Annotated in this window: 43 protein-coding genes and 3 pseudogenes; 40 read left to right on the top strand and 6 right to left on the bottom strand. The window is 52.2% G+C overall.

Annotated features, from left to right (window positions below):
- Positions 1–95: 95 nt before the first annotated feature.
- From HMPREF9473_RS09370 to HMPREF9473_RS09380, 3 genes are all read left to right on the top strand, one after another.
- The gene (locus HMPREF9473_RS09370; protein WP_006779853.1) at positions 96–1,112 is read left to right on the top strand and encodes an alpha-hydroxy-acid oxidizing protein; all 1,017 of its coding nucleotides are present in this window, start codon (positions 96–98) and stop codon (positions 1,110–1,112) included.
- Positions 1,113–1,210: 98 nt separating this feature from the next.
- A complete protein-coding gene (locus tag HMPREF9473_RS09375; RefSeq protein ID WP_006779854.1) occupies positions 1,211–1,849 on the top strand; it encodes an AAA family ATPase in 639 nt (212 codons plus the stop codon).
- Between the two features lie 211 nt (positions 1,850–2,060).
- A complete protein-coding gene (locus HMPREF9473_RS09380; RefSeq protein ID WP_006779855.1) occupies positions 2,061–3,686 on the top strand; it encodes an SH3 domain-containing protein in 1,626 nt (541 codons plus the stop codon).
- Positions 3,687–3,708: 22 nt separating this feature from the next.
- Here HMPREF9473_RS09380 and HMPREF9473_RS09385 read toward each other — a convergent pair whose 3' ends face one another.
- A complete protein-coding gene (locus tag HMPREF9473_RS09385; protein WP_006779856.1) occupies positions 3,709–4,800 on the bottom strand; it encodes an exonuclease in 1,092 nt (363 codons plus the stop codon).
- 196 nt (positions 4,801–4,996) lie between these two features.
- On the opposite strand from HMPREF9473_RS09385, the gene ruvA reads away from it, so the two are divergent.
- The 15 genes and pseudogenes from ruvA (at position 4,997) to HMPREF9473_RS09455 (ending at position 23,258) form a co-directional block, all read left to right on the top strand.
- Positions 4,997–5,614 (top strand): Holliday junction branch migration protein RuvA, encoded by a 618-nt coding sequence (gene ruvA / locus HMPREF9473_RS09390; protein ID WP_034859071.1) that lies wholly within the window; start codon positions 4,997–4,999, stop codon positions 5,612–5,614.
- Between the two features lie 13 nt (positions 5,615–5,627).
- Positions 5,628–6,620: a Holliday junction branch migration DNA helicase RuvB gene (gene ruvB, locus HMPREF9473_RS09395; RefSeq protein WP_006779858.1), complete on the top strand. Its 993-nt coding sequence runs from the start codon at positions 5,628–5,630 to the stop codon at positions 6,618–6,620.
- A 116-nt stretch (positions 6,621–6,736) separates the two neighbouring features.
- Positions 6,737–7,204 carry a cell division protein ZapA gene (zapA, locus tag HMPREF9473_RS09400; protein ID WP_006779859.1) on the top strand — a complete coding sequence of 156 codons (468 nt, stop codon included), beginning with the start codon at positions 6,737–6,739 and terminating at the stop codon, positions 7,202–7,204.
- A 126-nt stretch (positions 7,205–7,330) separates the two neighbouring features.
- Positions 7,331–9,718 (top strand): U32 family peptidase, encoded by a 2,388-nt coding sequence (locus HMPREF9473_RS09405; protein ID WP_006779861.1) that lies wholly within the window; start codon positions 7,331–7,333, stop codon positions 9,716–9,718.
- Between the two features lie 8 nt (positions 9,719–9,726).
- Positions 9,727–11,040: an FtsW/RodA/SpoVE family cell cycle protein gene (locus HMPREF9473_RS09410; RefSeq protein ID WP_006779862.1), complete on the top strand. Its 1,314-nt coding sequence runs from the start codon at positions 9,727–9,729 to the stop codon at positions 11,038–11,040.
- Complete coding sequence (locus HMPREF9473_RS09415; RefSeq protein WP_006779863.1) at positions 11,040–12,491, top strand: peptidoglycan D,D-transpeptidase FtsI family protein; 1,452 nt, start codon at positions 11,040–11,042, stop codon at positions 12,489–12,491. Before HMPREF9473_RS09410 ends, HMPREF9473_RS09415 begins: the two co-directional genes overlap by 1 nt.
- 120 nt (positions 12,492–12,611) lie before the next feature.
- Positions 12,612–14,747, top strand: coding sequence for a sigma-54 interaction domain-containing protein (locus HMPREF9473_RS09420; protein ID WP_006779864.1), 2,136 nt, complete (start codon positions 12,612–12,614; stop codon positions 14,745–14,747).
- A gap of 126 nt (positions 14,748–14,873) precedes the next feature.
- Positions 14,874–15,119 carry a hypothetical protein gene (locus tag HMPREF9473_RS27915; protein ID WP_207636790.1) on the top strand — a complete coding sequence of 82 codons (246 nt, stop codon included), beginning with the start codon at positions 14,874–14,876 and terminating at the stop codon, positions 15,117–15,119.
- Entirely contained in the window at positions 15,116–16,285 is a 1,170-nt protein-coding gene (locus HMPREF9473_RS09425) for a MalY/PatB family protein (RefSeq protein WP_006779865.1), read from the top strand. Before HMPREF9473_RS27915 ends, HMPREF9473_RS09425 begins: the two co-directional genes overlap by 4 nt.
- A 76-nt stretch (positions 16,286–16,361) precedes the next feature.
- Complete coding sequence (locus tag HMPREF9473_RS09430) at positions 16,362–17,660, top strand: dicarboxylate/amino acid:cation symporter (protein WP_006779866.1); 1,299 nt, start codon at positions 16,362–16,364, stop codon at positions 17,658–17,660.
- A gap of 41 nt (positions 17,661–17,701) precedes the next feature.
- Positions 17,702–17,956, top strand: coding sequence for a hypothetical protein (locus tag HMPREF9473_RS09435; RefSeq protein ID WP_006779867.1), 255 nt, complete (start codon positions 17,702–17,704; stop codon positions 17,954–17,956).
- A 135-nt stretch (positions 17,957–18,091) separates the two neighbouring features.
- The gene (locus tag HMPREF9473_RS09440) at positions 18,092–19,489 is read left to right on the top strand and encodes a serine dehydratase subunit alpha family protein (RefSeq protein ID WP_006779868.1); all 1,398 of its coding nucleotides are present in this window, start codon (positions 18,092–18,094) and stop codon (positions 19,487–19,489) included.
- 163 nt (positions 19,490–19,652) lie between these two features.
- Positions 19,653–20,502: pseudogene (locus HMPREF9473_RS28715) on the top strand (FAD binding domain-containing protein).
- 1 nt (position 20,503) lies between these two features.
- Positions 20,504–20,962, top strand: coding sequence for a (2Fe-2S)-binding protein (locus HMPREF9473_RS09450; protein WP_006779871.1), 459 nt, complete (start codon positions 20,504–20,506; stop codon positions 20,960–20,962).
- Positions 20,963–23,258, top strand: a pseudogene (locus HMPREF9473_RS09455) (xanthine dehydrogenase family protein molybdopterin-binding subunit).
- Positions 23,259–23,345: 87 nt separating this feature from the next.
- On the opposite strand, the gene HMPREF9473_RS09460 reads toward HMPREF9473_RS09455, so the two are convergent.
- Positions 23,346–23,846: a pyridoxamine 5'-phosphate oxidase family protein gene (locus tag HMPREF9473_RS09460; RefSeq protein WP_006779874.1), complete on the bottom strand. Its 501-nt coding sequence runs from the start codon at positions 23,844–23,846 to the stop codon at positions 23,346–23,348.
- Positions 23,847–23,982: 136 nt separating this feature from the next.
- On the opposite strand from HMPREF9473_RS09460, the gene HMPREF9473_RS09465 reads away from it, so the two are divergent.
- The 20 genes from HMPREF9473_RS09465 (at position 23,983) to HMPREF9473_RS09560 (ending at position 44,570) form a co-directional block, all read left to right on the top strand.
- Positions 23,983–25,398 carry an MBOAT family O-acyltransferase gene (locus HMPREF9473_RS09465; protein ID WP_006779875.1) on the top strand — a complete coding sequence of 472 codons (1,416 nt, stop codon included), beginning with the start codon at positions 23,983–23,985 and terminating at the stop codon, positions 25,396–25,398.
- A gap of 26 nt (positions 25,399–25,424) precedes the next feature.
- Positions 25,425–26,303 (top strand): GDSL-type esterase/lipase family protein, encoded by an 879-nt coding sequence (locus HMPREF9473_RS09470; RefSeq protein ID WP_006779876.1) that lies wholly within the window; start codon positions 25,425–25,427, stop codon positions 26,301–26,303.
- 127 nt (positions 26,304–26,430) lie between these two features.
- Complete coding sequence (locus HMPREF9473_RS09475) at positions 26,431–26,883, top strand: NUDIX hydrolase (protein ID WP_006779877.1); 453 nt, start codon at positions 26,431–26,433, stop codon at positions 26,881–26,883.
- 162 nt (positions 26,884–27,045) lie between these two features.
- A complete protein-coding gene (locus HMPREF9473_RS09480) occupies positions 27,046–28,029 on the top strand; it encodes a LysR family transcriptional regulator (RefSeq protein WP_006779878.1) in 984 nt (327 codons plus the stop codon).
- A gap of 211 nt (positions 28,030–28,240) precedes the next feature.
- Complete coding sequence (locus HMPREF9473_RS09485; RefSeq protein WP_006779879.1) at positions 28,241–29,914, top strand: ABC transporter substrate-binding protein; 1,674 nt, start codon at positions 28,241–28,243, stop codon at positions 29,912–29,914.
- A gap of 25 nt (positions 29,915–29,939) precedes the next feature.
- Positions 29,940–30,887 carry an ABC transporter permease gene (locus tag HMPREF9473_RS09490; RefSeq protein ID WP_006779880.1) on the top strand — a complete coding sequence of 316 codons (948 nt, stop codon included), beginning with the start codon at positions 29,940–29,942 and terminating at the stop codon, positions 30,885–30,887.
- Positions 30,888–30,891: 4 nt separating this feature from the next.
- Complete coding sequence (locus HMPREF9473_RS09495; RefSeq protein ID WP_034858198.1) at positions 30,892–31,734, top strand: ABC transporter permease; 843 nt, start codon at positions 30,892–30,894, stop codon at positions 31,732–31,734.
- A gap of 13 nt (positions 31,735–31,747) precedes the next feature.
- The gene (locus HMPREF9473_RS09500; RefSeq protein WP_006779882.1) at positions 31,748–32,740 is read left to right on the top strand and encodes an ABC transporter ATP-binding protein; all 993 of its coding nucleotides are present in this window, start codon (positions 31,748–31,750) and stop codon (positions 32,738–32,740) included.
- Positions 32,724–33,677 (top strand): ABC transporter ATP-binding protein, encoded by a 954-nt coding sequence (locus tag HMPREF9473_RS09505; protein ID WP_006779883.1) that lies wholly within the window; start codon positions 32,724–32,726, stop codon positions 33,675–33,677. Before HMPREF9473_RS09500 ends, HMPREF9473_RS09505 begins: the two co-directional genes overlap by 17 nt.
- Entirely contained in the window at positions 33,674–34,066 is a 393-nt protein-coding gene (locus tag HMPREF9473_RS09510; RefSeq protein WP_006779884.1) for a hypothetical protein, read from the top strand. The genes HMPREF9473_RS09505 and HMPREF9473_RS09510 overlap by 4 nt, the downstream gene beginning before the upstream one ends.
- A gap of 32 nt (positions 34,067–34,098) precedes the next feature.
- Positions 34,099–35,334, top strand: coding sequence for an alpha/beta hydrolase (locus HMPREF9473_RS09515; protein ID WP_006779885.1), 1,236 nt, complete (start codon positions 34,099–34,101; stop codon positions 35,332–35,334).
- 84 nt (positions 35,335–35,418) lie between these two features.
- Positions 35,419–36,297, top strand: coding sequence for a hypothetical protein (locus HMPREF9473_RS09520; RefSeq protein WP_006779886.1), 879 nt, complete (start codon positions 35,419–35,421; stop codon positions 36,295–36,297).
- A 15-nt stretch (positions 36,298–36,312) separates the two neighbouring features.
- Positions 36,313–37,293, top strand: a complete 981-nt coding sequence (locus HMPREF9473_RS09525) for an MBL fold metallo-hydrolase (RefSeq protein ID WP_006779887.1) — start codon at positions 36,313–36,315, stop codon at positions 37,291–37,293.
- A complete protein-coding gene (locus HMPREF9473_RS09530) occupies positions 37,290–38,288 on the top strand; it encodes an MBL fold metallo-hydrolase (protein ID WP_006779888.1) in 999 nt (332 codons plus the stop codon). Before HMPREF9473_RS09525 ends, HMPREF9473_RS09530 begins: the two co-directional genes overlap by 4 nt.
- 15 nt (positions 38,289–38,303) lie before the next feature.
- A complete protein-coding gene (locus HMPREF9473_RS09535; RefSeq protein WP_006779889.1) occupies positions 38,304–39,065 on the top strand; it encodes an SDR family NAD(P)-dependent oxidoreductase in 762 nt (253 codons plus the stop codon).
- Between the two features lie 17 nt (positions 39,066–39,082).
- Positions 39,083–40,036, top strand: a complete 954-nt coding sequence (locus tag HMPREF9473_RS09540; protein WP_006779890.1) for an MBL fold metallo-hydrolase — start codon at positions 39,083–39,085, stop codon at positions 40,034–40,036.
- A 7-nt stretch (positions 40,037–40,043) separates the two neighbouring features.
- On the top strand, positions 40,044–41,069 hold the full coding sequence (locus HMPREF9473_RS09545; RefSeq protein ID WP_242830794.1) for an amidohydrolase family protein: 1,026 nt from the start codon (positions 40,044–40,046) through the stop codon (positions 41,067–41,069).
- 43 nt (positions 41,070–41,112) lie between these two features.
- Positions 41,113–42,492: an MATE family efflux transporter gene (locus HMPREF9473_RS09550; protein ID WP_006779892.1), complete on the top strand. Its 1,380-nt coding sequence runs from the start codon at positions 41,113–41,115 to the stop codon at positions 42,490–42,492.
- Between the two features lie 100 nt (positions 42,493–42,592).
- Positions 42,593–44,086 (top strand): carboxypeptidase M32, encoded by a 1,494-nt coding sequence (locus tag HMPREF9473_RS09555; RefSeq protein ID WP_006779893.1) that lies wholly within the window; start codon positions 42,593–42,595, stop codon positions 44,084–44,086.
- A gap of 160 nt (positions 44,087–44,246) precedes the next feature.
- Entirely contained in the window at positions 44,247–44,570 is a 324-nt protein-coding gene (locus tag HMPREF9473_RS09560) for a hypothetical protein (protein WP_207636791.1), read from the top strand.
- A 137-nt stretch (positions 44,571–44,707) separates the two neighbouring features.
- Here the strand turns inward: HMPREF9473_RS09560 and HMPREF9473_RS09565 are convergent, their stop codons facing one another.
- The 4 genes from HMPREF9473_RS09565 to HMPREF9473_RS09580 all read right to left on the bottom strand — a co-directional run bounded on the left by HMPREF9473_RS09565 (position 44,708) and on the right by HMPREF9473_RS09580 (position 49,363).
- Positions 44,708–46,069 carry a redoxin family protein gene (locus HMPREF9473_RS09565; protein ID WP_006779895.1) on the bottom strand — a complete coding sequence of 454 codons (1,362 nt, stop codon included), beginning with the start codon at positions 46,067–46,069 and terminating at the stop codon, positions 44,708–44,710.
- 43 nt (positions 46,070–46,112) lie between these two features.
- Positions 46,113–47,480: an FAD-dependent oxidoreductase gene (locus HMPREF9473_RS09570; protein WP_006779896.1), complete on the bottom strand. Its 1,368-nt coding sequence runs from the start codon at positions 47,478–47,480 to the stop codon at positions 46,113–46,115.
- Between the two features lie 3 nt (positions 47,481–47,483).
- Positions 47,484–47,921, bottom strand: coding sequence for an RrF2 family transcriptional regulator (locus HMPREF9473_RS27665; RefSeq protein WP_006779897.1), 438 nt, complete (start codon positions 47,919–47,921; stop codon positions 47,484–47,486).
- Positions 47,922–48,130: 209 nt separating this feature from the next.
- Positions 48,131–49,363, bottom strand: coding sequence for a 6-phosphofructokinase (locus HMPREF9473_RS09580; protein WP_006779898.1), 1,233 nt, complete (start codon positions 49,361–49,363; stop codon positions 48,131–48,133).
- A 231-nt stretch (positions 49,364–49,594) separates the two neighbouring features.
- On the opposite strand from HMPREF9473_RS09580, the gene HMPREF9473_RS09585 reads away from it, so the two are divergent.
- A complete protein-coding gene (locus HMPREF9473_RS09585; RefSeq protein ID WP_006779899.1) occupies positions 49,595–49,795 on the top strand; it encodes a helix-turn-helix domain-containing protein in 201 nt (66 codons plus the stop codon).
- 95 nt (positions 49,796–49,890) lie between these two features.
- Positions 49,891–50,090 (top strand): annotated as a pseudogene (locus HMPREF9473_RS28720) (transposase); the annotation flags it as partial.

Genomic DNA, 50,090 nt, shown 5'->3' on the forward strand with positions numbered 1-50,090 from the left:
CTTTCTTTTTATCATCTATATATTGCGATTTCCGGACAAGTCGGCTACAATAGTCCTAGAGTTAAAATACATAGTAAAAAGATGGGAGAACAGGTATGGAATATAAGGAAGTTTTGGAACAGGCAAGAAAGAATCTGGGGCCGTACTGCAAGGGCTGCACGGTGTGTAACGGAATGGCATGCCGGAATACGATTCCCGGGCCGGGAGCCAAGGGAGTGGGGGATACGGCTATCCGCAATTTCCAGAAATGGCAGGAGATTCGGGTAAATATGGACACCATCTGCGAGAACCAGCCGATAGACACCTCCGTGGAGCTGTTTGGCAGACGGTTTGCGGCTCCATTTTTTGCAGGTCCGGTTGGCGCCATCAAGACGCATTACAGTGAAGTATACACGGAGGAAGAGTACAACGATATCCTGGTGTCCGCCTGTGCGGCTGCGGGGATTGCGGCATTTACCGGGGACGGGCTGAACGCCCAGATTATGGTGGAGGCCACGAAGGCCGTGGCAAAGCAGGGCGGCGTCGGCGTGCCGACGGTGAAGCCGTGGAACATAGAGACTATCGAGGAAAAGATGGCCCTTGTGCGGGAGTCCGGAGCCTTTGCGGTGGCTATGGATATTGACGCGGCGGGCCTGCCATTTTTAAAGAACATGACACCTCCTGCCGGAGGAAAGTCCGTGGAGGAAATGAAAGAGATCGTGAAGCTGGCCGGCGCTCCGCTGATACTAAAAGGAATCATGACGGTGAAGGGCGCTCTGAAGGCAAAAGAGGCCGGCGCCAAAGCCATCGTGGTATCCAACCACGGCGGCCGTGTTCTGGACCAGTGTCCATCCACCGCGGAAGTGCTTCCCGCCATCGTGGAGGCAGTCGGCCAGGAGATGACGGTTCTGGTGGACGGCGGTATCCGCTCCGGCGTCGATGTGTTCAAGGCCCTGGCCATGGGAGCGGACGGCGTGCTGATTGCAAGACCGTTTGTGACTGCTGTCTATGGCGGCGGCGCGGAGGGCGTGGCGGCCTATATCAAGAAGCTGTCCGACGAACTCGCCGATACCATGGCCATGTGTGGCGCCCACACAATCGGAGAGATTACCAGGGATATGATTTGGAATTAGAGTACCAAAACTCCCCGTGTTGTGGTAGAATATAGATAGGAGATAACACACAATTCCATATAGAAGTAATCGAAACAAACACAGGAGGGGAATGGCAGATGAATGAGAGAGGATTTGTAATTACGATTGACAGACAGTATGGCAGCGGGGGGCGTATTATCGGGAAGAAATTATCTGAAGAACTGGGGATTCCGTTCTATGACCAGGAGATTCTCAAGATGGCGTCCGAGGAGAGCGCGGTGGGAGAGCAGTTTTTCCGTCTGAACGATGAGAAGGCGGGGAACAATCTGATTTACCGGGCAATCGGAGGTTTGAAATCCAGTCTTCAGGAGCCGTCAGTGGAGGAGGGAATCACCTCCCCGGAGAACCTGTTCCGGTTCCAGGCGGAGATTATCAGAAAGGTAGCGGATGAGAGCCCCTGTATCATCATGGGCCGCTGTGCCGACTATGTGCTGGACGCGGAGGCCAAGGAGCAGCTTGTCCGGCTGTTCGTCTATGCCGATATTCCCACCTGTATCCGCAGGGTTATGGAGGTGGACGGCGTGGACGCCAGAGAAGCCCTGAAGCGGGTGAACCGTATCAGCAAGGAGCGCCGGGATTATTACAAGTATTACACAGGGAAAGACTGGGAGGATATGGCCAACTACGATCTGCCGATTAATACCACCAGGCTGGAGTTGGATGAGGCGGTGACACTGATTAAGGACTATATTAAAATCAGAGGATACGAGCTCTAAAAAAGATATTAACACTTTTGTAAAAGAATTTTAATAAAAATTTTGTCTATTTTGTCGCATTTCTGAAATGACTATGGTATAATGTTCGAGATAAGCGACGTTTGGGGGAGAAGATTCTGGCATGCTTATTGCTCAGACTGCTCCCCTTCTTTTTCACGTTTTTTGCCCGGCAGCAAGCTGGCAATAAAAAGGACAGGAGATTGCGTAAACCATGTTTTTAAAAAATGATAATCCTGAAAGGCGGAGCAGAGCCAGAAAAAATTGGGATCATAAAGAGTACATCAAATACCTGATCGTGGCGGGAGCCGCACTGGTTGTGATCGTGGCGGCCATTTTGATCGGAAGAGCCGTGATGAAAACATCGTCCGGGACACCGAAGGGCGCGGTTGGGCAGGAAGCGAGCCCGGCCAACGCGTCATTGAGCCCGGAGGAGATGGAAGCATCCAGGCAGGCCGAGGAAGAGTCGAAGGCACAGGCGGAGAAAGAAGCCATCCAGGCGGTGGTGGATTCCTACGAGAATCTGGGCATTGTCCAGGTCTCCGGTTATCTGAATGTGAGAAGAACGCCGGACCCCCAGGGCGATATCATCGGCAAGCTTCAGGAGAACAGCGCCTGCGAGATTGTGGGCAGCGAGGGAGAGTGGTATCACATCAATTCCGGTGGAGTGGACGGCTATATCAGCAACCAGTACGTCATTTCCGGCGACGAGGCCAGAGCGAAGGCGCTGGAGTATGTGAAGCTTCGCGCCATTGTCACTGCGGACAACCTAAACATCAGGAGCGCGCCAACGACGGACGACCCCAGCAATGTGGTGGCCCAGGCCCTGCTCAATGAGAGATATGAAGTTATCAGCCAGGAGGACGGCTGGATACAGATTCCAAGCGGATACATTTCCGCGGATTACGCGGAGGTGAAGCTGGCCCTCAATGAGGCCAGAAAGATGGATTTGAAGGCCATGGCGGTGAACCAGTATGGCAACATCGTCATTTCCAAGGTTAGCAATTACTTAAATGTCCGGAGTTCACCAAAGGATGAGGGTAATGCCAATATCATCGGTAAGCTGCCAAGCAACGCGGCCGGTGAGATTATCGATACGGAGGACGGCTGGTACAAGATTAAGTCCGGCAATATCACGGGATATGTGACGACGGACCCCCAGTACACGGCTACGGGAGACGAGGCCAGGGAGCTGGCTATGGCGTCCGCCAGTCTGATGGCCATTGTCAATACGGACAGGCTCAATGTCAGAAAAGAACCAAGCACCGAATCCAGTATCTGGACACAGATTTCCAAGGAGGACCGCTATTCGGTTATCCAGCAGATGGATGGCTGGGTGCAGATTGAGCTGGATGCAGGGGAGGAGGACAGCGACGCCGCCTACATTTCCACCAGGGATAACAATGTGGAGGTGCGTTACGCTCTGGCCGAGGCCATCAAGTTCTCTCCGCTGGAGGAGAAGGCCAACCAGCAGGCGTCTCTGCGGAACAAGATTGTCAACTATGCGCTGCAGTTTGTGGGCAACCGGTACGTATGGGGGGGAACCAGTCTGACGAAGGGTGCGGACTGCTCCGGCTTTACCCAGTCGGTGATGAAAAACTTCGGCATCAGCCTGCCTCGTGTGTCGAGAGACCAGGCCAACGCCGGAAGAGCGGTGAAGTCCAGCGAGATGCGGCCAGGCGATTTGATATTCTACACCAACAGCGGCGGCACCGTAAACCATGTAGCCATGTATATCGGCAACGGCCAGGTGGTACATGCGGCCAGCACGAGAAGCGGTATCAGGATTTCCACCTGGAATTACCGCAACCCTGCTAAGATTCGAAATGTGATTGATTAAAGGTCATAAGAATGTAACGCCATCAGAAGAGATGGGTGAGTAACTGACGAAGATAAGTCTGGAACCGGGAGGGCTCTGCAAAGAGTTCCTCCCGGTATTCCGTATAGGAGATTTTGTCCTTGTATTCCCGCCGGAAGGCCGGCTCCCACACGGGCTCGTACTGGGGGAGAAACAGCCCCTGCTTTCTGGTATAGCAGGTCTTGGCCGTGGCCTTCATACGGGCGTCCTTGTCCACATATTCCCCCACACTTTTGTGAATGGCGGTGTCCTCGAAGGGAAGATAATAGTAATTCTTGTAGTCGGGATAAAAGTACTTAAGCTCCCCGTCGTACAACTCGATGGTGAATCGGAGGGCCTGTCCCTCCGCCTCAACGCGCACCAGACCATTTTCCTGGGAAATGGGGACGGGAAGGAGGCAGTCGCTCTCGCCGGTGACAATGAGAACCGGATAAGGCGTGCCGAAAATGTCCTTCTGCTGCCCTAGAACCTGCCCCGTCAAACGGATGTCGGATTCCAGAAAGTCCGGGTAATTGAGGATGGGCAGTATCAGAGGCATTCCCTGCAAATCCTCCGCATTATGTAACATCAGCATATCATAGAGAACCTGTTCGTGGGTCCTTAAATAGTCGTAATACACTTCTATCAGCTGGCCGCCGGAATACTGGTCCTCCCGGTAAATGCCGAGAAAACGCTCGATAGACTTCTGTTTTAAATTCTCCAGATTTAGCAGATTCCGGTAGGGCTTGATCTTCTTGTAAATGTCAATGCTTTTGATGCCGGAGAAGTCGTAGGGCAGACCGTAGGCCCGGCAGCGTTTTAACAGGTAGGGAATATCAAACCCATCCCCGTTGAAATGCACCAGCACCCGGTAGCCGTCGAGAAACTCAAAGAAGGCGGCCAGCACATCCGCCTCCGCGTCCGCCGTGTCGGCAAACCACTGAATCAGGCGCCAGGAGCCCTGACTGTAATAGGTGCAGCCAATCAGATAGAGATTGGAATAGTCGCCGGAAAAACCGGTGGTCTCAATATCAAAAAACAAAAGTTCCGTCAGTGCGCCCAGCCGCTCCAGGGGATAGGTGTCCGGTAAATCTATGGTATTTTTTACGGTAATCATAGGTAGTTAACTCCTTTTTTTCATAGCCTTATTATATAAGAAGGAGGCGGCCCAGTCAATGGAAAGGGAGAGAAAAACAGAATATTTGTTCGATGATACGCTTGCAAAGGCAGAGGGTGTATGCTATGATTGTAGCAAGTATGGACAGAGTCCGTTTGGAATACGAAAGAGAGAGAAAGACGGGAGTAAATGCAGGATGATATCGTATGTGAGAGGACCTCTTGTTGAGATAGAGGAAGACGTGGTTGTGGTAGAAGCAGGAGGAATCGGGTACAATATTCATGTGCCGCTGTCAGTGCTGGAGGAGCTTCCGAGGATTGGCACGGAGGTGCGGATTTACACCTATTTTCAGGTGCGGGAGGACGCCATGAGCCTGTACGGATTTTTGAACCGTCAGGACCTTTCCATGTTCCGGCAGCTGATTGGGGTCAATGGTATCGGGCCCAAGGCGGCATTGGGGATTTTGTCGACCCTGCGGCCGGATGATTTGCGGCTGGCCATTCTCTCGGGGGACGCCAAGGCCATATCGAGAGCGCCCGGAGTGGGGGCCAAGACGGCCCAGCGGGTGATTCTGGATTTGAAGGACAAGGTGAACCTGGAGGATATGCTGCCAGGAGGAGACGCGGGCGCGTCGTCCGGAAATGCCGGTGGCGCCGGTATGGCGGGCAGTGCGGCCATGGAGGCCATCAGTGCGCTGGCGGCTCTGGGGTACTCCAACATGGAGGCGTCAAAGGCAGTGAGACAGGTTGCGGTTACGGATGAGATGACGCCGGAAGATGTGCTGAAAGCGGCGCTCAAGCATCTGGCATTTTAGGAGCTGACGGAATATGGATAGACGAATCATCACGATGGATGTGACAGAAGAAGAGAAGAATGTGGAAGTGACTCTCCGGCCCCAGTCTCTGGAGACTTATATCGGGCAGGAGAAGTTGAAGTCCATGTTGAAGGTATATATTGAGGCGGCCAAGAGCCGTGGGGACAGTCTGGACCACGTGCTGTTTTACGGCCCTCCGGGACTGGGAAAGACCACATTGTCCGGGATTATCGCCCATGAGATGGGGGTAAATATGAAGATAACCTCCGGTCCGGCTATTGAAAAGCCGGGGGAGATGGCGGCCATTCTCAACAACCTCCAGGAGGGGGATGTTCTGTTTGTGGACGAGATTCACCGGCTGAACCGGCAGGTGGAGGAAGTGCTGTACCCGGCTATGGAGGACTTTGCCATCGATATCATGCTGGGGAAGGAGTCGTCGGCCCGCTCCATCCGGCTGGATTTACCCAAGTTTACGCTGGTGGGAGCGACCACCAGGGCGGGGCTTTTGACGGCGCCGCTGCGGGACCGGTTCGGGGTGGTGCAGAAGCTGGAATTCTACACGCCGGAGGAGTTGAAGGTGATTGTGCTCCGCTCGGCCCAGGTGCTGGAGGTGGAGATTGAGGATGAGGGAGCCATGGAGATCGCCAGGCGCTCCAGAGGGACGCCGAGACTGGCGAACCGGCTGTTAAAGAGAGTCCGGGATTTCGCCCAGGTGAAGTACCAGGGAGTGATCACGAAAGAGGTGGCGGATTTCGCGCTGGATGTGCTGGATGTGGACCGGCTGGGACTGGACAATAATGACAGAAGCATTCTGCTGACCATGATTCAGAAGTTCTCCGGGGGACCGGTAGGGCTGGATACCCTGGCGGCGGCGCTGGGAGAGGACGCCGGGACGCTGGAGGAGGTGTACGAGCCCTACCTTCTGATGAACGGACTGATTAACCGGACGCCCAGAGGAAGGGTGGCTACGGAGTATGCATATCACCATCTGGGGCTTTCTTTATAAAATACAAAAGAAAAATTAATGATTAATCCGGGCTTTTATGATATACTTGCATTTAGCAGGAGATTAACTGCAAAAGAGAAGAATAAATGAGAGTATAAGGCGGGGAGATTCTGATAATGGATGCAAAGAATTACGCGGAAGTATTGATAGATGGCAAGATTTACACACTGGGCGGCTCGGAGGATGAGCGTTATCTTCAGAGAGTGGCCAGCTACATCAACGATAAGACGGCGCAGCTCAAGAAGCAGTCCGGATTTACAAAGCAGAGCCAGGATTACCAGGCGGTGATGGTGGAGTTAAATATTGCTGACGATTATTTTAAAATGTTGGACGAGTCTCTGGAAGCCAGGCAGCAGAAGGAAGATATGGAGAAGGAGACTTACAGCCTGAAGCATGAGCTTGTCACCACCCAGATGAAGCTGGAGGCGGTGTTAAAGGAGCTGGAAGAACTTCAGAAACGGCCGGCGAAAAACGAGCAGGAGTTAAAGCGGCTGAAGGAAGAGAATCAGAAGCTGCGGGCCATGAAGGCGGCCAGCGAGCATGCGGGAGCGGCCGGTGGAAACAGCGGCAGCCAGAAAAAATAGAGGATTACATACCGGGGGGTGTCTCATAGGAATATTGGGACATCCTTTCTTACCTTACAGGCCGAAGGAAAACCGGGATGGAGAGACAGACAGGGACCGTGGCATGCGGTGGAATGGAGAGAGGTTATGAGACGACAACAGGTGGAAATTCTGGCGCCGGCCGGGTCTTTTGAGAGTATGACGGCGGCCATCGCGGCGGGAGCGGATGCGGTTTACATCGGCGGAAGCCGGTTTGGAGCCAGGGCTTATGCGGACAATCTGAATGAGGACAGGATGCTGGAAGCCATTGATTATGCGCATCTGCATGGCTGCCATCTTTATATGACGGTGAATACCCTGGTGAAGGAAGGGGAACTGGAGGGGCTGGATGATTATCTGCGGCCCTACTATGAGCGGGGACTGGATGCTGTGATTGTGCAGGATTTGGGCGTGTTTGCCTATGTGCGGAAGCATTTTCCGGGACTGCCCATCCATGCCAGCACACAGATGACTATAACCGGGGCTTACGGGGCGAAGGCGCTGAAGGAACTGGGGGCGTCGAGAATTGTGACGGCGAGAGAACTGTCACTGGAGGAGATACGCCATATCCATGAGACGGTGGATGTGGAGATTGAGAGCTTTGTCCACGGGGCGCTGTGCTACTGCTATTCGGGGCAGTGTCTGTTCAGCAGTCTGGTGGGCGGCCGCAGCGGCAACCGGGGACGGTGTGCCCAGCCATGCCGTCTGCCCTACGATGTGAAGCGGGACGGGCAGGTGCTCAACAAGGGAAATGAGAAGTATGTGCTGAGTCTGAAGGATTTGTGTACATTGGATATCATTCCGGATATGATAGAGGCCGGTGTTTTTTCCATGAAGATCGAGGGGCGGATGAAGAGCCCAAGGTATACGGCCGGTGTGGTCAGCATTTACCGGAAGTATGTGGACCGGTATCTGGAGCGGGGGCGGAAGGCCTACCGGGTGGAGGAAGCGGACCGGAAGGCGCTGCTGGAATTGTTTGACAGGGGCGGATTTACGGAAGGATATTATACCCAGCACAATGGGGCGGATATGGTGGCAAAGAAGGAGAAGCCGGCGTTCCGCCAGGGAAATGAGGAACTGTTCCGGTATCTGGATGAGACCTATGTGCTGAAAAAGCAGCAGGAGGCCATCAGCGGCAGTGTGGTGATGAGAGAAGGAGAGCCGGTGCGGATGACGCTCAGCCTTGGGGAGACGGAAGTTTCCGTGGAGGGCAGCGTGGTGCAGAGGGCGATGAATCAGCCTATCACGGCGGAGAAGCTGGAAAAGCAGATGAGGAAGACGGGGAATACTCCCTTTGTGTTTGAGAAGCTGGATGTGACGGTGGAAGGCACCGGGTTCCTCCCGGTTCAGGCGCTCAATGAACTGAGAAGAAGCGGGATGGAGCGGCTGGAGGAAGAGATACTGAAGAAGTATCGGAGAGTTGGCGGCAGACAGGATGTGGCTGTGGCAGAGTCTGCTGACAGAGATGAGGATATCATCGTGGCTGAACCCGGTGGCGGCAACCAGAGTGACAGGATGACAGGGCATGATGACTGCAGTCAGAGTGGCAGAATGGCAGGGCATGATGGCGGCAGTCAGAGTGGCAGAATGGCAAGGCATGATGGCGGCAGCAGTCAAGGGATTGTGGCCGATATGAAAGCATCCGGAGCAGCCGGAATATCTGAAAAAACCGTGAGAATTGAGCATATGGAACTCCATGTACTGTTAGGGAATCCAAAAGCTTTGAATGTCGTGCTGTCCAATCCGGATGTGACGGAAATCATGGTGGAGTCGGATACATTTCCACCGGAAAATTGGAAAGACACGGTGAAGCGCTGTCACGAGGCGGGAAAGCGGTGCGTGCTTGCGCTGCCGCCCATCTTCCGCACGGAGGCGATCCAGTATTTTGACAGGAATCTGGAGGCGCTGCGGCAGGCGGAGTTTGACGGTCTGCTGGTCCGGGCGTTGGAGGAAGTGGAATATTTGCGGGAAAAGGGGATGGATACGGCCTGGATTGCAGACCATAACCTGTACACCTTCAACCATCTGGCGGCGGAGCTGATGACAGAGCAGGGTGCGGCCCGGCTCACCCTTCCGCTGGAACTCAACAGCCGGGAACTGGAGGAGACGGGATGCGGCGGCCGGGAACTGGTGGCCTACGGCTATCTTCCCATGATGATATCCGCCCAGTGCATCCGAAAGACAGTGGAGGGCTGCAGCAAAAAGCCGGAGCTTCTGATGCTGAAGGACAGAACCGGCAAGGAGCTTCCGGTGCAGAACCACTGTGTATTCTGCTATAATACGATTTACAATATCAGCCCACTGTCCCTGCTGGGACAGGAATCGCTGGTCGGCCGACTGGCGCCAGGTTCCATCCGGCTCCAGTTTACCACGGAGACGCCGGAGCTGACCGGGCGGATTGTGAATGCATACGCGGATTCCTTCCTGCATGGAAAGACCGTGGAATCACCCATCGGGGAATTTACCAGAGGACATATGAAACGTGGCGTGGAGTAGGTGATAAATTGATTAATCTGATTGTGGACGTATCAAAATATTTGATGATACTGCTGATGGCAGTCTATACGTACCTGAATTTCCGTTTTTTCGGCGTGAATGAGGAGAAGAAGAGGCGCATCTGCGGCAGGCAGAACGTGGTGATGTTTTTCAACCATCTGCTGGCCTATGTGATTATCTATCTGATGACGGAAGATATGAAAATGCTGGTGTTCTACTGTGCCCAGGTGGTGTTTTTCCTGTGCTATATCTACCTGTCACGGCTGTTTTACCGGAATATATCGAGACTGCTTTTGAATAACATGTGTATGCTGCTGAGCGTCGGTTTTATCATTCTGACGAGACTTAATTTTGACAGGGCGGTGCGCCAGTTTGTGATTGTGGTGGTGGCGGCCCTTGTCACCTGGGTGATACCCTTTATCATTGACCGGGTGTGGCAGCTGAGCAAAATTCCCTGGGTTTACGGGATACTGGGGCTGTTACTGCTGGCGGTGGTGTGCGTGGCAGGCAACAGCAGCTACGGGGCCCAGCTGTCGCTGAGCATCGGCGGCATTTCCTTCCAGCCATCGGAGTTTGTGAAGATTACGTTTGTGTTTTTTGTGGCGACCATGTTTTACCGTTCCACCGGGTTTAAGACGGTGCTGGTGACGACGGCGGTGGCGGCCCTTCATGTGCTGATTCTGGTCCTTTCCAAGGACTTGGGAAGCGCGCTGATATTTTTTATCACGTATCTGTTTATGCTGTTTGTGGCTACCTCCAACTGGTTTTACCTGGGAGCGGGGGCGGCGGGGGGCTGTGCGGCTTCCGTGCTGGCGTATCAGCTGTTCTCCCACGTGCGGGTCCGGGTGGCGGCCTGGCAGAATCCGTGGGCGGACATTGACAACAAGGGGTACCAGATTACCCAGTCCCTGTTTGCCATCGGAACCGGCGGCTGGTTTGGCATGGGGCTGTATCAGGGAATGCCGCGGAAGATTCCTGTGGTGGAGAAGGACTTTGTGTTTGCTGCTATCTCTGAGGAGATGGGCGGTATCTTTGCGCTGTGCGTGCTGTTAATCTGTCTGGGCTGCTTTTTGCAGTTTATGATGATTGCCAGCCGGATGCAAGCGTCATTTTTCAAGCTGCTGGCCTTTGGGCTGGGAGTGGTTTATGTGGTACAGGTGATTCTGACAGTGGGCGGCGTCACCAAGTTTATCCCGTCCACGGGGGTGACACTGCCTTTTGTCAGCTACGGCGGCAGCTCGATTTTTGCGACCTTTGTCATCTTTGGGGTCATCCAGGGGCTGTTTATCCTGAAACGGAATGAAGAAGAGGAAGATGCATGATGAAATGGAACTTGCGGAAACGTCCGAAAGCGGACAGTCCGGCGCAGAAAGCCAACAAAAATATCCTGAAACTGACGTATCTGGTGGCGGGTGTGTTTCTGTGCATGGTGGTTTATTTTGGATATTTTCTTCAGGTGGAGAGTGAAGATGTGATTAACAACACCTACAACGCCAGACTGGACAGCTTCGCCAACCGGGTGGTGCGGGGGAGGATTCTCAGCAATGACGGCACGGTGCTGGCGGAGACGCTGGTGGATTCGGACGGCAATGAGACGAGAAACTACCCCTACGGTCCGCTGTTTGCCCATGTGGTGGGATATTCCACCAAGGGGAAGACCGGGATTGAGGCGCTGAGCAATTTTTATCTGCTGACCTCCCATGTGAATCTGGTGGAGCAGGTGGTCAATGAACTGTCCGGGGAGAAGAATCTGGGCGATTATGTGGTGACCACGCTGGATGTGGGCCTTCAGCAGGCAGCATCCGACGCTTTGGGCGGCAGGCGGGGAGCCGTGGTGGTGATGGAGCCGGACACGGGAAAGGTGCTGGCCATGATCTCACGGCCGGAGTACAATCCCAACACGCTGATTGAGGACTGGGATGCATTGACGGCGGATGGAAATGCGGACGCCCAGCTGGTGAACCGGGCCACCCAGGGATTATATCCTCCGGGTTCCACCTTCAAGCTGGTGACGGCCCTGGAATATATCAGGGAGCATCCGGACGACTATATGAATTATGAATTTGACTGCGACGGTTATTACCGGCAGGGAGAGTATACGATTAAGTGTTATCATGAGACGGCCCACGGGCATCAGGATTTAAAGCTGGCTTTTGCCAACTCCTGTAATGGGGCCTTTGCCAATCTGGGACTTCAGCTGGATTTGAACCGGCTGAAGGGGACGGCGGAGGATTTGCTGTTTAATCAGGATTTGCCGCTGGCGATTGCCTACAACAAGAGCAGTTACTCCATGGAGGCGGGGGCGGACACCTGGGAGATTCTTCAGACCTCCATCGGGCAGGGGGTGACGCAGATGACGCCGATGCTGGGGGCCATGCTGGCGTCCTCCATCGCCAACGGCGGCACGCTGATGAAGCCCTATTTTCTGGACCATGTGGAAAATGTGGGCGGCGAGACGATTAAGAAATTTATGCCGGCGGCCTACGGCCAGCTGATGACGGCCCAGGAATCCGCCATTCTTTCCGATATGATGCGGGAGGTGGTGACGGTGGGAACCGGTTCGGCGGTGAGGACGGATGCCTATACGGTGGCGGGAAAGACCGGCTCGGCGGAGTTTGACGCCAAGAAGGAGACCCATGGATGGTTCCTGGGCTTCGCACCGGCGGAGGACCCGAAGCTGGTGGTCAGCGTTATCGTGGAGGAAGGCGGCTCCGGCGGCAAGGCGGCGGCGCCTGTGGCGAGAGCGGTGTTTGACGCGTATTTTTCCAGGTGAGGATGAAATGCCGTGACAGGTTGGTTTCTGACGGATAAGTGTCTGGCGATTTGAGCAGTAGATTTGGCGGGAAGAAACAGGCGGCGGAGTACGAAAGAAGTATGGGAGGATGGACATTCCATGAGAAAGACGATTGCGGTGGTGGCGCTGGACCCTCTGGCTGGCGCTTCCTATCAGAGAGAGGTGCAGAGTTTGTTCGGCGGCTATGCGGACGTGCTTGGGTACAGTGTGCGGGATGGCTCGGCTGCCGGAAAGCTGCCCAGGGCGGATTTGTTTGTGATTTCCACGGACGCCTACGGCTCGCCGGAGGAGGTGGCCCGCCACGTGCCCATCGACTGCGAGGTGATGTCCATCGAGGTTTCCTTCCGTGTCACCAGTCTGGAGGAACTCTGGAAGGTGCCAAAGGGAACGAAGGCCCTGTTTGTCAATATGACCCAGGCCATGGCGAGGGAGGCCATCTCCCAGCTGGCGGCCCTGGGGGTGAATCATATCCAGTTTATCCCCTTCTATCCGGGGGCCGTGCTGACGGAACCGGTGGAGCTGGCGGTGACACCGGGGGAGAAGCGGTACGTGCCGGAGTCGGTGAGCAAGGTGATGGATTTGGGACAGCGGGCCTGCACGTCGGGGATGATGATTGAGATTGCGCTGCGGCTGGGGCTGGAGCATCTGTTGGAGACGGAGCCGTTTCAGAAGTATTTCCAGTCCATTGCTACCAGGAATTACAGCTTTGAGCAGATGTTTGCCAGGTCGAAGAACCTGGAGAGCCAGTTTCACATTCTGATGGAGATTCTGGATGAGGGGCTGGTGGGGGTCAATGCTACCGGGGAAGTGTTTGCCTGCAACAAGAAGGCGTGCAAGATTGCGCGGGTGTCGGAGCAGTTTGTCATCGGGAGAAAGGGGGAGGATGTGTTTCCGTTTATCCCCTTTTATTCGGCCATGAAGGACAGGAAGAAAGTGGCGGCCAGGGTGGTGAAGCTGTTTGGAACCGACATTTCCATCGGGGTAATGCCGGTGCTTCGAAAAGAGGAGTGCATCGGCGCTTTTGCCACGCTGCAGCGGTTCAATGAGCTGGAATCCAGGCAGAATGAGCTGCGGAGCCAGCTGCTGCAGAAGGGGCACTACGCCAAGTATACGTTTGATGATGTGATTGGAAGCTCGGAGGCGATCTGCCGCACGAAGGAGATTCTGGGGCGGATGGCGGCCACGGAGAGCCCGGTGCTGATTGTGGGGGAGACGGGGACCGGCAAGGAGCTGATGGCCCATGCGGTCCACCAGGCATCCCGCCGGGCGGAAGGTCCGTTTATCGCCATCAATGTGGCGGCCATGCCGGAGAATCTGCTGGAGAGCGAGCTGTTTGGATATGAGGAAGGGGCATTTACCGGAGCGAAGAAGGGCGGAAGGCCGGGACTGTTTGAGTTTGCCCACGGTGGGACGCTGCTTCTGGACGAGGTGGAGGGGATGAGTCTGTCCATGCAGGTGAAACTTCTCCGGGTGCTTCAGGAGCGGGAGGTCATGCGGGTGGGCGGCAGCAGCATTGTCCGGGTGGACGTGCGGATTGTGGCGGCCACCAATGAATCTCTGGAGGAGAAGGTGGAGGACGGCAGCTTCCGCCGGGATTTGTATTACCGGCTCAACGCGCTGACGGTGGTGATACCACCGCTGCGGGAGCGTGGGGATGACATTTTTCTGCTGCTGGAGCATTTTAAGAAGGAATTGAACGGGGCCTTTGAGCTGTCGGGGAAGACGGAGGAGTTTCTCCGCCGGTATCCGTGGCCGGGGAATATCCGGGAATTACATAATGCGGCGGAGTATTTTAACTATACGGGGAAACAGGTGGTGGAACTGGAAGATTTGCCGCCTACCATGTCGCGGGTGAGAGGTGGCGGAAGGCCGGCGCTGGCGGGAAGCCGGGAGCGGGCAGAAGAGCAGGAGAGGGCAGAGATTCGGCAGAGCGGATGTGAGGCGGCTCCGGAAGTGTCAGAGCCGTCCGATCTGTCTCTGCACTGGCTGGTGCTGGAACAGTTGTTTCTGGCTTCGGAGCAGGGACGATTTGTTGGCCGGGAGAAGATTCTGCAATGCGCAAGGGAGCGGTATCTTCCCGCATCCCAGAAGCAGGTCCGGGATATCTTGAGAGAGCTGTCGGAGCAGGGCCTGGCGGTGAGCAGCCGGGGCCGGGGCGGCAGCAGGATTACAGGCAGAGGCAGGGCCTGCTGGCTGGAATATGAGAAGTCACGGGAACACAGGCAGGACGAATAAAAGAGTCAACAGGACACAGAACCGGGAAAAATGGTTTGAAAACTGATAGGGCAGAGCGGCGCCGACGGAAGTGTTGGCACCGCTTTTTGGCTTTTTACACGTAATTGGTTAAAAATAAATGGTCAATTGGAAATAAATGGTCAGAATAATTGGTTGATTTTCCAGGCGATTATTGGTTATAATGGTTTTTTACGATCCGATGCCTCCGGCCCCGGCGATAGTATCTCTGAAAAATATCCAGAGAAAACGCCGGAAAATCAAATAAAAATAAAAAAACCGGACATTTCAAAAAAAGTTAGGCACGGAACTTGCTTATTATATCAGTATGAGCCACAACAGCTGTTTTGTGGAGAAAGGAAGGGAAGTAGATGAAGTATAATTTTGATGAGGTGATTGACCGCAGCGCCAATCGCTCCTCCAAGTATGATGAGAGAGTTAAAAAATTCGGAACCGCGGATGTGATTCCGCTGTGGGTGGCGGATATGGATTTCCGCACGGCCCAGCCAATTATTGACGCATGTAAAAAGAAAGCGGAGGAGGGCATCTGGGGCTACACTTCCAGACCTGCCAGCTACTTCGAGGCGGTGCAGCAGTGGGAGAAGAAGAGAAACAACTGGGATGTGGATACGGCTCTGATGAGCTGGAGTCTCGGCGTTGTGCCGGCTATGTCGGCCATGATTAAGATATTCAGTGAGGAGGGAGACAAAATCCTGATTCAGACGCCCGTATATTCCGAGTTTTATGATATCACCGAAGCCTGGAATCGGGAGGTGGTGGAAAACCGCCTGGTGGAGCGTGACGGTACGTGGGCCATTGATTTTGAGGATTTTGAGGCGAAGGCCAAGGAGTGTAAAATCTTCCTGCTGTGCAATCCTCACAACCCACTTGGCATTGTCTGGAATCCGGAGGATTTGAAACGGATGGCGGACATCTGCATGGCCAACAACGTGCTGCTGGTATCGGATGAGATTCACTCGGATTTGATTTTCCACGGGAAGAAGCACACGCCAACGGCCACATTGTCAAAGGAGATTGGGGAGAGCATTATCACCTGCGTGTCCCTGACCAAGACCTTTAACCTGGCGGGACTTCAGGCGTCCACCACGATTTTCCCGAATCAGGAGTTGAAGCAGGCTTTTGATAAATTCTGGGCCAACATGGACATTCACAGAAACAACGCGTTCAGTTCCGTGGCCATGGAAGCGGCCTACCGGGAAGGGGAAGAGTGGCTGGAGCAGGTGCTGGAATACATATCCGGGAACTTTGATTTTATCAAATCCTACTGCGAGACCAATATTCCGAAAATCAAACCGAACCTGCCGGACGCCACCTATCTGGTATGGCTGGACTGCCGGGAGCTTGGCATGGACAATGAGGAGCTGCGCCGCTTTATGATTGAGAAGGCGAAAATCGGATTGAATGAGGGATACACCTTTGGACGGAGTCTGTCCGGCTTCATGAGACTGAACGCCGCCTGTCCGAGAGCGACGCTGGAGAAAGCCTTAAAGCAGTTGAAGGATGCGGTGGATGCACTGTAAGGAGCGGCAGGATTTTCAGAAAATGAGGGGAAGAAACAGGGGAATTTAAAAATCAGGTTACATGGAGGAGGAACGTATGAATAAGAAGAAAGTATGGGAGAGTTACCGGTTTCCGCTGATTCTGCTGGCGGGTATCGTGATTGGAGCAATCATTGGTCTGGTTTTCGGGGAAAAAGCCACGGTGCTGGCGCCGCTTGGTGACATTTTTATCAACCTGATGTTTACCATTGTGGTGCCGATGGTGTTTATCTCTATCACCAACGCGGTGGGCAGTATGCTGAATATGAAGCGTCTGGGCAAGATTCTGGGAAGCCTGGTAGTTACCTTTATTGTGACGGGACTGTTTGCAGCGGTTTTGGTACTGGTGGTAGTGAATATCTGGCCGCCGGCAGCCAATACCACCATCACCATGGGAAGTGGGGAGATGGAGGAAACGGCCAGCATCAGTTCTATGATTGTCAATACGCTGACGGTTGATGATTTCAGCGGGCTTATGAGCCGGAAGAACATGCTGCCATTGATTGTGTTTGCAATCATGTCAGGAATTGCCGTGTCGGCCTGTGGCGGCGAGGAGAGTCCGGTGGGACAGCTGCTCTGCAACCTGAATAAGATTATCATGAAACTGGTTGATATGATTATGAAGCTGGCTCCTATCGGTCTTGGCGCTTACTTTGCCAACCTGGTTGGAGAGTTTGGTCCTCAGCTGATTGGGGATTACGGACGGACCATGCTGGTGTATTATCCTATGTGTCTGGTGTACGCGGGTATTTTCTTCCCGGCCTATGCCTACTTCGCGGGAGGCAAGCTGGGCGTGAAGAAGATGTTGAAGAGCATTTTCAATCCGGCTATCACGGCATTTGCAACGCAGAGCTCCGTGGCGACTATTCCAGTCAATATGGAGGCCTGCCGGGAGATTGGAGTGCCGGAAGATATCAGCAATATTGTATTGCCGATGGGAGCAACCATGCATATGGATGGCTCGGTATTGTCGGCTATCACGAAAATTGCGTTTCTGTTTGGAGTTTTTCATATTCCTTATACCGGGGTTGGCACCTATGCCATGTCCATTGTGGTTGCCATCTTGAGCGCCTTTGTTCTGTCGGGAGCGCCGGGCGGCGGTCTGGTTGGGGAAATGCTGATTGTCAGCCTGTTTGGATTCCCAGGGGAGGCATTTCCACTGATTGCCACCATTGGATTCCTGGTTGACCCGCCGGCTACCTGCCTGAATGCATCCGGAGATACCATTGCGTCCATGATGATTGCACGTGTGGTGGAAGGGAAGGACTGGCTGACGAAGGCACCAAAGAAAACCATCTGTGATGGAGATACATCCAAAATGGCGGACGCGGAAATGGCGGCGGCCACGAAGGAGTAACATTTTTATAATATATGATTATCATTGAGGAGGAATTTATCATGAAAGTAACAGTGATTGGAAGTCATCTTTGCCCGGATACCCTGGAGGCGCTGCATCAGCTGAGCGGTGTGGGAGCAGATATTACGTTTAAGGATATCTTATCCTGCCATGCGGATTTGAGGGCGTATCTGGATTTGCGCGATAACAGTGAGGTATATGCGGAAATCCGCGGCACGGAGCGTCTTGGTGTGCCATGCTTTGTGTGTGAGGATGGAACGGTGACGCTGGATATTCAGGCGGTTCTTGGGAAATAAAGTGAGAGTTTTGGTGTGATAGTGGTCCGGCTTCTGGCTGCCCCCGAGGGATACGGGAGCGGCCAGGGCCGTTTTTCCATTCGGGGATATGGGGGAAAGCGATTTCGCTGAGTGGGAGCTGGAAAGGAGTAAGAAATGCATGAATTGACAAGGTTAATCAGAGAGGATATGAAGCCGGCGCTGGGGGTGACGGAGCCGGGGGCGATTGCATTTGCGGCAGCGACGGCCAGGGAGCATCTTGGGGGAGAGGTGGAGCATGTGTATCTGCGGTTGAACAGCGGGATGTTTAAAAATGCGTTCACCTGCGGTATCCCTGGGAGCGATGAGGTGGGGAATTATCATGCGGCGGCGCTGGGCGCGGTGGCGGCGGATGCCAGGAAGGGGCTGGAATGTCTGGAGGGAATCACGCCGGAGGAGGAGCGAAAGGCCCGGGAAATGGTGGAGAGCGGGCGTGTCAGCGTGGATATGAGTGAGATAAGCAGCCGGATTTTTATCGAGGTCAAGGTGGCGGGAGGCGGTTCGGAGGCCACGGTTACCATCCGGGATTCCCATATGAATGTGGTGGAGATTACGGAGAATGGGGAAGTGGTATACTCGAAGGAAGCGGAGCAGGATGCAGAGGGCAAGTCCGGGCGGAGCGCAGAGGGCGAATCGGAGCAGAGCGCAGAATACGAATCCGGGCAGTGTGCAAAGACTGAAGCGGAGCAGAGTGCAGAGGGCGAATCTGGCCGCCCGGCTGACAAGGCGGATGAGGTATGTCTGATTCACCGCTATACCTTGAGACAGCTCTACGACTATGTGCGTGAGGTGCCGGTGGAGGAGATTGCATTTATCGACAAGGCGTTTGACATGAACCGGGAATTGCTGGAGGAGGGACTCCACAGTTCTAAGACAACTTACGGGCCGTATCTGTTCAGGAAGAATGGTGGTAAGATCATTTCTGAGGATGAGCGGCTGACGGCCTCCCTGCTCTGCAACGGCGCCATCGAGGCGAGGGTGCTGGGGCTCTCCAAGCCGGCTATGAGTATCACCGGCTCCGGCGCCCACGGGATTATCGCCACCATGCCGCTGTACGGCGCCTGTATGGTGAATGGATATTCAAAAGAAGCCCTGCTGCGCGCCACGGCCCTGAGTTATCTGGTGTGCATGTATATCAAGGAATACTCCGGCAAGCTGTCCGCCTTCTGCGGCTGCGCCATTGCCGCCGGAACTGGAATGGCCTGCGGTCTGGTGCTTTTGCGCGGCGGTTCCGTGGAAATGATGGAGAAGACCATCAGCAACATGGCCAGCAGCATTACCGGCATGATATGCGACGGCGGGAACCAGGGATGCACCATGAAGGGGATCGTGGCGGTGGACGCGGCCTATGAGTCCGTAGAACTGGCCATGAACGGCATTTTCATTTCCAACGTCCACGGAATCAACGGGGACACGCCGGAGAAGACCATGGAACATATGGGAAGAATCGCATCTCCGGGAATGGTGGGGACGGAGAAGACGATTGTTGAGATATTGGAGGAGAAGAGGCGCTGAGGAATACGGTGGCCGGTTTTAGACAGAGACGGAAAAGACATTGTCAAATTATGGGAAGTTATGTTATAATCTGGCTTATGTCATGTATGATAAGATAGAATGGATAGATGGCAGGAGAACGAATGGTTTCCTGCCATTTCTGTGCGAAAAGGGGAGGCAGTCTGTGTTTAGAGCGAGGGAATATGTGAAGGTGAAGAGTCTGGAGGAGGCGTATCAGCTGAACCAGAAGAAGAGCACCCTGGTGGTTGGCGGAATGATGTGGGTGAAGATGGCGAAGTTCCAGAAGATGACGGTGGTGGATTTGTCAGGGCTGGGGCTGGATGGAATCGAGGAGACGGATGAGGAATTCCGGATTGGGTGTATGTGTACCCTGCGGGATTTGGAACTGCATCCGGGACTGAAGGCGGCGTTTGGAATGCCGGGAAGCGGGGAGAGTCTGATGAAGGCCTGTACCAGGCATATCGTGGGCGTGCAGTTTCGCAACTGCGCCACGGTTGGCGGGAGCATCTTCGGGCGGTTCGGGTTCTCCGACGTGATGACAGCCATGATGGCGCTGGATACTTATGTGGAGCTGTATCGAGGGGGGAATCGTGCCGCTGGCGGAGTTTGTTGACAGGCCAAGGGACAATGATATATTAGTGAGAGTTATTATCAAGAAGGACGATAGAAGAGCCGCTTATGTATCCCAGCGGCTGAGCAAGACCGATTTTCCGCAGATTGCGGTGGCGGTGTCAAAGACCGGGGATACCTGGAATGTGGCAATCGGGGCGAGACCGTCCAGAGCCAGACTGGTGCAGGTGACGGCGGATGGCTGTGATGCGGAAGAGAAGGTGGAGACAGACGGCAATACAGCGTCAGGTGACGGAGCAGTGAGCCCATATGCAGCCCTGGCGGAGGCGGCCGTGTCCCAGTTTTCCTTTGGCAGCAACCTGCGTGGCAGCGGGGAGTACCGGGAGGCGCTGGCGAAGGTGTATGTGCGTCGTCTGATGGAGCAGATTGGGGAGGTAGAGTAGGATGAACATTCAATTTCTGTTAAATGGTATGCCGGTGGAGGCAGACGTGGCGGCGGACATGCTGCTGATTGATTTGCTGCGGGAGAAGGGCTGTTACAGCGTGAAGCGAGGCTGTGAGACGGCCAACTGCGGACTGTGTACCGTGTGGTTGGATGAGAAGCCGGTGCCGTCCTGTTCCATTCTGGCGGCCAGAGTCCATAAGCACGCGGTGATTACCCTGGAGTGCCTTCAGGAGGAGGCGGAGGAATTTGGCCGTTTTCTGGCGGGAGAAGGGGCGGAGCAGTGTGGTTTTTGCAGTCCCGGCTTTATCATGAATGTGCTGGCGATGGAGAAAGAGCTGACGGACCCCACGGAGGAGGAAATCCGGGAATACCTGGCGGGCAATCTCTGCCGCTGTACCGGATATATGGGACAGCTTCGTGCCATCAGGAAATATTTGCACAGAAAGGACGGAAGATAGATGAAGAGCGGATATCGTGCGGTGTCGGCGCCGGTGATCAAGAAGGACGCTATGGCGCTTGTGACCGGGAAACCGGTATATATGGATGATTTGGCCCCACAGGGCAGTCTGGTGGTGAAGGTGCTGAGAAGCCCACATGCCCATGCAATCATCGATGAGATTGATACGGATATGGCGAAGAAGGTGCCGGGGATTGCCTGTGTGCTGACCTGGAAGGACGTGCCGGGGAAACGCTTTACCATGGCGGGGCAGACCTACCCGGAGCCCAGCCCCTATGACCGGCTGATTCTGGACCGGAAGGTGCGGTTTGTGGGGGATGCGGTGGCGATTGTGGCCGGGGATAACGAGGCCGTGGTGGACCAGGCGATGCGGATGATCAAGGTGAAATACACCGTGCTGGAAGCAATTCTGGATTTCCATAAGGCCAAGGATCATGACGTGCTGATCCACCCGGAGGAGAACTGGCGGACCCTGGTTCCGGTGGGCGCCCACAATAAACGGAATCTCTGCGCGTCCAGCGTGGAGGAGCACGGCGACGTGGACGGGGTGATGGCGGACTGCGACATTGTCATGGAGCGGACCTATCACACCAAGGCCAATCAGCAGGCCATGATGGAGACCTTCCGTACCTACACCTATCTGGATGTGTATGGGCGGTTAAATGTGCTGTCCTCCACCCAGGTGACCTTCCATGTGAGGCGGATTCTGGCTCATGCCCTGGACATTCCGAAATCAAAAATCCGGGTAATAAAGCCCAGGATTGGCGGCGGCTTCGGCGCCAAGCAGACGGTGGTGGCAGAGGTGTATCCGGCCATTGTGACCTGGAAGACGGGAAAGCCGGCCAAGATGATTTACAGCCGCTACGAATCCCAGATTGCCTCCTCGCCGAGACATGAGATGGAAGTGACCGTGAAGCTGGGGGCGGACAGGGACGGCACCATCCGGGCCATGGATGTCTACACCCTGTCCAACACCGGTGCTTACGGCGAGCACGGCCCGACAACCGGTTGGCCTGTCCGGGCATAAATCCATTCCGCTGTACAGCTCCCTGGAGGCGCACCGCTTTGGCTACGACGTGGTTTACACCAACGTGATGTCGGCCGGCGCCTACCGGGGCTACGGCGCCACCCAGGGAATCTTCGCGGTGGAGTCGGCGGTCAATGAGCTGGCAGCGGAGCTTTCCATGGATGCGGTAAAGCTTCGTGAGAAGAACATGGTGCGGGAGGGCGATGTGATGCCCGCCTACTACGGGGAAACGGCCAACAGCTGCGCCCTGGACCGCTGTATGGCCTGCGCGAAGGAAATGATTGGCTGGGAGGAGAAATATCCGCGGCGTGATATGGGCAACGGAAAAGTGCGCGGCGTGGGCGTGGCCATGGCGATGCAGGGCTCCTCCATTTCCAACGTGGACGTGGCTTCCGTGTCCATCAAGGTCAATGACGATGGATTCTACACGCTGATGATTGGCGCTTCCGATATGGGAACCGGATGCGATACGATTCTGGCCCAGATGGCGGCGGACTGTCTGGAATGCTCTGTGGATGAGATTGTGGTCTACGGGACGGACACCGACATTTCGCCCTATGACTCCGGTTCTTACGCGTCCAGCACCACCTACCTGACGGGAATGGCGGTGGTGAAGACCTGTGAGACGCTGAAGAAAAAGATTGTGGAAAAGGCGGCTAAGTATCTGGACTGTGATGCCTCCCTGCTGGAATTTGACGGGGATGCGGTGAGAGAACGGGATGGAGAGCGGAGCATTTCCATGAAGGAAATCGGAAACCGGGTGATGTGCAGCAATGAGGACGCTCTTTCGGCCTGTGAGTCCCACTATTCCCCGGTATCCCCGCCTCCGTTTATGGTGGGAATGGCGGAAGTGGAGGTGGATAAGGAGACCGGCGCCGTGGAGCTTATCGACTACGTGGCGGTGGTGGACTGCGGCACCGTGGTGAACCCGAATCTGGCGAGAATCCAGACGGAGGGCGGTCTGGTGCAGGGCATCGGCATGGCTCTTTTTGAGGATATCACCTATTCCGACAAGGGCGTGCTGGCGCAGAACTCCTTTATGCAGTATAAACTCCCCACCAGGCAGGATATCGGCAATGTGCGGGTGGAATTTGAGAGCAGCTATGAGCCCACCGGCCCCTTTGGCGCAAAATCCATCGGCGAGATCGTCATTAACACCCCGGCTCCGGCCATCGCCCAGGCGGTTTACAATGCGGTGGGCGTGCAGGTGAGAGAACTGCCGATTACGGCGGAGAAAATCTTTAGAGGGATGAGAGAAGGCCGTGATTGAAACGCGGATGAAAGATCACAGAAAATAGATCACAGAAAGCCTGGTTTTCGGACCAGGCTTTTGCATTTTGGTGGTTTGACAATATAGTTATGATTGGCTCTCTTCCGTTCTCATACGGGTAAGTTCGATGGCTTCCTTCCCTGTCATATGTTCAATGGTGATTTCGACACAGCTGAGCGCCTTCCATGCCTTCTGAATCTCTTTCTCGACAGCGTCCTGATCGTTGTAATATTTCAGCGATAACACCTGGGCCGCGTGAAAGATTTCCTCGTCGCTTTCCAAAATTCTGGCTCTACCAAATACAATCACACTTCTGTAATAGGCGGTAAATTCCTCCGCCACAACGTCATCCTTTTCAATCACACAGAGGGAAACTTTGCCGCACCGTTTCATGGAATCATACTTGTGGCCGGATTTTGCCTGGTGGAAATAGATTTTCCCGTCCGCATAGACATAGTTGATGGGAACGGTATAAGGATACCCGTCGTCCCCGGAAACGCCTAATACGGCTGTTTTCCCATCTTTCAGGATTTGAATCATCTCGGTTTCAGGCAGCTGCTGTTTGAACCTTCTCATTTCACGGAACATATGGATTCCTCGCTTTCGAATTTCATTTTCCTGTTATTCTCATTTTAACAAATTTTTTAAGATAGTCAAATTTTTTGAAACTTTTTCCACCCTCCGCGCGTCTATCATTATAGAGATAAGGAGTGGGAGTGGAAGTATGGTATTTAGCAGTTTTGAATTTTTAGTCTATTTTCTTCCGGGTTTTCTGCTGGTGTATTACCTGGCGCCCGCGAGATGGAAGAACAGCTGTCTGTTTGCAGGCAGCCTGATATTTTATGCGGTTGGCGTACGGAATCATCCGTTTTATCTGGCGCTGATTGTGTGCTCGGTGCTGGTGAATTACCGGGTGGGACGGGCCATCGGGCTGGCGGGGAGAAAGTCCATCAGAAAGCGCTGGCTGGCGGCGGGGCTTGTCTACAACTTCGGCTGGCTGGTATTTTTTAAATATCTGGATTTTATTTTGGAAAATGTGAACCGGGCCGGAGCGTGGATGGGAGCCAGCCGGCAGATTCCCTATCTGAATCTGGTTTTGCCAATTGGAATCAGTTTCTATACGTTTCAGATTAGTTCCTATCTGATTGACGTTTACCGGGGAAAGGTGAGGGCCGAGCGCTCCGTCATCGCCCTGGGGACTTATCTGTGCATGTTCCCCCAGCTGATTGCAGGGCCAATTGTGACATACAGTTCCGTAAATGTCCAGCTTCGCGCCAGGAAGCATTCGATGGCCAAGGTGGAGGAGGGACTGAAGCTGTTTACCCTGGGGCTTGGATATAAGGTCCTGATTGCCAACCAGGTAGCGGGGCTCTGGCATCAGGTCAACACCATCGGGTATGACAGCATATCGACGCCTCTGGCGTGGATGGGGATAGCCGCGTACAGCTTTCAAATCTATTTTGACTTTTACGGGTATTCCCTGATGGCGAAGGGGCTGGGAAAACTGCTGGGCTTCCAGTTCCCGGATAACTTTTCCAACCCCTATCTGTCGTTGTCCATGACGGAGTTCTGGAGAAGATGGCACATCACGCTGGGCAGCTGGTTTCGGGAGTATGTGTACATTCCGCTGGGTGGAAACCGCAAAGGTTTTGCGCGCACTATCCGGAATATGCTGGCCGTGTGGCTGCTCACCGGCCTGTGGCACGGGGCCAGCTGGAATTTTATCCTGTGGGGATTTATGATGTTTGTGTTAATCAGCGTGGAGAAGATGGGATGGGGCAAAGTCACGGAGCGGTTCCGGCTGCTGGGGCATCTTTACATGGCGCTCGTCATCCCATTGACCTGGCTCATCTTTGCGGTGCCGGATATGGGGCAGATCGGGCTGTATCTGTCGAGACTGTTTCCATTTCTGGGAGGCGTGGAGGGAAATGTGTTCGCTGGCGATTATGTGAAATATGGAAAGATGTACGGCATTTCCATGATTGCGGCGCTCATATTCTCCACGGGACTGCCGGAGCGGATGTATCGGAAATGGAAATTCCATGTGGTTACGGCGCTGCTTTTGACGGCGGTGTTCTGGGGAGCGGTCTACTGCATTTATCTGGGGATGGATGACCCGTTTTTATACTTTAATTTTTAGATGAAACTCGGATAGGGGGAATTGTGATGAGACGATATACTTATACCATATGTCTGGGAATGAGTATCCTGGCGGCCGCAGGGCTGGCTGGCGGTGAGAAATTGGTGAAAGCAGTGTTTGATTTAGGCGGACAGACGGTCTATGCCAGCGTTGAGGAGCAGGAGAGCGTGGTTGAAAAGCCGGTAATCATTATTGAAAATGATAAAAAGAACCGGGAGATTCAGGCGAAAGAGTCATCTGCTGTTTGGGTGGAAACCGGAGCAGCGGCCGGGATAGCAGCGGAACCAGCTGCGTCACCGGAAGTGTCAGAAGCCTCAGCGCCGGAAGCGCCAGAGGAAGCGCCGGAATACCATTTCGAAGACACCCTGTTCATCGGGGATTCCAGAACCGTAGGGCTTAAGGAGTATGCCGATTTGGGGGAGGCGGATGTATTTGCAACCTCGGGAATGAGTGTCTACAAGGTGTTCGACACCCGCGTGCAGGTAGAGGGGAAAGGAAAGCTGACGCTGGAGGAATTGCTGACCGGGAGAAATTATAAACGAATCTATCTGATGCTGGGAATCAACGAGCTGGGCTATGAGTTTGAGAGAAGTATCCGTAAATACCGCAGCGTGGTGGAGCAGATCGAGAGTCTGCAGCCGGACGCGGAGCTGTACCTGGAAGCCAATCTCCATGTGACGAAGAAAAAATCGGAATCCGATGGTATCTATAACAACAGGAACATTGACCGGTTCAATCAGTATATCAAAGATTTGACTGACGGGACCGGACGCATTTTCCTCGATGTCAATGAGCGGTTTGATGATGGAAATGGCAATCTTTCGCCCGATTACACGGCGGACGATGCCCATGTCATGGGGAAATACTATGCCATCTGGGCGGAGTGGATTCGAACAGCCACTTAATCCCTCTTGCATATCATAGAGAAAAGAGGTATACTAAATCCAGTCTTTGATGACACACCAACAACCGGATTTCTTGAAAGTTCTGCGGAAACGCGGGGCATTTCCGGCTGTATCAGGAGGGATTGCAATGATAGAAGCAACGAGCTGTGGCGGTGTGGTTATATTTCGAGGTAAGATTCTGGTTTTGTATAAGAATTATAAAAACAAATACGAGGGTTGGGTTTTGCCGAAAGGAACTGTGGAAGCTGGAGAGGAATATAAGGAGACGGCGCTTCGGGAAGTGAAAGAAGAGACGGGCGTCAGCGCTTCGATTATCAAGTACATTGGCAAGAGCCAGTACTCCTTCAACACGCCCCAGGATATGGTGGAGAAGGACGTGCACTGGTATCTGATGATGGCAGACAGCTATTACAGCAAACCACAACGGGAAGAGTATTTTATTGACTCAGGGTATTACAAGTTCTACGAGGCCTACCATCTGCTGAAGTTTTCCAACGAAAAGCAGATTTTGGAGAAAGCCTACAATGAGTATCTGAGCTTGAAGAAGAATAATCTTTGGGGCAGTAAAAAGTATTTTTAACACATGGAATTAAAACAGAAAGAAAAGGTCTCTGCGGCAGAACGAACGCAGAGGCTTTTTTTATACTTTCACTTATATGTGCGTTCAGCCGGATATAGAAATAAGAGATATCATGTGGTAGAATAGGGGCAGGGGCAGCAACAAGAGAGGATGGGGATAGTCATGAATTTACAGCATCTGGAATATTTTTTTGCCATTGCCGACAATAAAAGTGTTTCAAAAGCAGCGGAAAAGCTTCATGTTTCACAGCCGTCACTGAGCCGGGTAATCAGGAACATGGAAGAGGAGATGGGTACAAAGCTGTTTATCCGCACAGCGAAGGGGATGGAACTCACAAAAGAAGGGGAAGCGCTATACGGTGAGGGCAAGAGAGCGCTGGATATTTTAAACAATGCCAGAATATCAATCAACACAAGAACCAGAAAACACAGTGATATCAGTATTTACTCTACCATGGAGCGCTCTCCGCTGGCAGCAATCAAAGAGTTTAAGCGCTTTAACCCTGATGTCGCTATTGGGTATCATCTGATGAAGTATGATTATGAGCAGTTTACCTTTCCCTGTGAGCGGACACGGGAAAATACGTTCTGCCTGGTGCCGGAGACTGCGGTGCCGCCATCAGGGGAGGAGTTTGAGTATGCCAGGTTTCAGAAGGCGGAAGCAGTTTTGATAGTGCCAAGCACCCATTGGCTGGCAGAGCGCAAAGAGGCGCGTCTGGAGGAACTGGCAGGGGAGCATCTGATTCTGCCAGCAAAAAATTCTCTGTTCCGAAGCTGGGCGGAGGATATGTTTCGTCAGTCCGGTTTTCAACCGCTGGTGGAACCGGAGGAAATCTGTGAAGCGCCTATGGAACGGATTGACAAACTGGGAATGGAGATAGCCAATATCTTTTATCAGCACGATGTTCCGCTGGATTTAAATACCGGAATCTATAATGCGGAATTCCGTCATGGCATTATGATGAAACATAACATTGTATCACTGGTGTTTGTCAATGGCAGGACCAGGTGGAGAGAAGGAACCTGCCGTGTGAAACTGACTGACCCCGGAACGGAGCGCTATTCCTATATGATATGGTCAAAACAGATTCCATTTTCCGATACGATGGATAAGTTTTTAAGGTTTATCCGAAATTATTATGATTAGATAACATTCAAACTATAAATCAGCAGGCTGTTACTTTTGCAAAACGATGTGAAAGTAACAGCCTTTTTGCGTTCTGCCGTCTGGTTATGTCATTTGTGATATGGGCGCTTATACAATATACCCAAACTGGCATTGGAAATAAAACTAATCTTGTGCAAAAATAACAATATAAAAGTGAAAACAATCACAATAAGAAGGAGAGGGTAACAAGATGAAGAAAAAAATGTTGGCACTGGTAATGGCAGGCACCCTGGTATCAGGTCTTCTGGCCGGCTGTGGGGGAACCGGAACGACGACGGACAGCGCTGGGACAACCGCAGGAACGGCTGGGGAGCCGTCCACCTTATCGGCAGATGCTATGACGCTGGCAGTGGATGATGGAGGTTCCGTAGCAGGGAAAGAAGGAAAAAAGACAAAGCTTAATTGTACCGGAGGAAATGTAACGGAACTCGGACCATTCACTAATGTGGGAGCGGGTCATATGCAGTACCGTGGAGTGGTGTATATGAAATTGGCTTATTGGGTGGGAAATGATATGTACAGTGACTGTGCGGAGAGTATTGAGCAGGTTGATGATTACAGTTACCGGATAAAATTGTACGATGGCATCTATGATAGCAACGGCAATCCATTTGATGCCAGTGATTTGGTGTTCTGTCTGGAGGAAATCAAGAATATCGGAAAAATATCTTATCATCGTCAGATTGAAAAGGTGGAGCAGGAGGATGACTTGACAGTGTTGATTACCCTGGATAATAATTTGTCTTCCAGTTTCCGGGATTTTGCGGACAAGACCCTATTGGTAACGAAAGAATCCTACGAGGCAAGTCCGGATGGAATGGCCACGGACCCGGTTGGATTTACCCAGTATAAGGTGACAAGTTTTATCCCCAGTTCCAGCGTTGTCTATGAGAAGGTGGAAGATTACTGGCAGAAGGATGAGTCGAAAATAACAAGACATTATGAAGCAAACGTGGATGTTATCGAAATGCATATGCTGACTGAGGCGGCTCAGAAGGTATCTGGACTTCAGACGGGGGACCTCCAGTTGGCCAATGAGCTTGGATATGTCAATGTGACACAGTTTCAGGGCAATCCGGATTTTATGATTGATGAGCAGTTAAATATCTCCGACTGTCTGGCCCTGTTTTTCAACATGACGGACCAGGGAGCATGTGCGGATGATTTGGCGCTGCGCCAGGCCATACTGTATGCCATTGATAAGCAGGAACTGCTGGATTCCCAGGGACTTGGCGAGACACTCAAAGACTTTAGCTGTTCGGTCTACAATGGGTTTAACGAGGAGTGGCTGACAAAAGACGCTTATGACTATAACCCGGAAAAAGCGAAGGAACTGTTAAAAGAGTCTCATTATAACGGGGAGCCCATTCGTCTGTTGTCATCGGCTACCGAAATTTACAAGACACTTGCCGAAATTATCACAGCCAATCTTCAATCGGTGGGAATCAACTGTGAGATGGTTGTCCGTGAGGCAGCAGCCTGGACATCCGCAACCTTTGCAAGTGCGCAGGAATATGATATTGCCATCAAGGGAGCTGGTTATGCCTCCGGAAATATCGAGGACTCTTACAAAAAAGTGGGCAGTGACACCGTATCGGATATCCCAGGAACTACTTTCTTTGGCTGGAAAAACCAGGAACTGATTGATTTGTGTAATGAAGTAACCGTGATCGGTGGGATGACGCCGGAAAAGATAAATCAGATTCATGATATCTGCTATGAAAATGCAGTCGGTATGGGACTTTACTGTACCTATACCCAGTATGTGGCGTCTGGCGATGTGACAGATGTGTGGCAGTACGGTACCTACTATGTTCCAAATGCAACCCATTTCAAACCTGATTATGCGGTATATGCACAGTAGCATCCGGATGAGAGGAGATTGAAGGATGATAAAATATATCATAAAACGTCTTTTGCTAATCATCCCCATTATATTGGGAGCAACCATTCTGGTTTTTACCATCATGTATTTTACGCCTGGAGACCCGGCGGAAATCATTCTGGGGACGGATGCGGGCAGGGACGCCATTATGGCACTGCGGGATAAGATGGGGTTGAACGACCCATATATTATCCGGTTAGGCAGATACATAGTAAGCCTGTGCCATCTGGACTTTGGGGATTCCTATATGACAGGACTCCCCATCTTTCAGGAACTTATGGAGCGAATTCCGAATACGCTGAAGCTCAGCATGATTAGTATTCTGGTGGGAGTCCTGGCAGGGGTGCCTCTGGGCGTAAATGCAGCGGTTCATCACGGCAGATGGCAGGATTTCCTTTCCATGATAATCGCTTTGCTGGGGGTGTCTATGCCTGGTTTCTGGCTGGCGCTCATGCTGGTGGTAATATTTTCCGTCAAGTTGAATGTGCTTCCGCCTTTTGGCATGGGGGGATTGAAATACTGGATTATGCCAGTACTGTCCAACTGCTTCAACGGACTGGCAACCCAGGCGAGACAATCCCGGTCCAGCATGCTGGATGTCCTGTATTCTGATTACATCGTTATGGCCCGGGCCAAAGGACTTCCGGAGAAGGAGGTTATCTGGAAACATGCGCTGCCAAATGCAATGATTCCCATTATCACGGTGATTGGCGGTGCGCTGGGACATGCTCTTGGCGGCGGCCTTGTGATTGAGACCGTGTTTGGAATTCCCGGAGTTGGCTACTATATGACGACAGCAATCAACCAGCGTGATTACATTGTGGTACAGGGATGTGTTGTTATCCTTGGTGTGGTATTTTCGCTGATGATGCTGCTTACAGACCTGCTCTTAGCGGCCGTGGACCCACGGATTAAAGCTCAGTTTGCGGGAAAAGGCGGAAAGCACAGGTGAAAATATGGGAAAAAATAATCGAGTTGTAATGAAACGGATGCTTCACAATCCGATGGCCGTCATGGGAATGGTTATTTTCCTGATTATCGTTTTCTGCGCCATCTTTGGACCGTGGATTGCACCCTATGATATCAGCAAGGTGAGTGTGAAGGAGGCATTTCAGTCTCCTTCCGCCAGACATTTATTCGGAACGGATAACCTGGGAAGAGATATTTTCAGCAGACTGCTGGTAGGCGCCAAGTATTCCCTAATGATTGGTCTGGGAGCGGAAGTGATCGCTCTGTTTGGCGGTCTGGTCGTTGGTTCCATTGCAGGTTTCTTCGGCCAGCGGGTGGATGACGTGATTATGAGGCTCTGTGATGTGATTCAGTCTATTCCGGGAATGGTGTTAAATATCGCGCTGGCGGCAGTGCTGGGATTGGGGATTGTTCCCTGTTTTCTGGCTCTGGGTATTGGTGGAATTGCCGGAAATGCCAGGATGATTCGGGCGAACATCCTGAAAATCAGGAAAAATGAGTTTGTGGATGCAGCATCTTCCATCAACTGTTCGACGCCACGAATTATCATCCGTCATGTGCTTCCCAATACCATTTCGCCCATGATTGTGTCGGCCACCATGGATATGGCTCGAAGTATCATGGCGGCTTCCAGTTTAAGCTACCTGGGACTTGGCGTCCAGCCACCTAACCCGGAATGGGGGGCTATGCTGTCAGCCGGGAAAAGTTACATTCTGAACTATCCGTATATGTGTCTGGCTCCCGGTATTGTCATTGCTATCACGGTACTGTCACTGAACCTGATGGGAGACGGTCTTCGGGATGCCCTGGACCCAAAATTAAAGAAGTGAGGGAGGCGGTGCTATGAATTCAGAAAAATACCTTTCCATAAAAAATCTGGAGGTAGAGTATGTGACAAGCGAGGAGACCGTCTATGCGGTGAATGGGGTATCCTTCGATATGAAAAAAGGCAGGACGCTGGGGCTGGTCGGCGAGACCGGGGCGGGAAAGACCACCATAGCCAAAGCGGTTATGAGAATTTTACAGACTCCGCCATCCATCGTTAAAAATGGGGAAATCTGGCTGGAGGGCAGAAACCTGATGGCTCTCTCTGAAAAGGAAATGTGCAGAGTCAGAGGAGACCAGGTGACTATGATTTTCCAGGATCCAATGACAGCGTTAAATCCCACGATGAAGGTGGGAAGACAGATTGAGGAGGTCATCCTCCACCATGAAAAACTGACAGAGAAGGAAGCTCATAAAAGGGCGGAGGAAATGCTGGAGATGGTGGGAATCCCCGCAGAGCGTTATGATGAGTATCCCCATCAGTTCTCCGGTGGTATGAAACAGCGTGTGGTAATCGCCATTGCCCTGGCCTGCAACCCGGATTTGCTGCTGGCGGATGAACCCACCACTGCTCTGGATGTGACGATACAGGCGCAGGTGCTGGATATGATGAGAGAACTGCATCGGAAAAAGAATACCACCACCATCCTTATCACCCACGATTTGGGTGTTGTGGCGGAAATGTGCGACGATGTGGCGATTGTTTATGCCGGGGAAATTGTGGAGAAAGGCACGCTGCGAGATATTTTTAAGCAGGCCGCCCATCCTTACACCAGAGGGCTGTTTGCGGCAATACCTCATCTGCACGATGACAAGGAGCGCCTGACACCTATCGAGGGGCTTCCGCCGGACCCTACAAAGCTTCCGGCTGGCTGTAAGTTCCATCCCAGGTGCCCGGCTGCCCAGGAGGCATGCAGGACGGGGGAGATTCCGGAGCTTGAGATATCGGAAGGACATTACTGTAAATGTCTATTTGCGGGAAAGGGGAAGACGGATGGCGGAGCTTGTTGAGATTAAAAATCTAAAAAAATATTTTCATACGCCCAGAGGAGAAGTTCATGCAGTGGATGATGTTTCCATGGCAATTGGCCGTGGGGAGACAATGGGCGTTGTGGGAGAGTCAGGATGTGGGAAGTCCACGCTGGGACGTGTTCTGGTCCATCTGGAGGAAGCGAGCGGCGGACAGATTCTGTTTCAGGGCCAGGATATCACTGGAGTCAGGGGCCGTGCCCTAAAGCAGTTTCGGGAAAACGCCCAGATGATTTTTCAGGACCCCTATTCCTCCTTAAACCCAAGGTTTACCGTGGAGCAGACCATACAGGAGCCTTTAATTATCTCAGGGAAATTTAACCGGAAGGAAATTGAGGAAAAGACAAAGGAACTGATGGACTTAGTGGGAATTGCCAGCCGTCTGAAGCTTAGTTATCCCCACGAGCTGGATGGAGGGCGCAGACAGCGGGTGGGAATTGCCCGCGCCCTGGCGCTGGACCCGAAATTCATCGTCTGTGATGAACCGGTGTCAGCCCTGGATGTTTCCATTCAGGCTCAGGTGTTGAATCTGCTTCAGGATTTGCAGCAGCAGAAGAAGCTGACTTATCTGTTTATCACTCATGACTTATCCGTGGTCCGCCATATTTCCAACCATATCAGTGTCATGTATCTGGGACAGCTGGTGGAGACTTGTGAGTCCGGGGAGTTGTTTGCCAGGCAGCTGCATCCCTACACAAAAGCTTTGCTGTCTGCCATTCCCACGACGGATATTGATAAAAAAATGGAGCGGATTATTTTAAAGGGAGAGATTACCTCCCCGATAAACCCGAAACCAGGCTGTCGTTTTGCAGCCAGATGTGTCTACGCCACACCGGAATGCAGGAAGCCCCAGACTCTGACGGAGCTGGAGCCGGGACATTTTGTATCCTGTTGGCGTGCAAAGGAGATTAACGGATGAGAAAGAAAACATACGGCCATATCATCAGCCTGACAGTGATTCTGTTTGTGGTGGTCTGGTGCTTTAACCTGATATCTGTAAAGGAGGGCTATCCGGGAACTGCTGTTTTATCGGATTCGTTTATGGTTCCGGGTGTATGTTTCCTGGGGATTGCCTTGATGAAGATGGCAGATTACTATGGCTCTTTTGATTTGGTGCTTTATACTGCCAGCTGGACGGTATCTTCTATGTCAAAGAACCGTGATTCGGCAGAGGAGAGACGAAAACGCAGCCTTTCATTCCCGGCCTATAAAAAAGAACGGGAATTGAAACGTTGTTTTCCAACTCCGTATTTTGCCGCCGGAGGTCTTCTCTCTGCCGCAGCGGTATTCGTGGCACTGCTGGTATAAGAAAATAAGAATGTGGGAAATGGAGTTTAAGTATGGAAGAAAAAATATATGAAATAAAAAGTGAATTTTACCGTCTGGACAGGAGAATTCCCATTGCCGTTTACCGGCCGTCAGAGCCGTCAGAGCGGAGTCAGATTGCAGTTCTCGCCATGCACGGGGCGGACTATCTTTCCTTTGAGCCGGTGATGGAACTGGCGAAACACGGTTTTACTACGGCGGGGGCAAATCCCCAAAGCAGTTCCATCAAAGACCGGATGCTGGATGTGAAGGCGGCTGTGGACTTTATGAGACAGTATCCGGGAATCAGGAAGGTGGTACTCATGGGACACAGCAATGGAGGGTGTCTTAGCAGCTGTTACCAGTATATTGCGGAAAATGGGACGGGGCGGTTTGCCAATACCGTACGTATCGTTCCGTTTCCGGAGATTGAGCCCCTTACCCCGGCTGATGGACTGATGCTTTTGGATGCCAACTACGGCATTATGGAGGTGCTGCCCATGGACCCGGCTGTCAAAAGCCTGGATAATGGCTATGAGCGGATTCCGGAGCTGGATATCTACAATCCGGATAACGGCTATGACCCGGCCGGTTCCCATTATGACCGTGGATTTGTCAGACGTTTTCAGCGGGCCCAGATTCAGTTTTATAAAAAACTTCTGGACTATGCCAGGGAACGGGCGGAATTAATTAAGATGGGAAAGGGACGTTTTGCGGATGATGAACCCATTGTGATTCCTGGAGCCGGCAGCGGCAGTGGAGCCAATAAATTGTTTATTCAGGATGTCAGTCTTCTGGGGCATACCAGAGGGGAGCACAAGCTGCTGCATCGGGGAGGCGTGATAACCAGCGAAGTGATTCGCACGGTCAGGACCCCTCACGATGCGCCATCTCCCTCTCTGTATCATCGGGGTTCCACGATGATGACGGTCAACAGTCTGCTGGCAGGGGAAATAAAGTTCGATGATGATTTTGGATATGATGAATGTTCGATGTGGGGGGCGGACTGGAATTTCAATCCGTTCAGCACCAGGGCAAATGTACAGGGAATCCATGTGCCGCTGCTGGTAGAGGGAAATACCGCCAGCCATGAGTTTATTCAGGCGGAGTATAACTATGAGCTGTCTGCCAGTGAGGATAAGGACCTGGTATTTCTGGAAGGCGCTACTCACATGTTCCGGCCACAGGATGAAAAATATGGAAATACACTGGAAACGTTTGGTGTATATATGGCTCAGTGGCTCGCTAAGCCAGGCCGCTTTTTATCATAGGAAGTGTGTCTGTTATAGTGGCCGCACACTGGCGTTAGAACCGGTATGGCTGGTCTCTGGTTTAGAGAGAAAGGAGTGTAAAGGATGAGTATCATATTGAACAATGAGCGTCTGAGTGTTGAGATTGCATCTCCAGGAGAGGAGCCTAACACAACCAGGCGTTTTGACAGGGCAGGATTTGTAACACAGGTAACGCTGGATGGCATCCACAAGTTTTGCAGCAGGGAACCGGACAATCTGCCCCATAAAAGCTCCGGTGGATATGGACTGTGCTGTGAGTACCGGCTGCCGGAACCGGCATTTGCCTGTCCACTGGGAGGTCAGTTTCCGAAGCCAGGTATCGGTCTCATGACAAAGGACTTGGAGGGGAAGTTCGTGTTTCATCATCCCTATCCCTGCCTTCCCTATGAAATTGAGGTGGAGACAGCCCCGGCGAAAGCCGCATTTCACACGTTACCAAATCTCTGTATGGGATACGCCCTGGAGCAGACAAAAACAGTGATGCTGCGGGAAAACCGGTTGGTGATGGAGATGAGTCTTAAAAATGCGGGGAAGCAGCGTCTTGTATTTGAGGAGTACTGCCACAATTTTGTCACGATTGATAAGATGCCGATTGGGCCGGAATACATGGTTCATCTGCCGGTTTTATCGCTGGAGGGACAAAAGCCGAAGACCGGATGCGCTCTGAAAGGGACGGAAGATGGCGTGGGATTTGTCTGTTACAGTAATGAGCCGAGCCTGATGGATATAGAAAAAGAAAAATTGACAGGAGGCGCGCCATTTGTATGGAAGCTGACCCACGAGAATACGCCTGCATCGATTTCAGAATCTGTGTCTTACATGCCGGCCAGGGTTACGGTGTGGGCGATTGACCACATTATCTCCCCGGAAGTTATCTGTCATTTTGAGGTGGAGCCGGGGGAGAGTGTGAGCTGGAGCAGAACCTGGACTTTTGCCGGGTAGTTTAGGAGGAAAAATATGAGAAGAAATCGTGAGATAGAAACTCCCATCAGGGGAAAACGTTTGGTGCAGAGGGAACCAATCGACGCCACCAGCTGGGCCTTTATGAAACTGTTGAGAGAGCAGGATGATACAAGAATGATATATGAGGTGGACCCGTTTGTCGAGGTTTACCGGCTGCGGGACCATGTCTACGGACTTTTTACTATAAGTGCGGATGGCATGGGAGACCCATGGATGTATCTCATTGTGGGGCCGGAGAAGGCACTGCTAATCGACACCGGCTTTGGTATCGGCAATTTAAAGGGACTGGTGGAACAGCTGGCTGATGGAAAACCGGTGATGACGGCCAATACACACTGCAGCTTTGACCACAGCTACGGAAACTGTCAGTTCGAGCAATGTTTCTGTCATGAGAATGAGGCGGCTCAGATGGAGGAGAAACAGAACCCTCATATCTGGGATTATCTGTTTGATGAGCAGGGAAATGGTATCTGGCTGGATATCCACCGGGAGGATGTGATTGCATATCGGGAATATGAGGTAATCCCGGTGCCGGACCAGTACCGGTTTGATTTGGGGGACGGCTATGAAGTGGAATTAATCTGGGTGCCAGGTCACAAGCCGGGACATGCCATGTTTCTTGATAAAAGGAGCCGGCTGTTGTTTGCCGGAGATGATATTATCAGCATGCGGGTGGGAATCGGGAAAAATTCCGCTTTTGCAACGGTGGAAGCATACGAAAAAGAGATGAGAAAGCTGGCTGCGAGAAAAGAAGAATTCGACTACATTTTCCCCGGTCATTTTATCTTTAATCTGGAGAGCACCGTGGTGGACAATCTGGTTGAGACGGCGGGCCGGATCTTGAGTGACCCGGAGGACTATGACGTGCTGGAGGAGAGCCGGGGGAAGATGACACGCCTGAAATATGTAAAGGGGCTGGGGACCATCGGATATGGGGAAGACAATGTCTACAAGAACAGGGAGGCGGAGGGATGAGAGAGAATATTAGAATAGAATCCCCACTGAAGTCAAGGCGCATTCGCAGCCGGGAGCCGGTGGATGAGCGGTGCTGGGCATTTATGAAAGAACTGCGGGAACACCATAAGGGAAAAGCGGTCTATGAGATTAACCCCTATGCCGAGGTGTACCCGGTCAGGGAGAATGTCTATGCAATATTTAATGAGAGTCTGGACGGGGCCGGGGACGTGTGGATTTATCTGATTGTTGGCGAAGAGAAGGCCATGGTGATTGATACAGGCTTTGGGCTTGGGGATTTAAAAGGGCTCTGTGGAAAGCTGAGTGGAGGAAAGGAACTGATAGTGGTAAATACCCACCCCCATATTGACCATGCCTATGGTAACTGCCAGTTTGAACAGGTATATTGCCATGAATATGCGGTACCCCAGCTGATGGCTATGAACCGGCCGGATGCCTGGGAGCATCTGTTTGATGAACAGGGAACTCCCATTTGGACAGAATTTGACAGGAGAGACCTGATTGCTTACCGCCCATACCGGATTACGGGTGTGCCGGATGGATATGAATTTTCTCTGGGAAATGGTCATTTGGTGGAATTGATTTTTACGGCAGGCCACGCCTCCGGCCATTGTATGTTTCTTGACAAGAAAAACAGGCTGCTGTTTGCCGGTGACGATGTTATCAGCATGCGGATTGGAATCGGCGGGCCGCGTCCCGGAGATGTGTATGGCGCATATGCCACCGTGGTTCAATATCGCAATCAGATGAGAAAGCTGGCAAGTCGGCTGGATGAATTTGACTATGTGTTTCCCGGCCATTTTGTGTTTGACCTGGGACATGAGGTGATAGAGGATTTGGCAAAAACGGCTGAAGCCATTGTAGCGGAGCCGGAGGCTTACGATTACGCGGAGGAGGCGGATACCCCGGGAGGGCGAATCCTTCGCATGTGCAGGTTTGTACCGGGACTTGGGACTATCGCCTATACGGAGAAGAGTATCGGTGTGGATTGTTAGGGAAAGGAGGTTTCTATGCAGACATTAACTGGAAGAACCTGTATTTTCTCCGGAGCTTCCGGGGGAGACGGGGTGGCAGCTGTGAAGGCGCTGTGTGCTGGCGGGATGAATGTGGTAATGATGACACACCGATTGAAGGAAGCGGAAGAACTGGCTGAGGAAATTAATGCCTCTGGTGTGCCAGGATTTTGTATGTGTGTAACGGGAGAGGGGAAGGAAGCGGCAGAATCCCGGGATGAGGTACTAAAAAATATTAACGAGCGGTTTGGTTCCATCGATGTGGTCATCAGCAATATAGGGGCTGATGGTTATGGGATAGAGCTGCAGGAGGTCACCAGGGAACTGCTGATGAAGAGTATGGACCACCTTGTAGGAGGAGGTTTTGAGATGATGAAGAATGCGCTTCCATATCTGAAGCAGAGCCGTGCCCCGCGGGTAATATTTATGACAACGGTGGAGGGCAGATATGGGGGAACTCATGAAAGTTATATCAATGCCATCGCCAAGGGCGGCGTTCTTTCCATGGCCTTAAATTCGGCGGCCAGACTGGGGCGGTACGGAATTACGGTAAACTGCATTTCCAAGGGGGCGGTGAAGCGGGAGGGCTATATCCGGCCGGATGCGCCAAAACCGGAGGAGTTGTTATCACGAATTCCGGTGGGGAGAATTGGAACGCCGGAGGACTTAGCACAGGCAGTCTGTTATCTGGCCAGCGAGGAAACAGGTTATATCACCGGCCAGGTACTGAATGTCTGCGGCGGGCTGTGTATGGGATGAACAGAGAGGAGAATGGGATGTTGACAAAATGGTTCCCCATGGTCCAGTTTCAGAAGGATACCTGGGAGATAGATGAATTTGACTGTGCCAGTATGTTCCTGCTGGTGGGCAGTGAGCGGGCGATGTTGATTGACTGTGGAATCGGGATTGGAGACCTGCGCGGGGCGGTGGAAATGATAACGGAGAAACCTCTGACCGTGGTCATCAGTCATGGTCATGTGGACCATACGGGAAATGGAAGGCAGTTTGAGGAGCTGTGGATGCATCCGGCAGACCAGAAGATACCGATTCCCATGAGTTTGGAGCGGAGGCGGTGGGATACACGGATGATTGCCCGCAGACAAAAAGGCTGTATTGGAGCTCCATACAATATGTTTTCTCTTTATCCTTACCATATCAATGAGGATTTGAGAGAGCCGGGGGAGGAGGAAAGATTCCCCCGCATCCGGGATTTGTATGACGGACAGCAGTTTGATTTGGGAGGCGGTCGGATTGTGACAGCCTATGAGTGCCCCGGACATTCAAGGGGGGAGATGGTGTTCCTGGATCATCAGACGAGAACGCTGTTTGCCGGTGATGCCCTGAATTTTAACCTGGGAGTCAGCGCGGTACCGGTAGAAACCACACTGCGCTCCTTGAAGAAGATTCAGGGATTAAAGGGACAGTATGATGTGATTTACAACGGGCATCACGATTTCCGGGCTTTAGGGGCGCCTTTGGATGAGGATTGTCTGCCGGATGCCATTGCCATTTTAGAGGATGCGATGGCAGGCCACATTGTGCCCTGTGAAACGCCAAGCTTCTGGGGGCAGTCCATACCGCTGGAGCCGGGGGAAAGGGTGGCGGTAGCATCGCCGGGAAGTGATAAGGAGCCAAAGCCGGGGAAACGGATGACGCTTCGCCGGGGACGGGTGTTTCTACATATTGACCCGGACAAGATACGGGAGGAAGGGGAAGAGAATGGTTGTTGATGCAAATATGTACTGGTTACCGGAGGACATGTTCACAGATAGGGGATATCTGGAAGCATTTTTGAGATGTGTACCGAGACAGTATGGGGTATGGGCTCATTGTGAGTGTATCCCTGGGAGTGATAGAATGCAGCTGATTGTGGAGAGTCCAAAAGGCTGCCAGAATTTAAATTATGTTCAGGGAGAATATACGCTGGAGACTCAGTTAGATGACATGGATAAGGCGGGGGTGGACAGAGCGGTGTTAAAAACACCCTGCTGTCAGGAATGGCTGAGTCTGGAACTGTGCCGCCGGTTTAATGATGAGATGGCGGCTCATGCGGCGGGCAGCGGCGGCAGAATGTCGGCTCTGGCTGTGGTTCCACCGTTGGGAGGCCGGGAAAGTCTGTGTGAGCTGGAGCGCTGTGTGAAAGAGCTTGGCATGACGGGAGTACAGCTGTCGGCTCATTATGGAACTCTCTATCTGGACGATGAGGCATTTGCTCCGTTTTTTGAAAAATTGAATGAGCTTAAGCTGCCAGCTTACGTCCATCATACCCCGGTTCCGGTAGAACACCAGGCAATCTCGGATTACAGTAATCTGCGCCGTTCTTACGGACGCTGTGTGGACCAGACAACTGCCATAGGCCGGGAAGTGTTCAGCGGCATGTTTGAGCGTTACCCGGAGGTGAAGCTGGTTCACTCCATGCTTGGAGGGGCATTTTTTGCCTATCTGGAATCTATGTTCCATAAAAAGCCGGACGGCGCTGCTGATACGGTTAAGCGGTTTGAGACTGATACGGAGCGGTTGTGCCGGCATCTGCGGGAGAACATCTATTTTGAAATGTCACATGCCCAGCCATGGGGCAAAACCTTGCTGGAATGCGCGGTGAGCATATTGGGAGCAGACCATATTCTGTTTGGCTCTTCTTATCCGGTACGAAGGGAGTGGCTGGTTGGAGGTCCTGATTATGTGAGGGAATTGGACATTGAAGAGTCAGATAAGAAACTGATTCTGGGAGAAAATGCCGCCAGAATTTATGGGATTTCATAGAGTATCAGGATTATAAAGCGGCAGGAGAGAAGAGGTGGTTTGATTGACACAGGCGGTGCAGAAGGGCCGGATTGGAACTAATCTGACAGAAGGGCCGATTATGAATAAACTTCTGATATTTGCATTTCCGATTGTGCTGACCAATCTGGTACAGCAGCTGTATTCCATGGTGGATTTGATTATTATTGGCCAGTTTGTGGGAAATATCGGGACTGTGGGTGTGAATACAGGGGGTGAGATGGCGGATTTGGTGACTCCGGTGGCTATGGGATTTTCAACGGCCGGACAGATTTTTATTGCCCAGTTGTTTGGGGCAAAGGAGGATACAAAGATAAAAAAGACGGTGGGAACACTGCTGAGCTTTATGTTGATACTGTCAGTTGTGTTATCAATGGCTGCAGTTTTCTGCCATACAAGTGTATTGAAGCTGTTGAATTGTCCAGCGGAAGCTATGGGGCAGGCGGGAAGCTATATGATGATTACGGCCATCGGTTATCCATTTATCTTTGGATATAACGCTGTGTGCGGTATTTTAAGAGGAATGGGGGAATCAAGACGGCCGCTTTTCTTCATCCTTGTGGCGGCTGTGGTGAATATTGTGCTGGACCTGCTGTTAGTTGTGGTGTTTCACATGGAAGCGGCAGGGACAGCCATTGCGACGGCTGTATCCCAAATGGGAGCTTTCTTTGCCGCGTTTCTTTTTATGTGGGAAAAGCGGGAGAAATTTGATTTCGAGTTAAAGCTATCGTATTTTAAGCTGGATAAGGACATATTAAAAGTATTAATCAGACTGGGAATCCCACAGGTAGTCCGCAGCATGTTTGTACGTTTTGGCATGCTCTGGGTTAATTCCAGCGCCAATGCTTACGGTCTGGTGGTATCGGCTACCAACAGTGTAGGTAATAAACTTCAGAAGTTCCTGGAGGTATTTGTTCAGGGGATTGACACGGCTTCCGCGTCCATGGTGGGGCAGAATCTGGGAGCCAGGAAAGTTGACAGAGCCGGGAAGACAACTCTTTGTACGGTTGTGGCGGCATTGGGATGCGCAGCCGTGTCGGCAATGCTGTGTCTGTTCTTTCCGCATCAGATTTTTGGAATTTTTACAAAGGATGAGGCGGTTATAGCGCTGGGAGCGGTGTTTCTCAGGATTTTTATTCTTCACTTTTTTGCATCTGCCATCACCGGTTCTTTTCAGGCTATGGTGACCGGTTGTGGTTTTGTGGAATTGGGCTTTATCCTTGGTCTGCTGGATGGACTGATATGTAAAATTGGTTTTAGTCTGTTGTTTATGTATGTGTTTCATATGGGATACTTAGGTTTATGGTGGGGCGTTGCCTGTTCCAGAATACTGCCGGGATGCATCTGCGTGGGATATTATCTCAGCGGCAGGTGGAAAACGAGAAAACTGTTGACAGAACGTTAGTGTTTTTTTCAATCTTGAATAAAGAATTGCGGTGTGGTAAATTATATATCATATCGGGATTCTCTGGAAAGAGGGAAATTCAGGAGAGAAGGAGACTGTTATGAGCAAAGCATATGAGGAATTACAGCCGTATCTGGAAAAGGCCATGGCGCTTCAGACGGCTATGGTTTTATTTGAGTGGGATGATGAGACGCTGGCGCCGAAGGAGGCGGGGGCGTATACATCCAAGGTGATTGGAACGTTGTCCGAGGAATATCTGGAGAAAATCACCTGTGACGAGGTGAAGCGTCTGATTGCGGAGTGCAAAGAGGATAAGACCTTATCCGAGGTGGAGGCCGCCATCGTCAGGGAGGTGGCGGATGAGCTGGAAAAGCTGGAGTGCATTCCGCCGAAGGAGTACCGGGAGTTTGCACAGCTGTCGGCGGAGTCCACCAGAATCTGGGCCGAGGCCAGGAAAAATAAGGATTTTGAAGCATTTGCACCCACGCTTCAGAAGGTGATTGATTACCAGAAGAAGTTTGCCTCCTACCGGGCCAAGGACGGGCAGAAGCTCTATGACGTGATGCTGGACACCTACGAGAAAGATTTCAATATGGAGGCGCTGGACGAATTTTTCAGGCAGCTGAAGGACGCCATCGTGCCGCTTCTCAAAGAAATCATGAAGCACGGCAAGAAGATAGATGACAGCTTTTTGACCGGGGATTATCCGGTGGAGAAGCAGGAGGAGATTGCGAAGTATCTGGCGGAGTATGTGGGATTTGATTTTGACAAAGGCGTGCTGGCGGTCAGCGCCCACCCGTTTACCACCAATCTTCACAACCATGACGTGAGAATCACCACGGCTTACAATGAGCATGTGGACGATTCCATTTTCTCGGTGATTCACGAGGCGGGCCACGGCATATACGAGCTGGGCATCCGGGATGAGCTGACCCAGACCATGGTGGGACAGGGCGCATCCATGGGCATGCACGAGTCCCAGTCCCGTTTCTTTGAAAATATCATCGGCCGCAACCGGGCTTTCTGGGTGCCAGTGTACGGAAAACTCCAGGAACTGTTCCCGGAGCAGCTTGGGGATATTGATTTGGATACCTTTATCGATGCCATCAATAAAGTGCAGCCAAGCCTGATCCGGACCCAGGCGGATGAGCTGACATACAGTCTCCACGTGATGATTCGGTATGAGATTGAGAAAATGCTGATGGAGGAGAATCTGGAAGTGGAGAAGCTGCCAGATGTCTGGGCCGACAAATACGAGGAATATCTGGGCGTGCGCCCCAAAGACGTGTCGGAAGGCGTGCTGCAGGATATCCACTGGTCCCAGGGCTCCTTCGGATATTTCCCATCCTACGCCCTGGGAAGCGCCTTCGGCGCCCAGCTGTATGCCAGGATGAAGAAGGAGATGGATTTTGAGGGACTGCTGGAGGAAGGAAAGATTGACGTCATCCGGGAGTACCTAAAAGACCACATCCACCAGTTCGGCAAACTGAAGACCAGCCGGGAGATACTGAAGGATGTGACGGGAGAGGATTTCTCTCCGAAGTATTATATTGAGTATCTGACGGAGAAGTATCGTAAGATTTATGAGTTATAAGAGGGAACAGGCAGGGGAAGAACGTGCGGATAGGCAGCACGTTCTTCCCCTGATTTATCATTTTATCGATAAATGAATGGACTTTTGATTCGGTATATTATAAGATGATTACATAGGTGTGAGAATAAAGAAGGCAGGTGAGGTCATGGAATTTACAGTGATGTGTGCAGATAAACCCGTGGCGGAAGTGTACATTTCGGAAGATAAAAAAGAAGTGAATATCAATCGGCTGGTACCGGACTCCATCGAGCAGCCTTTTGGCGGTGATAAACTGGATTTGGAGCGGGTGTATCGCTTTTTGAAAAGCCGGTGCTATGAAGATGGGAGAGCAGATTTGAAGGAAATTCTCGCACAGGCCGGTATGAGCAGTAATAATCCGTGGGAGTGGGTGAAGATTACTCATGGCGTTACCTGGGAAGACTTTTTCTGGATTCGCTTCCCGGGAGAAACCCTCACTTGGGAAGATGTGAGGTGGAAGCGGTGAAAGTGTTGAAATATCAGCTGAAGCGATATCTTCATATCATTCCTGATAAGAATATGGTATCCCAATAAAGGGAAAGTTAAACGACAAAAAGCCCTGTGCCATATCAAAACGGCACAGGGCTTTTACTCTGTCAATCTTTATTGTGGGGCCAGCTTTCCATCCATGGTCTGCTTGACTATGCTCTCCATCATGTCTGCGGACAATGCGCCGGAGGCGTAGCCGAATATATTTCCATCCTTATCAATCATGAAGGTGGTGGGGTAGGAGTATATGCTGTAATTGTAGAATACGTCTCCTGTTTCATCCATCACGACCGGGAAGGTGTAGCCTTGCTCGGAGAGGAAACTGGTGATGTGGTCCACATCGCCCTCCTGGCCCTGGTTTGGTCCGGCGACGCCGAGGACGATTAAATCTTCCTCGTTGCTTCCATACCGCTCGTATAATGCCTGAATCTCCGGCATTTCCCCGCGGCAGGGCGGGCACCAGGTGGCCCAGAAGTTTAGGAATACGGTTTTGCCCTGGTAGTCGGACAGGGTATGGGTCTCTCCGTTCTGGTCTACCAATGTAAAGTCAGGGGCCAGAATCGGCGCTGCGGTGGTGGTTTCCTCGGCAGTGGAGCTGCTTTCGGCTGCCGCGATGCTGGCTTTGGTGTCGTCAGCATTTTCCGACTGGGCAGGCATGGTCTCGGTGTTTTCCTCGCCCATGGGTGAGGTCTCCACGGCGGCGGTTGTCTGCTCTTTGGCGGTGCTGCTGCCGGAAGAAAAGCCGCCTGGGGAGGAGAGGTACCCGGTGAAGCTGTTCATAAAGCCGGTGAAGGTCATGATGCCCATGAGAATCAACAGCATGGCGCCCACCTTAACCGTATATTTGACAACACTTCCGTGCTTTTTGAAGAAATCCAGCAGGGTCGTGGTAAATAGTCCAACCGCCAGAAATGGCAGGGTGAATCCCAGGGTGTAGACGCCGATCAGCATGGCGGCCTTGCCCATGGAACTGGTAGTTCCGGCCATCAGCATGACACTGCTTAACACCGGCCCGACACACGGCGTCCAGGCGAAGCTGAAGGTGAAGCCCAGCAGCAGGGCGGGAATCGGTCCCATGGACCACCGGTCCAATTTTAAGAACATCCGGTGTTCCTTGCCAAGCATTTTGGAGCTTCCGAAGAAGCCAAACTGGTACAATCCAAACATCACCATGATAATGCCGCTGATTCTGGCAAACATGGTCCGGTTGGAGTTGAAGAATTTACCCAGGGCCGTAAACCCAAAGCCCAGCAGAAAGAAGGTAAATCCAATTCCGATGGTGAAGAACAGGGTGTTGATAAACACCTGTCGTCTCGGATAATAAACCCGTCCGTCCTCCCCGACATGTTTCCCTCCTCCTGCCAGATAGCTTAAATAGAGGGGGAGAAGCGGCAGGACGCAGGGGGATAGAAAACTAAGCAGTCCCTGTGCAAATACGGTCAGGACCGGCACGCTGATATCAAATGAAAATCCCATAATCATCTCCTTGTCTTAAAACAGTTTATTGTAACAGCCCACATTAAATTGTGGAGAGTAAATCGTTGAGGCCTTCGGTCATGGTTGGGTGGTTGTAAATGGCATCCCGCAGTACGGTGTAGGGAAGCCCCGCATCCATGGCAATCTTGATGAGATTGATCATCTCATGGGATTCCAGGCAGAAGAAATGTGCGCCGAGAATCTGATTGGTCTCCTTATCGATAATCATCTTCAGGGAACCGGTGGTCTGCTCCAGCACTTTTGCCTTCGGGATCGCTCCGGCGGCCAGCCGTGCGACCAGAATCTGATGGCCGGCATCCAGCGCCTGCTGCTCCGTCATGCCGACACGTGACAGGGGCGGGTCTAAAAATACGGTGTAGGGTACATTTCCCCGGTTTTTGGTGGTGCGGCTCTTGTCGCCCAGCAGCTGGGATTTCACAATCCGGCTGTCATCCAGGGATATGTAGGTAAACTGCAGTCCCCCTGTGACGTCTCCCATAGCCCAGATATGAGGCACGGAGGTGCGCAGCGTCTCGTCCACGGCGATGGCTCCACGCTCCGTCAGAGCGATGCCGGCATGTTCCGGATGAAGTTCCTCCAGATTTGGACGCCGTCCGGTTGCCACCAGAATCGCGTTGGCCGTCAGTTCCCGCACACCGGAATCGTCCTTTACGGAGACCACAGCCGTATCTTCACCGTCTGTCACGGACTGAACCTGGGCCTGGCGGATGATTTCCACCCCGCGGCTTTGCAGGCTTTCCAATACCACCTGGGCAATCTCTGCGTCCTCCCGCGGGATAAAGTCTTTTCCGTCCTGGATGATAGTTATCTGGGAGCCAAAGTTGGCATAGTAGGAAGCAAATTCCAGCCCGATATAGCCGCCACCGATAATCACCAGCCTCTGGGGCAGTTCCTCCCGCTCCATCATGGTCTCGCTGGTGTAGGCGAAGGCGCTTTCCTTCAGCCCTGGAATGCTGGGGATAAATGGTCTGGCGCCGGTGTTGATATAAATCTGGCCGCCCCACAGCTCCTCGGAGGTTCCGTCCGCGTAGGTGACATGTAAACGATGGTCATCCACGAAGGAGGCGGAGCCCACAAGCACTTCCACTCCGGCGGAGGTGATTTTCTTATAGTTGCCTTCCCGAAGACCGGCGGTCATATTCCGCTTGGCGATAACGGCGTCCTGGTAGCGGGCCGATTTCTCCGCGAAATCACCGCCATACTTTTTGGACAGTCTGGCCCGGTTTTCCAAAAACTTGGTGGGAAGACAGGCCACGTTGGGGCAGGTGCCTCCGAACATCTTGTCGGAGCGCTCAATGAGAGCCACCTGAAAGCCCTTCTTTGCCAGGGCCGCCGCCAGGGTCTTGCCCCCTTTTCCAAATCCAATAATAATATGTTCATATTCTTTCATGAGTTACGTCTCCTTTCGTGATTGCTTTCCTGATTGAAATATCATGTTGTCAATATCCATGATGGTGATTTTGCGCAGGGATTCTCTGCACTGCTCATCGAGTTTCTGGTAAATGGAATCCATAATGTCCGCCATACCGGAGGCCACCAGACAATCCATATCAGTGTCCCCGCTGCGCCAGGCGGCATCCACAAACCGGATATCCAGCGCCTGGGCCACCTGGTTCAGAGAGAGCTTCTTCGCATCTGCGCAGAAGCGGTAGCCACCGGCAGTTCCCTCCTTTGTCTCTACAAAACCAGCCTTTTTGAGCTGGGCCATCACCTTGCGGACGCGGGCGGGGTTGGTACAGATGTTTTCCGCTAACGCTTCGCTTGATAAGGTGCAGTCTTTGTGGTTTAAATAAACCAGGGCGTGAACTGCCAGGCTGAAAATACTATCCATGTATAAATCCTCCTTTTCTATCTTTTCTGATTTTAATTTGTGTGATTCTGTGCTGCCTGTATACCTATCGGGCTGTATTTCTTGATGTGTAATCGCTTGGAATACAGTTCATACTGTAACGATAGCAGATACAGTTGAAAATGTCAAGAGGTTTTTATAAAAAAACAGAGGTGGATTCAAATCCACCCCTGTCGTTCATTTGGAAAATGTTATTCCTTCATATACAGATGTCTCGGGATTCCGTTAACCATAACGGACGGATAATCGCCCTGAATCAACGGTTTCACATAATCGATAAAGTCCTCGGTCACGTAGGTGCCGTCCTCCGTAATCCAGTTCCTCGGCACCAGCTTCTCGCCGTTGGCAATCTTGTGAACGTCGTAAATGCCGGTGGCGCACTGGTACGGGTCGTCGGATACCCGGTCGATGACCACCATTTTTCCGCTGTCCCCCTCGTCGGCGGCTTTCACAGCGGCACCGCCAACCATAAAGGCTTCATTGATATCCACCCTGGATGCCAGATGGGAGGCGCTTCGCTGAAGAGTGCTGAATTCCACGGCCCTTGTCTTGCAGCCAAGCTCCCGGCTGACTACATTGGCTAGGTAGGTGGCGGAGCCGGTCAGCTGCTTGTGGCCGAAGGCGTCCACATAGTCCGCATTTCCGGAGGCCTCACTGACATAGGTGCCGTCCTGGAAGCGGATGCCCTCGGAGATGGCCACCACAACCGTGTTCTTCTTCTCCAGCAGGTTTCTGGTCCTTGACAGAAATGCTTCCGTGTCGAATGGCACCTCCGGCAGGTAAATCAAATCCGGACCGTCACAGTCCTCCCCCTTGGCGAGAGCGGAGGCCCCGGTCAGCCAGCCGGCGTTGCGGCCCATAATCTCGATGATAATCACCTGCTGCTTGTTAAAGGAAAATCCGATGCCGTCACGGATGACCTCCTTGGTGGAGGTGGCGATGTATTTGGCGGCGCTTCCGTAACCGGGCGTGTGGTCGGTGAGGGCCAGGTCGTTGTCAATGGTCTTGGGCACGCCCACAAACTTCTGGGTCTGTCCCGTCAGGATGGCGTAGTCGGACAGCTTCTTGATGGTGTCCATGGAGTCGTTGCCGCCGATGTAGATGAAGCATTCGATGTCCAGCTTATTTAAAATCTCAAACAGCTTGACGTAAATCTCCTGATTCTCATGAATCGCCGGCAGTTTATAGCGGCAGGTGCCCAAAAATGCCGACGGTGTCCGTTTGAGTATCTCGATGTCCAGCTCATTCTTGATGTGGTCGGACAAATCGATATACAGTTCTTCCAACAGCCCCTGGATGCCAAACCTCATTCCATAGACCTTCTTTGCCCCACGGTCCATGGCGGTCCGGTAAACACCCGCCAGACTGGAGTTGATTACGGCAGTCGGTCCGCCTGATTGTCCCACAATTACGTTTCCCTTCATGTCTTTTCCTCCAATACCTGTTCAATTTTTTGCTGCTATTACACGTGACACTTGTACTTCGATTTTACCATAAAGCTGTCAGAAAAACCAGCGCAAATCCAGGTAGTGATTGACAATAATCGGGGCCGTCCAAAGAATCGTGGAAAACAACGTCAATATGCGGGTCATAGTCCGCGCAGAATCTTACAATATTCGACAATATCGACTAAACTGGTTTTATGAGGTGGGACGATGATATCTTATAGGCCATTTTGGGACACGTTAACGGAAAAGAATATTACAACTTACAAGCTGATAAACTACTATGGAATCAGCAGCAGTTTAATAGACCGGTTGAGAAATGACGGAGATATAAAAATGTCCTCCGTGGATAAGCTGTGTCGTATTTTAAACTGCAGCGTCACAGAGATCGTGGAATTTGAGCATAAGTGAACGTGACAATCAAGACTGGGGGCTGTAAAAAAACTCCCCTAAAAGAAAAATCGCTGAGGTCGTGAGACTTCAGCGATTTTTTGGTATAATTAATTATGCGACTAAATAAAAATACCAATAATAATTATACAGTACGTCAACTGAAATTACCACTGGAAATCGAAAAATTAATTGATATTTCTGATCCGGTATACACTTTCTGCGAGGTAATGGATCACATCGACCTATCAAAATATTTTGTTAGCGAATGGATACAAAACAAGGCCGTCCAAGATGTGATGAACACAAACTCCTC

It is taken from the genome of Hungatella hathewayi WAL-18680 (assembly GCF_000235505.1).
Classification (GTDB): Bacteria; Bacillota; Clostridia; order Lachnospirales; family Lachnospiraceae; genus Hungatella_A; species Hungatella_A hathewayi_A.

Excerpts from the sequence above, each read along its gene's own strand:
- HMPREF9473_RS09515 (WP_006779885.1), top strand. The coding sequence starts at position 34,099 with ATGGAAGAAAAAATATATGAAATAAAAAGTGAATTTTACCGTCTGGAC.
- HMPREF9473_RS09530 (WP_006779888.1), top strand. The coding sequence starts at position 37,290 with ATGAGAGAGAATATTAGAATAGAATCCCCACTGAAGTCAAGGCGCATT.
- HMPREF9473_RS09465 (WP_006779875.1), top strand. The coding sequence starts at position 23,983 with ATGGTATTTAGCAGTTTTGAATTTTTAGTCTATTTTCTTCCGGGTTTT.
- HMPREF9473_RS09505 (WP_006779883.1), top strand. The coding sequence starts at position 32,724 with ATGGCGGAGCTTGTTGAGATTAAAAATCTAAAAAAATATTTTCATACG.
- HMPREF9473_RS09565 (WP_006779895.1), bottom strand. The coding sequence starts at position 46,069 with ATGGGATTTTCATTTGATATCAGCGTGCCGGTCCTGACCGTATTTGCA.
- HMPREF9473_RS09535 (WP_006779889.1), top strand. The coding sequence starts at position 38,304 with ATGCAGACATTAACTGGAAGAACCTGTATTTTCTCCGGAGCTTCCGGG.
- HMPREF9473_RS09510 (WP_006779884.1), top strand. The coding sequence starts at position 33,674 with ATGAGAAAGAAAACATACGGCCATATCATCAGCCTGACAGTGATTCTG.
- zapA (WP_006779859.1), top strand. The coding sequence starts at position 6,737 with ATGGATGCAAAGAATTACGCGGAAGTATTGATAGATGGCAAGATTTAC.
- HMPREF9473_RS09555 (WP_006779893.1), top strand. The coding sequence starts at position 42,593 with ATGAGCAAAGCATATGAGGAATTACAGCCGTATCTGGAAAAGGCCATG.
- HMPREF9473_RS09370 (WP_006779853.1), top strand. The coding sequence starts at position 96 with ATGGAATATAAGGAAGTTTTGGAACAGGCAAGAAAGAATCTGGGGCCG.
- HMPREF9473_RS09420 (WP_006779864.1), top strand. The coding sequence starts at position 12,612 with ATGAGAAAGACGATTGCGGTGGTGGCGCTGGACCCTCTGGCTGGCGCT.
- HMPREF9473_RS09580 (WP_006779898.1), bottom strand. The coding sequence starts at position 49,363 with ATGAAGGGAAACGTAATTGTGGGACAATCAGGCGGACCGACTGCCGTA.
- HMPREF9473_RS09525 (WP_006779887.1), top strand. The coding sequence starts at position 36,313 with ATGAGAAGAAATCGTGAGATAGAAACTCCCATCAGGGGAAAACGTTTG.
- HMPREF9473_RS09485 (WP_006779879.1), top strand. The coding sequence starts at position 28,241 with ATGAAGAAAAAAATGTTGGCACTGGTAATGGCAGGCACCCTGGTATCA.
- ruvB (WP_006779858.1), top strand. The coding sequence starts at position 5,628 with ATGGATAGACGAATCATCACGATGGATGTGACAGAAGAAGAGAAGAAT.
- HMPREF9473_RS09570 (WP_006779896.1), bottom strand. The coding sequence starts at position 47,480 with ATGAAAGAATATGAACATATTATTATTGGATTTGGAAAAGGGGGCAAG.
- HMPREF9473_RS09470 (WP_006779876.1), top strand. The coding sequence starts at position 25,425 with ATGAGACGATATACTTATACCATATGTCTGGGAATGAGTATCCTGGCG.
- HMPREF9473_RS09450 (WP_006779871.1), top strand. The coding sequence starts at position 20,504 with ATGAACATTCAATTTCTGTTAAATGGTATGCCGGTGGAGGCAGACGTG.
- HMPREF9473_RS09430 (WP_006779866.1), top strand. The coding sequence starts at position 16,362 with ATGAATAAGAAGAAAGTATGGGAGAGTTACCGGTTTCCGCTGATTCTG.
- HMPREF9473_RS09460 (WP_006779874.1), bottom strand. The coding sequence starts at position 23,846 with ATGTTCCGTGAAATGAGAAGGTTCAAACAGCAGCTGCCTGAAACCGAG.
- HMPREF9473_RS09490 (WP_006779880.1), top strand. The coding sequence starts at position 29,940 with ATGATAAAATATATCATAAAACGTCTTTTGCTAATCATCCCCATTATA.
- ruvA (WP_034859071.1), top strand. The coding sequence starts at position 4,997 with ATGATATCGTATGTGAGAGGACCTCTTGTTGAGATAGAGGAAGACGTG.
- HMPREF9473_RS09415 (WP_006779863.1), top strand. The coding sequence starts at position 11,040 with ATGAAATGGAACTTGCGGAAACGTCCGAAAGCGGACAGTCCGGCGCAG.
- HMPREF9473_RS09435 (WP_006779867.1), top strand. The coding sequence starts at position 17,702 with ATGAAAGTAACAGTGATTGGAAGTCATCTTTGCCCGGATACCCTGGAG.
- HMPREF9473_RS09475 (WP_006779877.1), top strand. The coding sequence starts at position 26,431 with ATGATAGAAGCAACGAGCTGTGGCGGTGTGGTTATATTTCGAGGTAAG.
- HMPREF9473_RS09500 (WP_006779882.1), top strand. The coding sequence starts at position 31,748 with ATGAATTCAGAAAAATACCTTTCCATAAAAAATCTGGAGGTAGAGTAT.
- HMPREF9473_RS09520 (WP_006779886.1), top strand. The coding sequence starts at position 35,419 with ATGAGTATCATATTGAACAATGAGCGTCTGAGTGTTGAGATTGCATCT.
- HMPREF9473_RS09405 (WP_006779861.1), top strand. The coding sequence starts at position 7,331 with ATGAGACGACAACAGGTGGAAATTCTGGCGCCGGCCGGGTCTTTTGAG.
- HMPREF9473_RS09585 (WP_006779899.1), top strand. The coding sequence starts at position 49,595 with ATGATATCTTATAGGCCATTTTGGGACACGTTAACGGAAAAGAATATT.
- HMPREF9473_RS09480 (WP_006779878.1), top strand. The coding sequence starts at position 27,046 with ATGAATTTACAGCATCTGGAATATTTTTTTGCCATTGCCGACAATAAA.
- HMPREF9473_RS09385 (WP_006779856.1), bottom strand. The coding sequence starts at position 4,800 with ATGATTACCGTAAAAAATACCATAGATTTACCGGACACCTATCCCCTG.
- HMPREF9473_RS09545 (WP_242830794.1), top strand. The coding sequence starts at position 40,044 with ATGTACTGGTTACCGGAGGACATGTTCACAGATAGGGGATATCTGGAA.
- HMPREF9473_RS09540 (WP_006779890.1), top strand. The coding sequence starts at position 39,083 with ATGTTGACAAAATGGTTCCCCATGGTCCAGTTTCAGAAGGATACCTGG.
- HMPREF9473_RS09375 (WP_006779854.1), top strand. The coding sequence starts at position 1,211 with ATGAATGAGAGAGGATTTGTAATTACGATTGACAGACAGTATGGCAGC.
- HMPREF9473_RS27665 (WP_006779897.1), bottom strand. The coding sequence starts at position 47,921 with ATGGATAGTATTTTCAGCCTGGCAGTTCACGCCCTGGTTTATTTAAAC.
- HMPREF9473_RS09495 (WP_034858198.1), top strand. The coding sequence starts at position 30,892 with ATGGGAAAAAATAATCGAGTTGTAATGAAACGGATGCTTCACAATCCG.
- HMPREF9473_RS09425 (WP_006779865.1), top strand. The coding sequence starts at position 15,116 with ATGAAGTATAATTTTGATGAGGTGATTGACCGCAGCGCCAATCGCTCC.
- HMPREF9473_RS09380 (WP_006779855.1), top strand. The coding sequence starts at position 2,061 with ATGTTTTTAAAAAATGATAATCCTGAAAGGCGGAGCAGAGCCAGAAAA.
- HMPREF9473_RS09560 (WP_207636791.1), top strand. The coding sequence starts at position 44,247 with ATGTGTGCAGATAAACCCGTGGCGGAAGTGTACATTTCGGAAGATAAA.
- HMPREF9473_RS09440 (WP_006779868.1), top strand. The coding sequence starts at position 18,092 with ATGCATGAATTGACAAGGTTAATCAGAGAGGATATGAAGCCGGCGCTG.